This is a genomic window from Streptomyces sp. NPDC006335 (genome assembly GCF_040612795.1).
Classification (GTDB): domain Bacteria; phylum Actinomycetota; class Actinomycetes; order Streptomycetales; family Streptomycetaceae; genus Streptomyces.
The window spans coordinates 1-57,671 of the sequence record NZ_JBEXQX010000028.1 but is presented as its reverse complement, the minus strand read 5'-3'; the positions used below and the strand labels follow the sequence as shown (position 1 = coordinate 57,671).

The 57,671-nt window shown below is 71.2% G+C and carries 45 protein-coding genes (1 of these 45 running past the window's edge); 23 read left to right on the top strand and 22 right to left on the bottom strand.

The features are described 5' to 3' along the window. Window positions 1-749, bottom strand: the beginning of a protein-coding gene (locus ABZ098_RS42145) for a carboxyl transferase domain-containing protein (RefSeq protein WP_356599865.1). The gene continues 868 nt to the left of window position 1, outside the view; the window shows 749 of its 1,617 coding nt (coding positions 1-749); it begins with the start codon at window positions 747-749; the stop codon falls past the left edge of the window. 97 nt (window positions 750-846) lie between these two features. Between ABZ098_RS42145 and ABZ098_RS42140 the strand changes: the two genes are divergently transcribed. The 3 genes from ABZ098_RS42140 (at window position 847) to ABZ098_RS42130 (ending at window position 3,613) form a co-directional block, all read left to right on the top strand. Next, on the top strand, window positions 847-1,440 hold the full coding sequence (locus ABZ098_RS42140; RefSeq protein ID WP_356599863.1) for a TetR/AcrR family transcriptional regulator: 594 nt from the start codon (window positions 847-849) through the stop codon (window positions 1,438-1,440). A gap of 108 nt (window positions 1,441-1,548) precedes the next feature. Next, on the top strand, window positions 1,549-2,706 hold the full coding sequence (locus tag ABZ098_RS42135) for an acyl-CoA dehydrogenase family protein (RefSeq protein WP_053848864.1): 1,158 nt from the start codon (window positions 1,549-1,551) through the stop codon (window positions 2,704-2,706). 34 nt (window positions 2,707-2,740) lie between these two features. Beyond that, window positions 2,741-3,613 carry an acyl-CoA thioesterase II gene (locus ABZ098_RS42130; protein ID WP_356599861.1) on the top strand — a complete coding sequence of 291 codons (873 nt, stop codon included), beginning with the start codon at window positions 2,741-2,743 and terminating at the stop codon, window positions 3,611-3,613. A gap of 720 nt (window positions 3,614-4,333) precedes the next feature. Here ABZ098_RS42130 and ABZ098_RS42125 read toward each other — a convergent pair. Both ABZ098_RS42125 and ABZ098_RS42120 read right to left on the bottom strand, forming a co-directional pair. Continuing rightward, complete coding sequence (locus ABZ098_RS42125) at window positions 4,334-5,122, bottom strand: phosphatase (RefSeq protein ID WP_356599859.1); 789 nt, start codon at window positions 5,120-5,122, stop codon at window positions 4,334-4,336. A gap of 70 nt (window positions 5,123-5,192) precedes the next feature. Then, on the bottom strand, window positions 5,193-6,635 hold the full coding sequence (locus ABZ098_RS42120) for a PucR family transcriptional regulator ligand-binding domain-containing protein (RefSeq protein WP_356599857.1): 1,443 nt from the start codon (window positions 6,633-6,635) through the stop codon (window positions 5,193-5,195). 141 nt (window positions 6,636-6,776) lie between these two features. Here ABZ098_RS42120 and speB point away from each other — a divergent pair, with 141 nt between their 5' ends. Both speB and ABZ098_RS42110 read left to right on the top strand, forming a co-directional pair. Then, window positions 6,777-7,745, top strand: coding sequence for an agmatinase (gene speB, locus ABZ098_RS42115; RefSeq protein ID WP_356599855.1), 969 nt, complete (start codon window positions 6,777-6,779; stop codon window positions 7,743-7,745). Further along, window positions 7,742-9,424 (top strand): thiamine pyrophosphate-binding protein, encoded by a 1,683-nt coding sequence (locus ABZ098_RS42110; protein ID WP_356599853.1) that lies wholly within the window; start codon window positions 7,742-7,744, stop codon window positions 9,422-9,424. The genes speB and ABZ098_RS42110 overlap by 4 nt, the downstream gene beginning before the upstream one ends. A 13-nt stretch (window positions 9,425-9,437) precedes the next feature. On the opposite strand, the gene ABZ098_RS42105 is transcribed toward ABZ098_RS42110, so the two are convergent. From ABZ098_RS42105 to ABZ098_RS42090, 4 genes are all read right to left on the bottom strand, one after another. Further along, entirely contained in the window at window positions 9,438-10,241 is an 804-nt protein-coding gene (locus tag ABZ098_RS42105; RefSeq protein WP_356599851.1) for an endonuclease, read from the bottom strand. A 185-nt stretch (window positions 10,242-10,426) separates the two neighbouring features. Beyond that, the gene (locus ABZ098_RS42100) at window positions 10,427-11,869 is read right to left on the bottom strand and encodes an FG-GAP-like repeat-containing protein (RefSeq protein WP_356599849.1); all 1,443 of its coding nucleotides are present in this window, start codon (window positions 11,867-11,869) and stop codon (window positions 10,427-10,429) included. 105 nt (window positions 11,870-11,974) lie between these two features. Continuing rightward, on the bottom strand, window positions 11,975-13,471 hold the full coding sequence (locus ABZ098_RS42095) for an FG-GAP and VCBS repeat-containing protein (RefSeq protein ID WP_356599847.1): 1,497 nt from the start codon (window positions 13,469-13,471) through the stop codon (window positions 11,975-11,977). Between the two features lie 204 nt (window positions 13,472-13,675). Next, the gene (locus ABZ098_RS42090) at window positions 13,676-15,826 is read right to left on the bottom strand and encodes a glycosyltransferase family 39 protein (RefSeq protein ID WP_356599845.1); all 2,151 of its coding nucleotides are present in this window, start codon (window positions 15,824-15,826) and stop codon (window positions 13,676-13,678) included. A gap of 244 nt (window positions 15,827-16,070) precedes the next feature. Between ABZ098_RS42090 and ABZ098_RS42085 the strand changes: the two genes are divergently transcribed. The 4 genes from ABZ098_RS42085 to ABZ098_RS42070 all read left to right on the top strand — a co-directional run bounded on the left by ABZ098_RS42085 (window position 16,071) and on the right by ABZ098_RS42070 (window position 22,648). Beyond that, complete coding sequence (locus tag ABZ098_RS42085; RefSeq protein ID WP_356599843.1) at window positions 16,071-17,324, top strand: AAA family ATPase; 1,254 nt, start codon at window positions 16,071-16,073, stop codon at window positions 17,322-17,324. Next, window positions 17,324-17,986: an RloB family protein gene (locus tag ABZ098_RS42080; protein WP_356599841.1), complete on the top strand. Its 663-nt coding sequence runs from the start codon at window positions 17,324-17,326 to the stop codon at window positions 17,984-17,986. Before ABZ098_RS42085 ends, ABZ098_RS42080 begins: the two co-directional genes overlap by 1 nt. 28 nt (window positions 17,987-18,014) lie before the next feature. Continuing rightward, window positions 18,015-21,347, top strand: coding sequence for an N-6 DNA methylase (locus tag ABZ098_RS42075; protein WP_356599839.1), 3,333 nt, complete (start codon window positions 18,015-18,017; stop codon window positions 21,345-21,347). Between the two features lie 458 nt (window positions 21,348-21,805). Then, window positions 21,806-22,648 carry a serine hydrolase gene (locus tag ABZ098_RS42070; protein WP_356599837.1) on the top strand — a complete coding sequence of 281 codons (843 nt, stop codon included), beginning with the start codon at window positions 21,806-21,808 and terminating at the stop codon, window positions 22,646-22,648. 150 nt (window positions 22,649-22,798) lie between these two features. On the opposite strand, the gene ABZ098_RS42065 is transcribed toward ABZ098_RS42070, so the two are convergent. The 5 genes from ABZ098_RS42065 to ABZ098_RS42045 form a co-directional block, all read right to left on the bottom strand. Further along, window positions 22,799-24,052, bottom strand: coding sequence for a PP2C family protein-serine/threonine phosphatase (locus tag ABZ098_RS42065; protein ID WP_356599914.1), 1,254 nt, complete (start codon window positions 24,050-24,052; stop codon window positions 22,799-22,801). Between the two features lie 246 nt (window positions 24,053-24,298). Next, window positions 24,299-24,628 (bottom strand): SCO5918 family protein, encoded by a 330-nt coding sequence (locus ABZ098_RS42060; RefSeq protein ID WP_356599835.1) that lies wholly within the window; start codon window positions 24,626-24,628, stop codon window positions 24,299-24,301. Window positions 24,629-24,682: 54 nt separating this feature from the next. After that, complete coding sequence (locus tag ABZ098_RS42055) at window positions 24,683-25,087, bottom strand: CBS domain-containing protein (RefSeq protein ID WP_356599833.1); 405 nt, start codon at window positions 25,085-25,087, stop codon at window positions 24,683-24,685. 46 nt (window positions 25,088-25,133) lie between these two features. Then, on the bottom strand, window positions 25,134-26,645 hold the full coding sequence (locus tag ABZ098_RS42050) for a DEAD/DEAH box helicase (RefSeq protein WP_356599831.1): 1,512 nt from the start codon (window positions 26,643-26,645) through the stop codon (window positions 25,134-25,136). Window positions 26,646-26,864: 219 nt separating this feature from the next. Beyond that, window positions 26,865-27,068 (bottom strand): cold-shock protein, encoded by a 204-nt coding sequence (locus ABZ098_RS42045; protein ID WP_007387007.1) that lies wholly within the window; start codon window positions 27,066-27,068, stop codon window positions 26,865-26,867. A 433-nt stretch (window positions 27,069-27,501) separates the two neighbouring features. On the opposite strand from ABZ098_RS42045, the gene ABZ098_RS42040 reads away from it, so the two are divergent. The 4 genes from ABZ098_RS42040 to ABZ098_RS42025 all read left to right on the top strand — a co-directional run bounded on the left by ABZ098_RS42040 (window position 27,502) and on the right by ABZ098_RS42025 (window position 34,433). Continuing rightward, complete coding sequence (locus ABZ098_RS42040) at window positions 27,502-28,530, top strand: esterase-like activity of phytase family protein (protein WP_356599829.1); 1,029 nt, start codon at window positions 27,502-27,504, stop codon at window positions 28,528-28,530. Window positions 28,531-28,621: 91 nt separating this feature from the next. Continuing rightward, on the top strand, window positions 28,622-32,335 hold the full coding sequence (locus tag ABZ098_RS42035) for an ABC transporter ATP-binding protein (RefSeq protein WP_356599828.1): 3,714 nt from the start codon (window positions 28,622-28,624) through the stop codon (window positions 32,333-32,335). Window positions 32,336-32,493: 158 nt separating this feature from the next. Beyond that, window positions 32,494-32,883, top strand: a complete 390-nt coding sequence (locus ABZ098_RS42030; RefSeq protein ID WP_356599826.1) for a hypothetical protein — start codon at window positions 32,494-32,496, stop codon at window positions 32,881-32,883. A 110-nt stretch (window positions 32,884-32,993) separates the two neighbouring features. Next, the gene (locus ABZ098_RS42025; protein ID WP_356599824.1) at window positions 32,994-34,433 is read left to right on the top strand and encodes a S28 family serine protease; all 1,440 of its coding nucleotides are present in this window, start codon (window positions 32,994-32,996) and stop codon (window positions 34,431-34,433) included. A 25-nt stretch (window positions 34,434-34,458) separates the two neighbouring features. Here ABZ098_RS42025 and ABZ098_RS42020 read toward each other — a convergent pair whose 3' ends face one another. Both ABZ098_RS42020 and ABZ098_RS42015 read right to left on the bottom strand, forming a co-directional pair. Next, entirely contained in the window at window positions 34,459-35,100 is a 642-nt protein-coding gene (locus ABZ098_RS42020; RefSeq protein WP_356599822.1) for a hypothetical protein, read from the bottom strand. A gap of 132 nt (window positions 35,101-35,232) precedes the next feature. Beyond that, window positions 35,233-37,023: a glycoside hydrolase family 3 protein gene (locus ABZ098_RS42015; RefSeq protein WP_356599820.1), complete on the bottom strand. Its 1,791-nt coding sequence runs from the start codon at window positions 37,021-37,023 to the stop codon at window positions 35,233-35,235. A gap of 371 nt (window positions 37,024-37,394) precedes the next feature. On the opposite strand from ABZ098_RS42015, the gene ABZ098_RS42010 reads away from it, so the two are divergent. The 6 genes from ABZ098_RS42010 to ABZ098_RS41985 all read left to right on the top strand — a co-directional run bounded on the left by ABZ098_RS42010 (window position 37,395) and on the right by ABZ098_RS41985 (window position 41,790). Continuing rightward, window positions 37,395-37,652, top strand: a complete 258-nt coding sequence (locus ABZ098_RS42010; protein WP_356599818.1) for a hypothetical protein — start codon at window positions 37,395-37,397, stop codon at window positions 37,650-37,652. A 60-nt stretch (window positions 37,653-37,712) separates the two neighbouring features. Next, complete coding sequence (gene aroA / locus ABZ098_RS42005) at window positions 37,713-38,978, top strand: 3-phosphoshikimate 1-carboxyvinyltransferase (protein ID WP_356599816.1); 1,266 nt, start codon at window positions 37,713-37,715, stop codon at window positions 38,976-38,978. A 7-nt stretch (window positions 38,979-38,985) separates the two neighbouring features. Then, window positions 38,986-39,627 carry a GNAT family protein gene (locus tag ABZ098_RS42000; RefSeq protein ID WP_356599814.1) on the top strand — a complete coding sequence of 214 codons (642 nt, stop codon included), beginning with the start codon at window positions 38,986-38,988 and terminating at the stop codon, window positions 39,625-39,627. 100 nt (window positions 39,628-39,727) lie between these two features. After that, window positions 39,728-39,811: a cittilin family RiPP precursor gene (locus ABZ098_RS41995; protein ID WP_349817359.1), complete on the top strand. Its 84-nt coding sequence runs from the start codon at window positions 39,728-39,730 to the stop codon at window positions 39,809-39,811. Between the two features lie 121 nt (window positions 39,812-39,932). After that, window positions 39,933-41,225: a cytochrome P450 gene (locus ABZ098_RS41990; RefSeq protein ID WP_356599812.1), complete on the top strand. Its 1,293-nt coding sequence runs from the start codon at window positions 39,933-39,935 to the stop codon at window positions 41,223-41,225. 49 nt (window positions 41,226-41,274) lie between these two features. Continuing rightward, window positions 41,275-41,790, top strand: a complete 516-nt coding sequence (locus tag ABZ098_RS41985) for a GNAT family N-acetyltransferase (protein ID WP_356599810.1) — start codon at window positions 41,275-41,277, stop codon at window positions 41,788-41,790. A gap of 333 nt (window positions 41,791-42,123) precedes the next feature. On the opposite strand, the gene ABZ098_RS41980 is transcribed toward ABZ098_RS41985, so the two are convergent. The 5 genes from ABZ098_RS41980 to ABZ098_RS41960 form a co-directional block, all read right to left on the bottom strand. Further along, complete coding sequence (locus ABZ098_RS41980; protein WP_356599808.1) at window positions 42,124-43,359, bottom strand: MFS transporter; 1,236 nt, start codon at window positions 43,357-43,359, stop codon at window positions 42,124-42,126. A gap of 84 nt (window positions 43,360-43,443) precedes the next feature. Continuing rightward, window positions 43,444-44,244 (bottom strand): sugar phosphate isomerase/epimerase family protein, encoded by an 801-nt coding sequence (locus ABZ098_RS41975; protein WP_356599806.1) that lies wholly within the window; start codon window positions 44,242-44,244, stop codon window positions 43,444-43,446. Between the two features lie 60 nt (window positions 44,245-44,304). After that, a complete protein-coding gene (locus ABZ098_RS41970; protein WP_356599804.1) occupies window positions 44,305-45,237 on the bottom strand; it encodes a helix-turn-helix domain-containing GNAT family N-acetyltransferase in 933 nt (310 codons plus the stop codon). 76 nt (window positions 45,238-45,313) lie between these two features. After that, window positions 45,314-45,910 (bottom strand): dihydrofolate reductase family protein, encoded by a 597-nt coding sequence (locus ABZ098_RS41965; protein WP_356599802.1) that lies wholly within the window; start codon window positions 45,908-45,910, stop codon window positions 45,314-45,316. A gap of 93 nt (window positions 45,911-46,003) precedes the next feature. Next, window positions 46,004-46,798, bottom strand: coding sequence for a DUF4253 domain-containing protein (locus ABZ098_RS41960; RefSeq protein ID WP_356599800.1), 795 nt, complete (start codon window positions 46,796-46,798; stop codon window positions 46,004-46,006). A 99-nt stretch (window positions 46,799-46,897) separates the two neighbouring features. On the opposite strand from ABZ098_RS41960, the gene ABZ098_RS41955 reads away from it, so the two are divergent. Next, window positions 46,898-47,485, top strand: a complete 588-nt coding sequence (locus ABZ098_RS41955) for a DinB family protein (RefSeq protein WP_356599798.1) — start codon at window positions 46,898-46,900, stop codon at window positions 47,483-47,485. Window positions 47,486-47,790: 305 nt separating this feature from the next. Here the strand turns inward: ABZ098_RS41955 and ABZ098_RS41950 are convergent, their stop codons facing one another. Next, window positions 47,791-48,837 (bottom strand): LacI family DNA-binding transcriptional regulator, encoded by a 1,047-nt coding sequence (locus ABZ098_RS41950; protein ID WP_356599796.1) that lies wholly within the window; start codon window positions 48,835-48,837, stop codon window positions 47,791-47,793. 299 nt (window positions 48,838-49,136) lie between these two features. On the opposite strand from ABZ098_RS41950, the gene ABZ098_RS41945 reads away from it, so the two are divergent. From ABZ098_RS41945 to ABZ098_RS41935, 3 genes are read left to right on the top strand one after another with little or no spacing between them, the layout of a single operon-like run. After that, window positions 49,137-50,294: a Gfo/Idh/MocA family oxidoreductase gene (locus ABZ098_RS41945; RefSeq protein WP_356599794.1), complete on the top strand. Its 1,158-nt coding sequence runs from the start codon at window positions 49,137-49,139 to the stop codon at window positions 50,292-50,294. Further along, window positions 50,291-51,445 carry a dihydrodipicolinate synthase family protein gene (locus ABZ098_RS41940; protein ID WP_356599792.1) on the top strand — a complete coding sequence of 385 codons (1,155 nt, stop codon included), beginning with the start codon at window positions 50,291-50,293 and terminating at the stop codon, window positions 51,443-51,445. Before ABZ098_RS41945 ends, ABZ098_RS41940 begins: the two co-directional genes overlap by 4 nt. After that, complete coding sequence (locus tag ABZ098_RS41935; protein WP_356599790.1) at window positions 51,442-52,272, top strand: sugar phosphate isomerase/epimerase family protein; 831 nt, start codon at window positions 51,442-51,444, stop codon at window positions 52,270-52,272. The genes ABZ098_RS41940 and ABZ098_RS41935 overlap by 4 nt, the downstream gene beginning before the upstream one ends. Window positions 52,273-52,452: 180 nt before the next feature. On the opposite strand, the gene ABZ098_RS41930 is transcribed toward ABZ098_RS41935, so the two are convergent. Continuing rightward, window positions 52,453-55,641, bottom strand: coding sequence for an RICIN domain-containing protein (locus tag ABZ098_RS41930; RefSeq protein ID WP_356599788.1), 3,189 nt, complete (start codon window positions 55,639-55,641; stop codon window positions 52,453-52,455). A gap of 84 nt (window positions 55,642-55,725) precedes the next feature. Next, window positions 55,726-57,504 (bottom strand): glycogen debranching protein, encoded by a 1,779-nt coding sequence (locus ABZ098_RS41925; protein WP_356599786.1) that lies wholly within the window; start codon window positions 57,502-57,504, stop codon window positions 55,726-55,728. Window positions 57,505-57,671 lie beyond the last annotated feature (167 nt).

Sequence of the window (57,671 nt, the reverse complement as noted above, 5' to 3'; positions counted from 1 at the left end):
TGGTCGGTGACGCCGGAGACCCGGGAGTGCACCTCGCCGCCGCCGAGCTCCTCCGCGGTGACGACCTCGCCGGTGGCGGCCTTCACCAGCGGGGGGCCGCCGAGAAAGATCGTGCCCTGGTTGCGGACGATCACGGCCTCGTCGCTCATGGCGGGGACGTACGCCCCGCCCGCCGTGCACGACCCGAGCACGGCGGCGATCTGCGGGATGCCCGCGCCGGACATCCGGGCCTGGTTGTAGAAGATCCGCCCGAAGTGCTCGCGGTCCGGGAAGACCTCGTCCTGCATCGGCAGGAAGGCGCCGCCGGAGTCCACCAGGTAGATGCAGGGCAGGCGGTTGTCGAGGGCGACCTCCTGCGCGCGCAGGTGCTTCTTCACCGTCATCGGGTAGTACGTGCCGCCCTTGACGGTGGCGTCATTGGCGACGACCACGCACTCGCGCCCGCTGACCCGCCCGATCCCGGCGATGACCCCGGCCGCCGGGGCCTGTCCGTCGTACATCCCGTCGGCCGCGAGGGGGGCCAGCTCCAGGAAGGGCGAGCCGGGGTCGACAAGCGTGTCCACCCGGTCCCGGGGCAGCAGCTTCCCGCGCGCGGTGTGCCGCTCGCGCGCCCTCTCCCCGCCGCCCAGCCGGGCCGCGGCGAGCTTGTCCCGCAGTTCGTCAACGAGGGCCCGGTGGGCCTCCTCGTTGGCCTTCCAGGCCTCCGACGCGGGGTCCGCCGCGCTCGTCAGCTCGGGTGCCTGATCCATGTCCCGCGGTCCCCTCACCCAGTGATCGCCTGTTAATGAGCGTTAACCATTTCCTTCAGGTTAACGACCGCTAACCTCCCTGTCTAGAATTGCTTCCATGGCCACCAGAACCGACGCCCCCACCCGCCGCGAGCAGATCCTCAAGGAGGCCGCGCGGTTGTTCGCCGAGCGTGGGTTCCACGGTGTGGGCGTGGACGAGATAGGCGCGGCCGTCGGCATCAGTGGCCCCGGCCTCTACCGGCATTTCGCGGGCAAGGACGCGATGCTGGCGGAGCTGCTGGTCGGCATCAGCGGGCAGCTGCTGACCGGCGGCAAGCGGCGGGTCGCCGAGTCGGACGGCGGCGACCCCGAGGCGCTCCTCGACTCCCTGATCGAGGGCCACATCGACTTCGCCCTCGACGACCGCCCCCTCATCACCCTCCACGACCGCGAGCTGGACCGCCTGCGCGACAGCGACCGCAAGCTGGTGCGCCAGCTCCAGCGGCAGTACGTCGAGCTGTGGGTGGAGATCCTGCGCGAGGTCTACCCCGGCCTCGCCGAACCCGCGGCCCGCTCGGCCGTGCACTCCGTCTTCGGCCTCCTGAACTCCACCCCGCACCTGGGCCGCCCCGGCTCCCTCCCGGGCCGCGGCGCCACGGCGGAGTTGCTGCACCGGATGGCCAGGGGGGCGTTCGCGGCCGCGGCGGCGTGACGAGCGTTACGGGATCAGCTCTGGACGCCTCTCCCTACCCGCCGGTACCTTGATGTTCTGAGCAAGCGCTTAGACATGGACCCATTGAGTCAGGTGGAGGTGGCGGCGGTGCGCCGTACGGTGTTCAACGAGGACCACGAGGCGTTCCGGGAGACCCTGCGCGCCTTCATCGAGGCCGAGGTCGTCCCGGTCTACGACGAGTGGTTCCAGGCCGGTCAGGCCCCGCGCGACTTCTACTACAAGCTCGCCGAGCTCGGCATCTTCGGCATCCGCGTGGACGAGGAGTACGGCGGCGCCGGCATCGACTCGTACAAGTTCGAGGCCGTCATGTACGAGGAGACCGCACGCGCGGGCGTGCAGTTCGGCGGCTCCGGCGTACACGTCCTGCTCGGCCTGCCGTACATCAAGATGCTCGCCACCGACGAGCAGAAGAAGCGCTTCCTGCCGAAGTTCGTCACCGGCGAGGAGATGTGGGCCCTCGCGATGACCGAGCCGGGCACCGGCTCCGACCTCGCGGGCATGAAGACCACCGCCAAGCTCTCCGAGGACGGCACGCACTACGTCCTCAACGGCTCCAAGACCTTCATCACCGGTGGCGTCCACGCCGACCGTGTGATCGTCTGCGCCCGCACCTCCGCGCCCACCGCCGAGGACCGCCGCCACGGCATCTCCCTGTTCGCCGTGGACACCAAGTCCGAGGGCTACTCCATCGGCCGCAAGCTGGACAAGCTCGGCCTGAAGACCTCCGACACCGCCGAGCTGGCGTTCGTCGACGTCAAGGTCCCCGTCGAGGACCTCCTCGGCGAGGAGAACAAGGGCTTCTACTACCTCGGCCACAACCTGGCCTCCGAGCGCTGGGGCATCGCCTTCGGCGCCTACGCCCAGGCCAAGGCGGCCGTCCGGTTCGCCAAGGAGTACGTGCAGGACCGCACGGTCTTCGGCAAGCCCGTCGCCTCCTTCCAGAACACCAAGTTCGAACTGGCCGCCTGCCAGGCCGAGGTGGACGCCGCCGAGGCCGTCGCCGACCGCGCCCTGGAGGCCCTGGACGCCGGCGAGCTGACCCCCGCCGAGGCCGCCAGCGCCAAGCTGTTCTGCACCGAGGTCGCCCACCGCGTCATCGACCGCTGCCTCCAGCTGCACGGCGGCTACGGCTTCATGAACGAGTACCCGATCGCCCGCCTGTACGCGGACAACCGCGTCAACCGCATCTACGGCGGCACCAGCGAGATCATGAAGACGATCATCGCGAAGGACATGGGCCTGTAGGCCGGGCGAAATCACCGGCCGGTACAACAGCTCCATGAGCCAGGCACTCCAGTCCCTCCTCGATCTGCTCGACCTCGAGCAGATCGAGGTGGACATCTTCCGCGGCCACTCCCGCCCCGCCGTCGTCCCCCGTGTCTTCGGCGGGCAGGTCGCGGCGCAGGCGCTGGTCGCCGCCGGGCGGACGGTCCCCGAGGACCGGCTCGCCCACTCCCTGCACGCGTACTTCCTGCGCCCCGGCGACCCGGGCGCGCCGATCGTCTACACGGTCGACCGGATGAACGACGGCCGCTCCTTCACCGCGCGCCGCGTGCTCGCGGTCCAGCACGGCCAGCCGATCTTCGCCCTCTCCGCGTCCTTCCAGCGGCACGAGGACGGCTTCGACCACCAGGCCGCCATGCCGACCGCCCCCGACCCGGCGACGCTGCCCACCTCCGCGGACCGGCTGCGCGGCTACGACCATCTCGATCCGACGGTCGTGGAGCGCTTCCTGGAGGCCCGCGAGGCGATCGACCTGCGGTACGTGGAGGAGCCGCCGTTCGGCCAGTTCGGCGAGCCGCGCGAACCGCACTCCCAGGTCTGGTTCCGCACCAACGGCAAGCTGGCCGACGACCCGCTCCTGCACGTCGTCCTCGCCACGTACGTCTCCGACATGACGCTCCTCGACTCGATCCTGCTCGCGCACGGGCGCGGCGGCTGGGCGGTCGGTGACGTCGTCGGGGCCTCGCTGGACCACGCGATGTGGTTCCACCGCCCCTTCCGCGCCGACGAATGGCTCCTGTACGACCAGGAGTCCCCGTCGGCCTCCGGCGGCCGGGGCCTGGGCCAGGCCCGCATCTACACCCAGGACGGCCGCCTGGCCATCTCGGTGATCCAGGAGGGCGTGGTCCGCGCACCACGCGACCGCTGACGAGCCCCGCCGGGCGCGGCGCGCACGCGCCGGACCCTGTGCACCGGTGTCGGGTTGCCGTCTCGCCGTGGGCTGCGGCAGTGCCGGGCCTTGCCCGCTCGCGTTCCGCCGCTGCCGCACCGCACCGGCGCCCGCCTGGAAGCACGCGCCTCGCTGTGCCGGGCCAACGCACCCGGGGCGGCCGTGTCGCCGCCGGCTGCCGATGGGGCGGCCCTCGCGCGCCCGGGTCCCGCCGCCCGGGTCTCGACGCTTGCCGCCGCGCCGACGCCCGCCTTCCGGCCGGGCCGGGCCTCGTGCACCGGTGTCGGGTTGCCGTCTCGCCGTCGGCCGCCGCAGCACCGCGCTACCGCCGTGCGCCACGCGTGCCGGCCCCCGCTCACCCGTGTCCCGCCGCCGCGCCGCACCGCGCCCGCCTCAACGGGTCGGGTGGCCGCCTAGCCGTCAGCTGCCGTCGCCCCACCGTGTGCCTCGCGTGCCGGGCCTCGCGCGCCCGCGTCCCGCCGCCCGGGTCTCGACGCTTGCCGCCGCGCCGACGCCCGCCTTCCGGCCGGGCCGGGCCTCGTGCACCGGTGTCGGGTCGTCCCGTAGTCGCCGGCACTCTTTTACCGCCGGGCCGGTCCGGAGGCGGCCGTGTTCTCGTTGCTTGCCGCCGCGCCCGCGTGCTCCTCGGTACCGCCTGATCCGCCCCGCGCGGTCCCGCGCCGACCCGCCGCCCGGGCTCTAGCGCAGGCCCGCCTCGCCCAGCAGGTACGCCGTCATCGGGTCGTAGTAGCGCGGGCTCACCACGTGGTCGTCGAGGGGGACCGTCACCTGGACCGTGCCCTCCGACTCGCCGACGAACAGGGCGGGGTCGTTGGAGTCGGCGTAGCCCACCGAGTCCACGCCGTGCTGTCCCGCGTAGCCCGCCCAGCCGTGGTCGGCGACGACCAGGTCCGGCAGCGGGCGGCCCTCGCGCTCCAGGGCCGTGAGGATGGCCTTCATCGGTTCACCGGAGTGGGTGTGCCACAGCGTGGCGCCGTGCTCCAGCACCGCCACGTCCGCGAACTGCATGACGTACCCCTCGTCCGTCTGCAACCCGTCCGGGATGACGACGATCTCGCAGCCGGCGGCCCGCAGCGCGGCGGCGGTGGCGTGGTGGACATCGAGCATGCCGCCGGGGTGGCCGGTGGCGAACAGCACCCGCTGCCGCCCGTCCGCCGCCTTGCGCAGCCGGGCCGCCATCCGCTCCAGGGCGCTGACGGTCAGCTCCGGGTCGATGGTGTCCTGGCCGTACCGGTACTCCGGGTCGTCGTTGACACCCACCCGCTCCGCCATCACCGCGAGCACGTCCTGCTCGTCGGTCCACCGGTCCCCGAGCTCCAGACCCAGCCAGTAGTGGCGGTTGCCGTTCGCGAGCTGGCGGTAGTGGGAGAGGTTGTTCTCCCGCGGGGTGGCCACCTCGCCCGCGATACGGGTCCTCACAAGGTGGTCGACGAGCTCGGCGCGGCTGGGTGTCCCGGGTATCGGCATGTCTCCCATTCTGAGGCACGCCTTCACGGGACCGCCTCGCATCCCGCACGCTGGGACGCGGGTCACGCGATCATGCCCGGCGCAGCGCGAACCACAGCTCCATCCGTACGTCCGGGTCGTCCAGGTCCAGCTCCAGCAGCGCGGCGCTCTTCGCGATCCGCTGCCGGACGGTGTTGCGGTGCACGTCCAGCGCGACCGCCGTACGGTCCCAACTGCCGTGCAGGGAGAGCCAGGTGCGCAGGGTCTCGGTGAGGGCGGGGGCCAGCGGTGCCAGGAGGGCGCGGGCGTGCGCGTCGGCGTCCGCCTCCGGGACCAGGTCGGCGAGGGCGGGACGGGCCCCGTACCGGACCAGCCCGGCGCGGGTGGCGCGGGCCCGGGCCAGCGCACGGCCCGCCTGCGCGTCGGCGACGGTCCATTCCTCCGATCCGGCGGCCGCGCTGACCCCGAGCGTCCACCCGGGCTGCGGCGCCGGTTCCCGGTCGGCGGGCACCAGCACCCGTACGACCTCCCGCCCCACGTCCACCAGCGGCGACCCGAGCGCCGCACCGAGCGCGGAGGCCGCGACCGGGTCCGGAGCGGCGACGGCGTCGGGCCGGGCGTGCACGACCACCCACCGCTCGCCACCGAGGAGCGGGGTCACGTCCCCGGCCGACGCCCCCAGCAGCAGCCGTACCAGAGCGGACGACCGGGCCGCCCCCGACCCGCTCTGGTGCTCACCGGTGAGCAACGACAGCAGCACGGCGGCGACGGAGGCGATGGTGTGGTCACCGGGGTCGCGGTGGGGCGCGGCGACCCCGAGGACGAAACCGTGCCCGGCGCCGAGGGCGTAGGCGGCCAGGTGGAGACCGGCGGTGGAGTCGGTGGCCGTGGTGGAGGAACGTTCGGTGACGAGCCGGCACAGCCGCGCCAGCTCCTCGTCCCCCTGCCGTCTGCCCGCCGCCGCCACCTCCGCCCCCTCCGGGCCGTACAGCACCGCCCACCCGCCGACCCGCCGCGCGAGCTGCCGCAGGACCGACGGCACCGGGTCGGAGCGGGACGCGGCCGCGGCCAGGCTCTGCTGGGCCTCGGTCACGCGGCGCAGCTCCGCGTGGCGGGCCTGGGCCATCAGTTGCCAGACGGCTCGGGCCACGCCGGAGAAGGTGGTCTCGGGCGGGACCTCGATCAGGGGCAGCCCCTGGGCGTCGCAGGCCGCCACCAGGGCGGGCGGAACCGTGTCGTGCACGGGCGCCACGCCGAAGCCGAGCGCCGCCCCGCCGGCCGCGACGATACGAGAGACGTAGTCGTCGAAGGAGGTCCCCGACCCCGTCGCCTCCGGAATGTGCACCCCCGCCGTCAGCAGCAGCTCACCGCCCAGCAGATACGGGTACGGGTCCGCCATCTCCGAGGCGTGCGCCCAGTGGATTGCCGCGGACGGGTCGGAGGGGCCCGCGATCTGCCGCAGCCCCAGGTCCTCGCGGGCCAGCAGCGCGGCCAGCGGGACCGGTGGGGTGGGTGGGACGGCCGGGTCCGGCATCGTGGACGTTTCCTCCATCCAGTACCGCTCGAATGGATGAAACGTACACTTCGCAGCCGCTTTCCGGCCACCTAGTGTCGACACAGACCGGCAGAACCCGGACCGGCGGAACCCGGGCCGGCAGAAGGAAGGCACACGACCATGAACTCCCCCGAGACGCCCCGCGGCCCCGTCGACTCCTCCCGCATCCCGCGCTACGCCGGACCCGCGACCTTCGCCCGGCTGCCCCGCCTCGACGAGGTCGGCCGGGCCGATGTCGCCGTGGTCGGGGTGCCGTTCGACTCGGGTGTCTCCTACCGGCCGGGCGCCCGCTTCGGCGGCAACGCGATCCGTGAGGCGTCCCGGCTGCTCAGGCCCTACAACCCGGCGCAGGACGCGTCCCCCTTCGCGCTGGCGCAGGTCGCGGACGGCGGCGACATCGCGGTGAACCCGTTCAACATCAACGAGGCGGTCGAGACGATCGAGGCCGCCGCCGACGACCTCCTCGGCACCGGCGCCCGGCTGATGACCCTGGGCGGCGACCACACCATCGCGCTCCCCCTCCTGCGCTCGGTCGCGAAGAAGCACGGCCCGGTCGCCCTGCTCCACTTCGACGCCCACCTCGACACCTGGGACACCTACTTCGGCGCCGAGTACACGCACGGCACGCCGTTCCGGCGGGCGGTGGAGGAGGGCGTCCTGGACACCTCCGCCCTCTCCCACGTGGGCACCCGCGGGCCGCTGTACGGCAAGCAGGACCTGGACGACGACGAGAAGCTGGGCTTCGGCATCGTCACCTCGGCGGACGTCATGCGGCGCGGCGTGGACGAGGTCGCCGACCAGCTCCGCCAGCGCATCGGGGACCGTCCGCTCTACATCTCCATCGACATCGATTGCCTGGACCCGGCCCACGCGCCCGGCACCGGCACCCCCGAGGCGGGCGGCATGACCTCCCGCGAGCTGCTGGAGATCCTGCGCGGTCTGGCATCGTGCAACCTGGTGTCGGCGGACGTCGTCGAGGTGGCCCCCGCGTACGACCACGCGGAGATCACGTCGGTGGCGGCCTCCCACACCGCCTACGAACTGACCACGATCATGTCCCGCCAGATTGCAGAGGCCCGCGCGCAGTGACTCACGACCACGACCTGGTGCTCCGCCCCACGGAGGCGCAGATCTCCGCTGCTCTCAACCCTCCTCCCGGCCGCAACGGCGGAGACCTGGTCGTGGAGACCCTGGCCGGGCTCGGCGCGACCACCGTGTTCGGCCTGCCCGGCCAGCACGCGCTCGGCGTGTTCGACGCGCTCCGGCGCTCCGACCTGCGCTACATCGGCCTGCGGGTGGAGAACAACGCAGGCTTCGCGGCGGACGCCTACGGCAGGATCACGGGGGAGGCGGCCCCGCTGCTGCTGTCGACGGGGCCGGGGGCGCTGACGTCCCTGGCCGCGCTCCAGGAGGCGGCCGCGGCCTCGGCCCCCGTCCTGGCGATCAGCAGCCAGATCCCGACCGCCGGCCTGGGCGGCGGCCGCCACGGCTACCTCCATGAACTCCCGGACCAGGCGGCCTCCTTCAGGGGCGTGGTCAAGTCCGTCCACACCGTCCGCGCGCAGTCCCAGATCCCCTCCGCGATCGAGGCGGCCTGGAAGTCGGCGCTGACCGCCCCGCACGGACCCGTCTGGGTGGAGATCCCGCAGGACGTGCTGCTCGCCGAGACCTCGATCCCGGTGGTGACGGGCGGCGACGCCTTCCCCGAGGAACTGCCGCCGCGCCCCGAACTCACGGCGGTCGCCGCCGACCTGCTGTCCCGCGCCGCCCGCCCGGCGATCATCGCGGGCGGGGGAGTCGTACGGGCGGACGCGTCCCGCAAGCTGCGGCAGCTCGCCGAGACGCTCCGGGCGCCGGTCGTCACGACCCCCGGCGGCAAGGGCGCCTTCCCCTGGACGCACCCGCTGTCCCTCCAGTCGTGGATCGAGGACCGCCACACCACGGACTTCCTGGAGGACGCGGACGTACTCCTGGTGGTGGGCTCGGGGTTGGGTGAACTGTCGTCCAACTACCACACGTTCAAGCCGCGAGGCCGGGTGATCCAGATCGAGGCGGACCTCGGCAAGCTGGAGTCCAACCACCCCGCGCTGGGCATCCACGCGGACGCGCGACTGGCCTTGCAGGCGCTGCTGGAGACGGTGTCGCCGAGGGAGGACACGCAGGCCCCGGAGCGGGTGCGGGAGGTGCTGGCGCGCGTCGCGGACCGTATCGCGGCTCAGGAACTCACCCTGGAACAGGACGTGTTGGCGTCGGTCCGCAAGGCGCTCCCGGCCGACTCGCCGTCCTTCTGGGACATGACGATCCTGGCCTACTGGGCGTGGTCGGCGTTCGACGCCAAGGGCCCCAACCACATGCACTCGGCCCAGGGCGCCGGCGGCCTCGGCTACGGCTTCCCGGCGGCACTCGGCGCGGCGGTGGCCGACCCGACCCGACCGGTCCTGGCGGTATCGGGTGACGGAGGGGCGCTGTATTCGATCGCCGAGTTGGCGACCGCCCGCCAGTACGACCTGAACGTCACCTGGCTGATCGTCGACGACGGCGGCTACGGCATCCTGCGCGAGTACATGACGGACGCCTTCGGCCAGGCCACGGCGACCGAGCTGACCCGCCCGGACTACGTGGCACTGGCCGAGTCCTTCGGTGTCCCCGGGGTCCGTACGACCCCGGAGACCCTGTCGGACGACCTGTCGAAGGCACTCGGCTCACCGGGGCCCTCGGTGGTCGTCCTCCCGGTGGTGCTGCGGATGTTCGCACCCACGCACCTGTAGGACCGGACGGCTCCTACCAGATCGCCTCGACCCACTCCGGGTGGTCGATGAACGGGTTGCGGTTGTGCTGGTAGGTGTCGTAGATGACCTGGTTGCGGCGCTCCTCGAAGGCGCTCGGCGGGTCCGCCTCGTTCCACGCCTTGAGGACGGAGAGCTTGCCCATGTAGGGGTTGGAGCCGTTGGCCACCTTCTCGTTGGGCTCCAGGTCGGCGAAGCCGTCGCCGCCGTCGTAGCGCACGGCCATGTAGAGGATCATGCGGGCCACGTCGCCGCGGTCCGCCGTGCGCGGCGCGAAGGAGTCGGAGTCGACGGTGGAGCCGCCGCCGTTGGTCACGGAGCTGCCGCCGTTGTCGAAGTCCAGGTTGCCGCGGATGCTGTTGACCTGGACGTCACAGGCACGCAGGTGGTGCAGGTCGGTGCCCGGGCCGGTGACCTCGCCGAAGTCGCCGTGGGACTTGGCCCAGGTGTGCTCGCGGTTCCAGTCGCCGACGTCACCGCCGTTGAGGGACTTGCTGCGGGAGACACCGCTGTACAGCAGAAGCACGTTGCTGCTGTTGTTCGGGTCCTGGTCGGTGACCTTGAGAGCGTCCCAGACCGCGGAGTACGAGATCTTCGACTGGCTGCTGATGATCGTGTGCAGGGACGACTTGAGGCTCGTCCCCGTCTTGCCGACCGCGTTCTTGTAGTACGTCGTGTCGTACGCGGTCGTCGTGGCGGCGGCCGGGGTCGTGGTCACGACCGGGGCGGCGAGCCCGGCCAGCACGGCGGCGGTGGTGAGCGCCACCGTCTTCCAGCTGCGGATGCGTGTCGCCGGCATAGGGGGGTCCCATCTACGCGGGTTGAATGGAGGCGGCAGATGGGAGCGTGACATGGACATGCGGCGGTGTAAATGGATGGCACGTGTCCATTGGGTGACCTGAAACGGCAAACCAGGTCGTGTCTACGCGAGTTGACACAGCGAACGGCCCCCGACGACGTGCTCGGGGGCCGTTCGCATGAGGCTCAGGGCAGCAGGACGGAGCCCAGTCCCGGGGAGCCGGACGTCGAGACGCCCACCGAGGACGGACCGAAGGTGGTCGCGTTCTTCGCGGTCAGGCCGGCGGTCGTGCCGCGCAGGTGCCAGACGGCGCCGTCCGCGCCGTTCTCGCCGTCGGCGCCCACCGACAGGTCGGCACGGCCGTCGCCGTCGAGGTCGGCGAGGTGCACGGCGGTACCGAAGTGGTCGTTCGTCTCGTTCGCGCCGGGCACGCCGTCGGTGTCCTGACTGAACGACTGGGCGCCGGACGTGATCAGTCCGGAGGACGAGCCGCGCAGGAGAGTGACCATGCCGGTGAGGTCGGCCGAGCCGATCTTCTCGTAGTCCGCCGACACGGCCGCGTCGGCGTAGCCGTCGCCGTTCACATCACCGAGGGAGAGGGACCAGCCGAAGTTGTCGTTCGTCTCGTCCGCGCCCGGGACACCCGGCGTGTCCTGGTCGATCGTCCGGTCCGGCTCGGGGGAGACGCCCGCGGCGCCGCCGAGGTGGGTGCTGACGGAACCGCCGAGATTGCCGTCGTACCCGCCCACGTACTGACCGGTGAGCACGTCGTCGTAGCCGTCGCCGTCGATGTCGCCGACGGCCGCGGTCTCGCTGTCCTCGGCCAGGACGGTCCGGTAGGAGAGGCCCGAGGCGGAGCCCTGGAACACCACCGCGGCGTAGTACGCCGTGCGGTCGTCGAGGTAGGTGCCGTTGACGACGAGGTCGCCGGTGCCGTCGCCGTTCAGGTCGCCGGTGGCCAGGGACGTGGCGCCGGTGCCGGTGCGGATCGGTGCGGTGATCTTGTACTTCGACACGGCGCCGGACGTCCTGGTGAAGCCGCCCTTGCTCACCCAGACGTCCTTGCCCGTGCTGCCGACGGCGAGGTCCGCCCTGCCGTCGCCGTTGAAGTCGCCGACGGTGAGGGACTGCCCGAAGCGGTCGTGGGCGGTGGGTGCGGGATCGGCGGAGGTGCGGCCGCCGGACAGGCCGGAGCGGCTGCCCCAGACGATGATCGCGGTGCCGCCGTCGGTGTCGGTGCCCAGGTCCTCGCCGGGGGCCGAGACCACGAGGTCGGCGTATCCGTCGTTGTCGAGGTCGCCCGAGGCGAGCGCGGCGCCGAAGTGGTCGCCGCGCTCGGCGCTGCCGGGGATGCCGCTGGTGTTCTGGGTGACGACCGTACGGCGGGCGGCGCTGATGCCGGACTTCGAGCCGTAGGTGACGACCACGGCCCCGGCGGACGTCTGTCCGCCCACGGTCGCGGCGGGCGCGGCGGTCACCAGGTCGCGGTAGCCGTCGCCGTTGAAGTCGTCCTGGTACCGGGCGGCGGCCGCGGACGCCGGAGCGTCGAGGGCGAGCGGGGTGAGGCCCGCGACGAGGAGGGCGGCCAGGGCGGTGGAGGTGGAGAGGGGAGTGGGCGCTCTGCGCAAGGGAGTTGTCTCCTGAACGGCGTGGGCCGGGCCCGTGGCGGTCGGCCCACGAGGGGGTGACCGGTCACGGGCCCGGTGTGGTGTTCCCTCTGGGAGTGGTGCCGGCTAGTCGGCGAAGAGGGCGCCGAACTGCGGGGTGCCCGAGGTGGAGACGCCCACCGCGGTCACCGACAGGGCGCGGGAACCGGTGGTGCCGATCTTCGTGCCGGTGGAGGGCAGGTAGGTGACCGCTCCGTCGCCGCCGTCCTCGTACGACCCGACGACCAGGTCGGCCTTGCCGTCGCCGTTGACGTCGTCGAGCTTGACGTCGGCGCCGAACAGGTCGCTCTTCTCGGAGGTGCCGGGGACGCCCGTCGTGTTCTGCTCGAACGACTGGAGGCCCGTGGAGGTGTTGATGCCGTTCGCGGAGCCGTACATGACGGTGACCATGCCGGCGTTGGAGACGCTGCCGAGGTCCTCGTTCGGGGCGGAGACCACCAGGTCCTGGTAGCCGTCGCCGTTGACGTCGCCCAGGTCCAGGTCCCAGCCGAAGGAGTCGCCCTTCTCCGAGCTGCCGGGCACGTTCCCGGTGTTCTGGGTGATGCCGGTGGTCGAGGCGGGGCCGGACGCGGAGCCGTAGGTGATGCTGACCCTGCCGCCGTCCGAGGAGTCCGGGACGCTCTGGCCGTCGCCGGTCGTGGAGTCCCAGCCGGCGCCGGTGACGATGTCGCCGTAGCCGTCGCCGTTGATGTCACCGATGCCGGTGACGATGCCCGGCTTGAGGGTCTTGACGCCCGCGACGCTCAGGCCGTTCGCGGTGCCGGGCACCCAGTAGTTGGTGTTCCAGCCGTTCCCGGTCTGCGTCTCGTAGCCGTCGACCACCAGGTCGGTGCGGCCGTCGCCGTTCACGTCACCGGCGGTGAGCTGCTGCGGGCCGTAGGGGAAGCCGGAGGAGCCGGGCATGATCGGCGGCTTGATGGTGTAGCGGCCGCCGGGCTGGCCGGAGCTGCTGAAGCCGCCCTTGTAGACGTACAGGGTCGCCGACGAGCTGCCGACGGCCAGGTCGGCCTTGCCGTCACCGTCGAAGTCGCCGGCGGCCAGGGCCAGGCCCCAGTTGTCGTGCGAGGAGACGGCCGGGTCCGGTACGTCGCTGGCCTTGCCGGTGAGGCCGTTCGCCGAGCCCCACAGGATCGCGAGGGCGCCGCCGTCGGTGTCGGTGCCGACCTTCTCGTACGGCGAGGCCACGGCGGCGTCGTCGTACCCGTCGCCGTTGAAGTCGGCGTACGCCGTCGCGCCGCCGAACCAGTCGCCGGCCTCGGCGCTGCCGGGCACGGTGCCGGAGTTCTGGCTCAGGACCGAGCGCTTGGCCGAGGTCACGCCGTTGCCGGTGCTGCCGTAGAGGGCGACGACCTGGCCGGCGTCGGCGTGGCCGCTGACGGAGGCGCCGGCGGCCGTGGCCAGGACGTCGCCTATGCCGTCGCCGTTGAAGTCGGCCTTGGTGACCTTGAAGGAGTCGGCGGCGGTGGCCGTCGCCGCCGAGACGGTGAGCAGACCGCCCGTCAGCGCGGCCGCGGCGGCCGTCGCGAGGGCGAGTCTGAGGTGCGAGTGGTGCTTCTGGTGCATGCGGGATTCTCCTGCGGCATGCGGGGATGCCTGGCGGGCATCCGTGTCGATGGGGTGCGAACCGTCCGTGTTTGCCGGGTGTTGTCCTCGGTGACACGTGAGGTTGGCGATCAAGAGACCTCCGGTGGGCCCCGAGGGTTGTACGCGAACCGGTGGTTCTTCGGCGGAGTCGGTCGGGCGTACGGCGGGCAGTCGGTGCGGTGGTCAGCCGGCGTCGGAGGGGTCCAGCCGGTAGACCGTCGAGGTCGAGCCGCTGCTGCTCTCGCTCGTGCTGTAGTCGCTCGCCTTCACCGCCGTGCCGTTCTTCTGCACCCAGCTCGTGATCTCCTGGCTGAGGCCGCTGTCGCCGCCCATGCCACCGCCGCCGAGCTGGATGTAGTGCAACTCGCCCTTCTTCACCAGCTCCTTGAGCCTGGCCACGGTCATCGCCCGGTCGGTGCCGGTGAAGCCCCACATGGAGATGACGGGCTCGTGCGTGCTGAGGATCAGCCGGCCGGCACTCTGCGAATTGGACACCGCGAGCAGCCACTTGGCGCCGTCCTGGTGCTTCTCCAGGTAGGAGACCAGCGCGCTGTCGACGCTGCCGCCCATGCCACCGCCTCCGCCACCGCCTTCGCCGGGGCCGCCACTCGTGCCGCCGCCCTGCGGAAGCTCACCGTTGCCGCCACCGGGCTGCGTCTGGCCGTCGCCGCCACCGTTGCCCCCGGGGAGTTCTCCGCTCGCCCGGCCGCCGCCCTGCTGGGTGCCGCCCGGCATCCGGCCGCCGGGGCCGCCGTCGAAGCCGCCTCGGCCGCCCCCGCCCCCGCCCCCGGGGCCGCCCATGCCGCCCCCGGTCGAGGGACCCGCCGTCGGATTGGTGCCGCCCATGCCGCCGCTGGTGGCGGAGAAGGCCGGGGAGGCCGCGTACGCCGTCGGGCCCGCGAGGGCCGCCACGATCGCCGCGGCGACCGACACCCCGAGCAGCCGGAGCTTCGTGCCCGAGGCGGCCGTACGGAAGACGGCCAGGCCCACGATCGCGAGGACCATGACCACACCGACGACCGGCCACAACCAGGTGTTCCAGCCGGTCGCCCGGCGCAGCAGCACGACCGCCCAGACGGCGGTGACCGCGAGTCCGGCCGGCAGGACCCAGGACCAGCGGACGTCACCGCCCCGGAAGGCGCGCCACAGCATCACCCCGCCGCCGCCGCACAGTGCCGCGATGCCCGGGGCGAGCGCGGTCGTGTAGTACGGGTGCATGGTGCCCTCGGCCATCGCGAAGGTCAGGTAGTGCAGCACCAGCCAGCCGCCCCACAGGACGAGCGCGGCCCGGGTCATGTCGGTGCGCGGGGCCCGCCCGCACAGCACCAGACCGGCGGCGAGCGCGAGGAGGGCGAAGGGGATCAGCCAGGAGATCTGGCCGCCGAGGACGTCGTTGAACATCCGGCCGATGCCCGCGGTACCGGCGAAGGTGCCGCCCCCGCCCCCGCCGCCCCCGCCGTTGCCCTCGCCGCCCAGGACCCGGCCCAGGCCGTTGTAGCCCATGATCAGGTTCCAGGCGGAGCCGTCGGTCGAACCGCCGATGTAGGGCCGGTCGTCGGCCGGGACGAGGGACACCGCCGTCGCCCACCAGAAGCTGGAGACCGCCAACGCCACCGTCGCGAGGCCCAGGTTGACGGCCTTCTTCCTCCAGCCGGGCTTCGAGGCGTACACGTACACCGCGAAGACGGCGGGCAGGGCGATGTAGCCCTGGAGCATCTTGGTGTTGAAGGCGAGCCCGAAGCAGACCGCCGAGCCGATCAGCGGCAGCAGCCGGTCGGTGCGTACCGCGCGCAGGGCGAGGGCCGCGCCGCCCACCATGAGCAACACCAGGATCGTGTCGGGGTTGTTGTCCCGGTTGATCGCGACCGTGATCGGGGTGAGCGCGAGGACGAGCGCGGCGACGGCGGCCGCCGCGTGCCCGAACACCCGCTTCACACAGGTGTGCAGGATCCAGATCGTGCCGAGGGCGGCGGCGATCTCGGGCGCCATCATCTGCCAGGTGCCGAAGCCGAGGATCCGGCACGACAGCCCCATGACCATCAGCGCGAAGGGGGGCTTGTCGACGGTGAGGAAGTTCCCGGCGTCGAGCGAGCCGAAGAACCAGGCCTTCCAGCTCTGCGTACCGCTGTAGATCGCGGCGCTGTAGAAGCTGTTGAGGCCGTTCCCGGACAGGTTCCAGCCGTACAGGACCCCGGCGAGGACCAGGATGGCCAGCAGTGCGGGCAGCGACCAGCGCGGGGCCCTGTCCGGGGGCGCCGGCGCGGGTGGGGCCGGTGGCGGCCAGTCGGCGGACAGGGGCTCGGCGTGGGGGTGGGGATCGGTGGCAGATGTCACCCTCGCATCGTGCGGAGGGGGCTTGGGTGAGGGCTGTGGCGTACCTGGTGACTGACTGTGAATGGGCCAAGGAGCGGGCAAGGCGGGGGCAACGGCTTCTTCAAAGCTGCGGCCCGCCTGCCGCCCTGATCACTCGTTCGGCCACCTGGGACCGCCGCCACCGGGTATGTTTCCCGAGGTCAGGATCATCGTCGGGGATCGTGTCAGACCCGGCGACTACGCTGAGGCAGGAGAGGAGGACGGTGTGCTGCTGAGGTTCCGGGTCGCGAACGTGCGGTCACTGCGTGACGAGCAGGAGCTGTCCTTCGTCGCCCACGAGGACGCGGAGGCGCTCAACACTCGGTCGGTGGTTCTCCCCGGCGGTCGGTCGCTGGGTGTCCACCCGCTGATCGGAATCTTCGGCGCGAACGCCTCCGGCAAGTCGAACGTGCTCGCGGCGCTTGTCGACATGCGGAGCGCGGTCCTTGACTCCTATGCCCGCTGGGCCTCGTACGACGGCGTTCCGCGCTCCTTCTTCGCGCTCGACCCCAAAGGGTTCGAGGAACCGAGTTTCTTCGAGGTCGACCTCGTCTTGGAAGGGGTCCGCTGGACGTACGGTTTCGAACTGGGCGGCAGTCGCGTCGAAGCCGAATGGCTGCACAGCTACCCGCTCGGGCAGCGTCAGATCTGGCTGGACCGGGACGCCTCCCGTGTGGAGGAGTACGACTGGCCGGGCAAGAGGATCAAGGATCGCACACAGCTCGCCCGGCGTACTCGCCCCAACGCCCTGCTGCTCTCCACCGCGGGCACGGACAACCACCCGCAGCTCTCGCCCCTCTTCCAGTGGTTCAGCCGCAACCTGTGGCTGATCGATCCGGAGGTCGACAGAGACCAGCGCGAGGCGTTCACCCGGCAGGAACTGTCCGGAACACGAGCCGGCCGTATCGAGGAACTCCTGCGCGTGGCCGACCTCGGCATCACGGGTAGCGAAGTGGTGGAGGACGGCAGGGGCCGTTCGACCGTCAGGCTCGTGCACCGCTCGGCCGCGGGCGAGTCCGCCCTCGACTGGCAGGCCGAGTCACTCGGCACCCGCTCCTGGTTCGCCCTCTTGGGCCCGCTGCTGCTCGCGCTCGATGAGGGCGCCGTCCTGCTCGTCGACGAACTGGACGCCAGCCTGCACCCCCGCTTCGCCGCCGAGGTCGTGCGGCTCTTCCACGACCCGTACGCCAATCCGAACGGCGCCCAATTGGTCTTCACTTCGCACGACCCGACCGTGCTGACCACCCCGAGCGGCGGTCGGCTGCTGGAGCCCGGCCAGGTGTGGCTGACGGAGAAGGACGCGGACGGCGCGACCGAGCTGTATCCGCTGACCGCCGCGTCCCCGGGGAGCGAGGAGGACCTGATGAAGTCGTACCTGGCGGGGGCTTTCGGCGCGGTCCCCGCTCTTCTGGAGGGCCAGATCGCCCGCCGGCTGCTTGTCGGCCCGGAGCAGGACGGGCCCGAGGCGGGGCAACGCTGATGGGGAAGCCGAAGAAGGGGAAGGACTCACTGGGCCCCGCGAAGCAGCGTGGACGGCGCAAGAGGGTCGTGCACGTCTTCACCGAAGGCCTGGTCACGGAACCCTCCTACATCCAGATCATCAAGGAGCACGCGCCCACCGTGGAGGTGCGGATCGCCAACCAGTCCGCCCCCGGTTCGCAGCGCAAGCCGCTCAGGCTGGTCGAGGCGGCCGTCCGGCTGATGGAGGAGGAGACCAGGCAGGCCAAGCGCAGCGGTTTGGCGGCGGAGTACCTTCCGCAGGTCTGGTGCCTCTTCGACCGGGACGAACACGAGGGCATCGAGACCGCGCTCAAACAGGCCCGTGACGCGGGCGTGCAGGTCGCCTTCTCCCATCCCTGCTTCGAGGTCTGGCGGCTGCTGCACCACAAGCCGGTCACCGGCACGTTCGGCGGGGTGTGCGGGCAGGTCGTGGCGAGACTGCCCTTCGCCAGGGACCCGAAGGACGCGGCCAACCTCAAGCTGGTGCTGCCGCACCAGATCACCGGGGGCTATCCGCAGGCCAAGGAGCGCGCCCTCCGGATGAACGCGGAGCACGGCGAGCATGTGCCGCTCGTCAAACGGGATCCGTACACCAATGTCCACGAGTTCGTGGAACGCGGGCTCGGCATCATCAAGTACTGACATCTCCGCAGGTCATAGGGGGGCGATCGTGGCCAAGGTCACTCTCGCGCAGTTGGAGCGGCATCTCTTCGCAGCCGCGGACATCGTCCGGGGCGCGATGGACGCCTCGGAGTACAAGGACTACATCGTCGCTCTGTTCTTCCTGAAGGGGGCCAACGACGGGTTCGAGGCGGCGCGTGAGGCGATCAAAGAGCACGGGGCCCGGGAGCTGAGTCTGACCGGCGCGGCACTCGCCGACTTCCTCGAACAGGAGTCGACGTACCGCGAACGTGGTGTGCTCTTCGTGCCGCAGCAGGCACGCTGGCCACAACTGGCCTCGGCCACGCACGACATCGCCGAGAGCTGGCTGCATCCGGCATTCCGGGCGCTGGAGGACCGGCATCCCCAACTACAGGGGCTCTTCAGCCACCTCAACTTCCTCCGCCTCGGCGGCGGGTACGGCCAGTCCGCCACCGAACGCGCCGACCAGCGGCTGAGGGCGCTCATCGCGCACTTCGACCGGGTCCGGCTGAACACCGAGGACTTTGAGTTCCCCGATCTGATCGGGGCTGCCTACGAGTACCTGATCAAGGCGTTCGCGGACTCGCAGGGCCGCGTGGGCGGGGAGTTCTACACCCCGCGCGCCGTGGTCCGCATGATGGTGGACCTGCTCGGACCCAGGCCCGGTATGCGGATCTACGACCCGTGCGTCGGCTCGGGCGGCATGCTCGTCGCCGCCAAGGAGTACGTGGAGGAGCACGGCGGCGACACTTCGGAGATGTTCCTCGCCGGCCAGGACGCCAACAGCGGCTCCCTTGCCACGGCGACGGTGAACCTGGTCCTGCACGGGGCGCACGACTTCGACCTGCGCGCCGGGGACACGCTCAGCGCACCGGCACACGTGCCGGCCTCGGACGCGGACCGGTTCGACGGTGTGCTCAGCAACCCGCCGTTCGCCATGGACTTCGCGGCGGGCGACCTCGCGTACCCGGGGGAGCGTGCGGCCTACGGGTATGCGGGCGAGCGCGGCAAGGCCGATCTGATGTTCCTTCAGCACATGCTGTGGGAGACCAAACGGGAGGGCCGGGGTGGCACGGTCGTCACGGTCATGCCCCACGGCGTGCTGTTCCGCGAGGGCCGGGAACAGACGATCCGTACCAGGCTGCTGGACGACGACACCATCGAGGCGGTCATCGGCCTCGCACCGAACCTCTTCTACGGCACGGGCATCCCCGCCTGTGTCCTGGTGCTGCGCCCGCCGGGCAAGAAGGATCCGCAGCGGGCGGGCAAGGTCCTGTTCGTCAACGCGGACCGCGCATTCCACGCGGAGCGCGCCCAGAACGTGCTGCGGCCCGAGCACGCCGAGAAGATCACGTCCGTCTTCCACGGGTTCACGGAGATCCCCGGCTTCTCGCGTGTGGTGGACCGTGATGAACTGCGGCGCAACGGCGACAACCTCAATGTCCGCCGCTATGTGGACAACACGCCGGCATCGGAACCGCAGGACGTGCTGGCGCACCTGGTGGGCGGTGTGCCACGCGCCGAGATCGAGGCCAAGAAGGGGCTGTTCGACGCGTACGGGGTGGCCCCGACCGATCTCTTCGAAGAGCGCTTTCCCGTGGATCCGCGGTACCTGGACTTCCTGCCGCAGGCACGCCGCCCCGACGCGGCCCGGTTCGCAGACCTGGCCCGCCCTCGCGAGGAGCAACTGAAGACTGCCTTCACCGAGTGGTGGGACACGGAGGCACGGCACCTGGAGGCGGTCGCCACGGCCGCCGAGGGGTCGACGGGCATGCAGCCCTCGCAAGGGAGGACCGCGCTGTGGGCGGCTCGGGAGTGGTTGGTCGAGTCCTTCGCCCGGTGCCTCGACGAGGTGGGGCTCCTTGACCGGCCCGTCCTCGCGGGCGCGGTCGCCGAGTGGTGGCACGAGGCCAGATACGACCTGCTGGCACTGTCGCAGAGGGGATTCGCGGGCGTACTCGACGGCTGGGTCGCGGACATCGAGACACAGCTGGCGCCGAAGCTCGACCCGGGCACTGGCAAGGAGCGCACGCCGAACCTCGCGGAGCGGCGCGAGGCGTACCGGCACCGTCTGGTCACCGCCCTCGTCCCGGATTTCCTGGCGGAGCTGGAGGCGGCGGACGCTCGGGTGGCCGCGGCGCGGGCGCGGTGGCAGGAACTCAAGTCCCGGCCGACTGATGACGACGAGGTCCTCGGCGCGAGGAGCGACGACCAGGGCACCGGCGATTCTCGTGCCGACGAGGCAGATACTGCGCACAAGGAGCGGCTGGCGGAACTGGCTCGGGTGAGGCGTGAGCGCTCGACGGCCACTGCCGCGGTCAAGAGCCTGGAGGAGAGCGCACGAGCCCGTCTCCTCCAGGCTCGTACCGCACTGGCCGCTCCACAGGAAGAGCGCCGGGCGGTTCTGGACATCCTTCGCCAGGGGTTGCGGAGCAAGCTCGACGACCTGGTGCGCGACCGGCGCCAGGAGCTCACAGGCGCCTACGAGAACTGGTGGGAGAAGTACGGGCTCTCGTTCCGGGAGATAGAACAGCAGCTCAAGGGGACGGCGGACGGCGTGGTCCCCAACTATCCCTGGACCCGGCGGAGTGCGTGGGAGGTGATGGCGGACAGCACGGGCGCGGAGCCGGACCGGGACACGGTCGCCGACGTCGTCCGCTCGCTGATCGACGCCGAGAAGGAGGTCGAGGGCGAACTCGCCAAGCTGGACCTCGACGAGTTGCTCGCACTGCTCACGACGATCGACCCCCGGGGAGCGGACCGGGCCCGGCGGTGTGCGCTGCGTGAGGTGGTGGCTTCGGTACGGCCCGGAGCCGCCGGCGGCCGGGCGAGCCGTCCCGGCGTGCCGGTTCTCCGCTCCGCCGATCTGACCGGAGGGGCGCTCGGGACACCCGGGACCGGGGCGGGCGTGGCCGCCTCCGTCCGGCTCCCGGGAGGCCAGGAGGCAGTCCTGCTTCCTGGGGACGTCCTGTTCGCTGCGGCGAGCGAGACGGGGCGGACATTCCGCGCCGCGGTATGGCGTGGAGAGCCGGGGCAGGCGACGTACAGCCAGAGCGTCCTGCGCATCAGGCCCGACGCCCGTCGACTGACCGCCGACTACCTCGTGGCGTGGCTGATGCTGAGCGAGGTCCAGAACCGCATTCATACGGTGGCCCGGTCCGTCAGCGGTCTGAGTCTCGTGAGTCCGACCCGTCTGCTCGACGTGGAGGTGGATGTGCCCGACATGGAGGCACAGAAGGCGTTCACCGAGCGATTCACCGCGCTCGCCGGGGAGCGGCGGGTGAGGCACGCTCAGCTGGCGAAGCTCCGCCTGGTGAAGGACATTCTGCTCGGCAACCTCACTGGATCGGCCCGGGGCTGAGGGCCGCGGGCCGCTTACTGGACGGGGCTGAGGCCCTTCCTCTCGGCCCCCGCCAGCGCGGCCCTGGCGGGGACTGTCTGTCGGAGGCAGGACCCCCGTCAGACCTCGGCCCCGGTAAGTCGCGCCCGCGCCCTGTCCGTATCCCTCGACCGTTTCTCCGGCGCGCCCGACAAGACGATGACGGCACACCTTCGTCGGCAACTTCTCCGCGCTCGCGGTAGGCAGGGACGGCTCCTCGTTGCTGCCCCCTCCGACCGCTCCTGCCTCTTCGGCCCGGGCACTGACGCTTTCACCCGATCAGAAATGCCCTGCGCGCGGACCGGAGGTGCAGAGAGGCTTGGGCGACGGCTGTGACGAACCTGGTTCCATCCTGTGAAATCGCCACGACCCGGGTAACGACTCGTACAACCATTCCCCATGCGTACAACCATTCCCCCGCACCTGAGAGTCAACTGGGCATGACACGGGGGATATTCAGACACACGAAATGGATAGCGGCCGGTGCGCTGGCCGCCTGCGTCGCCGCCGCCACTCCGGCCGCCGCGGCAACCACACCGACCGTCAGCTGCACGTCCGCCAGGGCGGGCCTCGCCGACAAACTCAAGCGGGACATCACGTCCGCCGTCTCCAACCGCTCGGGCACGATCGCCGTCGGCCTCTACGACCGTACGACCAAGACCACCTGCACCCTGCGCTCCTCCACCGCCTACGACTCCGCGAGCGTCGTCAAGGTGACGGTCCTCGCCACGCTGTTGTGGGACGCGAAGAAGCACAACAGGTATCTGACCACCACCGAGAGCAACCTCGCCAAGGCCATGATCACCAAGTCGGACAACGACGCGACCAGCAAGCTGTGGCGCCAGCTCGGCCTGACCAAGATCAAGGGCTTCCTCACCGCGGCCGGCATGACCCAGACCAAGCCGGGGGCGAACGGCTACTGGGGCCTGACCCAGATCACCGTCACCGACGAGCAGAAGCTGCTCAAGCTGGTCACCGCGAAGAACTCCGTCCTGAGCGACAACTCCCGCGCCTACATCCTGAAGCTGATGGGCCAGGTCATCTCGTCGCAGCGCTGGGGCACACCGTACGGCCGCCCGTCCGGGGTCTCATGGCACGTCAAGAACGGCTGGCTCCAGCGCTCCACGCACGGCTGGCGGGTGCACAGCGTCGGCACCTTCACGGGCGGCGGCCACGACTACATGATCACGGTGCTCACGCACGGCAACAGCACCATGAACTACGGCATCACCACGATCCAGGGCGTCGCCAAGGTCATCCACAAGGACCTCGCGGCGAGCTGACGCCTGCCGGACTCCCGCACGTCACCGACCCGCCCTGCGGTGACGTGCGGGACATCCACGCGGTGCCGCCGGTCCTCGAGCGCGCTGCAGGACGAGCGTCCGGCGCAGGTCGGCACAGCGCGGGGTTTCGCGACGCGATCAGCCGGTTGGTCAGCCCTGCCAAGGCGGAGTACCACCAGCGGTTGGTCCCGTTCTTGACGGGGGTGAGGCGTCGGTGAGGTCGGCGCCGGTGGCGGCGTCCCGCTGGGAGTGGCCGGTTCCGTGCCAGTCCAGGCACATGACGGTCGCGTCGTCCTCCAGGTGACCGTGGCCGGCGTCGACGATCGCCCCGATGAGGGTGCGGGCGGCCTCGCGGGGGTGCAGCGCACGGGTGCGGACGATCAGGTCGGACAGATCCAGGCTCCGGGCGTTGCGTTCCAGCATGCCGTCCGTCAGCATCACGAGGCGGTCGCCGGGGCGCAGGTCCAGCGACTGGACGCGGTAGGGGCGCGGGGGCTGGAAGCCGAACGGCCGATCGACCTTCGGCACGATCTGCTGCACGTGCCCGTCCCGCATCCGCAGCGGCCAGGGGTGACCGGCGTTGATGAATTGCGTCTGGCCGTCGAGCAGGCTGATCCGCAGCAGCTGGCCGGTGACGTAGCCTCCGTGGCCGTGTTCGCGCATGGCCTGGTCGGCCTCGCGGGCTTGCTCCTCGAGGTCGGCGCCCGCCCGCCGTGCCCGGCGCAGGGCGCCCACCACCAGGGTGGCCATCAGTGCGGCGGCGACGTCGTGGCCCATGGCGTCGGTGATGGAGAGCTGGACGGCGTCGCGGTCGATGACGTAGTCGAAGGTGTCGCCCCCGACGTGGTCGGCGGGTTCGAGCGCCCCGGCGACCGCGAACTGGGCCGCCTCGCACGCCAGGGACGCCGGGAGCAGCCGGTGCTGGATCTCCGCGGCCAGGCTCAGCGGGGCCGTGCGCCTGCCCCACTGGTAGACATCGGTGAAGGACCGGTTCGCGATGACGATGTAGGCCAGCGCGTGCGCCGTCTCACCGATCTCCCGCATCGTCTCCGCATCGGGCGCCGCGGGCAGAAACAGTTCCAGGACGCCGATGGCGTCCCCGCGATTGGTCACCGGAGCGACGATCCGCACCGGCGCGCCTTCGCCCTTGTCCTCGACACCCGGCCGCTGGCTGCGGATCACCTCGTCGTACAGGGTGCCCCGCAGCGGAATACGCCGGGCCGGCTCACCGGTCTCGACACTGCCCGCAGCGCCCAGCCGGACAACCGAGCCGCCGTTGAAGTCGGTGATCAGGAAGGACACCGACGCCGCCCCCAGGCGTTCCTTGAGCATGCGCGCGACCACATCGAGCGACTCCACGGGCGCCGCCGCCTCCGCCGCCTCCAACGTCCCCGCCAGCGTCAACACCCCGACCGCACGGCTCCCGCCTGACCCCCATGCGGTCACGGCGCCTCCTCACTCCTCAACTCGATGCCGCTCAGGCCTCGCGTCCCGGACACGCGGGTGCGGTACCCAGTCCAGCACCGAACGGGCCACATGGCACCACGTGTCCCAGCCTGCGCCCGGGTACCCAACTGAAGCTCACTGTTGCTGTTGCTGTTGCTGTTGCTGTTGCTGTTGCTGCGACGGCGGCTCACGCCTGCCCATCGGTCAGGCTGCCGTGGGGGTCCCGAGCATCGCGGAAGCCTTTTGCAACGGGCTGAGAGTGCGCTCGGATGCGGCGACTCGGGCGACTTGGGCGACTTGGGAGAGGTCGCGGCAGGTGAAGCCGAGCTGGGTCATGGCCCGCAGGACCTCGCCTGCGCTGAAGTCGCGGCGGTCCTGGCGGGTGACGACCTGCCCGACCTGCTTGACGGGGTAGGTGCGACGACCGATGATCACGGACGCCCCGATGACTTCCTCGGGCTTGACGCCCTTCATGGATTCCAGGACGCCGCTCTTGGTGAGGTCGAAGGGGAAGCGGGCGATGACACAGCGCATGATGCCTCACAGGGAGAAGAACGAGGGGGATGTGTTCTGCCGCGGTCGAGGCGGTCAGGGGGCCAGGGCGAGGACGCCCAGGGCGTTGCCGTGTTCGTCGACCACGGGCAGGGCATCGAGTCGGCGGTCGCGCATCGCGTGCTCGGCTTCGGCCATGGTGGTCACGGGCGAGGCGAAGGGCCCCGGGTCGACGAGGATGTCCCGCAGCTGGACCCGGTCCGTGTACGCGGAGCTGTCGCGGACCGCGGTGAGCTGGACCTGGGTGAGAAGTCCGGTGCACACACCGTCGTCGTCGCAGACGAGCAGGTGGCCGGTGCGGGCGCTCGCCATGACGGACAGGGCCACCTCGACGGTCATGTCGTCGCAGACCTGCGGTCCGGCGGTTTCCATGGCGTCTGCCACCGTCCTGGGTACGGGGGCGGTGCCCGTCGAGCGGATCTGCGTCTGAACCATCGTCACAAGGTGCCTCCTGCAGAGGTGGGCCAGTGTCCTGGACAGGAAGTCCTTACGCCGCCGGGTCGAACGAGGACTGCCGGGTCCTGCGCCGGGCGGCCGAGGCGGGGCTGCGTCGGCCCCGTGAGGGCGAGGTGCTGCGCTGGCGCCGCTCGGTGACCGGCGCGGTGATCGTCACAGGGATGCCAGAGGGTGTCCGGGCGCCGGTGATCTGGCCGAGTGCCTCTTCGCCGGAGCGGACCTGGGTGGTCCGGGGCGTGATGCCGGCGGCGGTCATGAGGCGGGTCATGTCGCGTCGCTGGTTGGGGGTGACCAGGGTGACGACGCTGCCGGACTCGCCGGCGCGCGCGGTGCGGCCGCCGCGGTGCAGGTAGTCCTTGTGGTCGGTGGGCGGGTCTACGTTGACGACGAGGTCGAGGTTGTCGACGTGGATGCCGCGTGCGGCGACGTTCGTGGCCACGAGCACGGTGACGTGCCCGGTCTTGAACTGGGTCAGGGTCCGGGTGCGCTGCGGCTGGGACTTGCCGCCGTGCAGGGCGGCGGCCCGCACCCCGCTATGCAGCAGGTCCTGCGTCAAGCGGTCGACGGCGTGCTTGGTGTCCAGGAACATGATCACCCGGCCTTCGCGCGCCGCGATCTGCGTCGTCGTCCACTGCTTGTCCGCGCCGTGGACGTGCAGCACGTGGTGCTCCATCGTGTTGACCGCGCCGGCGGAGGGGTCGACGGAGTGGACGACCGGGTCGGTGAGGTAGCGGCGGACCAGGCGGTCGACGTTGCGGTCGAGGGTGGCGGAGAACAGCATCCGCTGGCCCTCGGGCCGGACCTGGTCCAGCAGCGCGGTGACCTGGGGCATGAAGCCCATGTCGGCCATCTGGTCCGCCTCGTCGAGGACGGTGATCGCAACGTGGTTCAGCCGGCAGTCACCGCGGTCGATGAGGTCCTTGAGCCGGCCCGGCGTCGCGACGACGACCTCGGCACCGCCGCGCAGCGCGTTGGCCTGCCTGCCGATCGACATTCCCCCGACGACCGTGGCGAGACGCAGCTGCACCGAGCGGGCGTATGGGGTGAGCGCGTCGGTCACCTGCTGAGCCAGCTCACGCGTCGGCACGAGGACCAGGGCCAGCGGCTGACGGGGCTCGGCGCGCTGTCCGGCGGTGCGGGCCAGCAGGGCCAGACCGAACGCGAGGGTCTTGCCGGAGCCGGTGCGCCCGCGTCCCAGGGCATCGCGCCCCGCGAGAGTGTTGGGCAGGGTCGCGCCCTGGATCGGGAACGGGACGCTCATGCCCTGCGCGGTCAGCGCGGCCAGCAGTTGCTTGGGCATGTCGAGGTCGGCGAACGCCTCGACCGCGGGGAGCGGGGGAGTGATCGTCTTCGGCAGGGCGAACTCGCCCTGGACCACTGCGGGCCGCCGACCGTAGCCGCCCGAACGGCTCGGACCCCCTGAACGACTCGGGGCCGACGATCCGAAACGGCCGCCGCGCTTCGGGCCGGCGGCGGTGCCAAAAGCGGTGCCGTCGCCGCGGCTGCGGCGGGAAGAACGGTCATTCATACGTGCGGAGTTCATCGAGAACCCTTCCTTGATACGGCACGTATCAAGGAATTCCCGCAGCAAAAGCAGCGCGGGGAATCACAAGAACGGACCGAATGGAAAATGCGAAACTGAACAAGGGGTGCAGCGGATCTGATGCGGATCGCGTCACCGGAATTTTGACGCCGTGGGGGCGCGTAGCTGGGGCCCGCACCCCGAGGGATGCGGGCCCCAGCTACGAAGTGCGCGTCAGCGTCAGGCGAGGACGATGTTCTCGGCGGTCGGGCCCTTCTGGCCCGCCGCGATGTCGAAGGTGACCTTCTGGCCCTCGAGCAGCTCGCGGAAGCCTTGGGCGGCGATGTTCGAGAAGTGGGCGAACACGTCCGCACCCCCGCCGTCCTGCTCGATGAAGCCGAAACCCTTGGCTGCGTTGAACCACTTCACCGTGCCTGATGCCATGTCATATCTCCTCTTGGGCAGTACGCCGAGACCCGCGAAGTGCGGATACCGGGTCGCCGCGATGATGCCCCGTCCGGAAAAGACCGGCCATACGAAAACGCCGCCAGCGGCTGAAGATGCCGACGGAGACGCTTGAAGTTTTGGGAACCACAACTGCAACTGAGATCGACAGTAGCACGAGATGGCAGGGTGAATCCGGAAAATGACTCCGTCCTGCTGATTGCGGCAACAACACTTTCTGTACGACGTGCCAAATCCTCACCTCGCGGCCACAGATATTGGCCGACCCCACGTGCAGCGTTTCAGGAAAATCGGTCCCCGTTAAGCGCTCAAAAGAGCGCGTACTTTGGTGGAGGAGATTTCCCGCCGGTGGAGGCCGACCCTTCATGACGCCGTCTCCCGTAGGTCACGAACCCGTCCTACGGTGACGCGCATGCAGCTCAGAACCGTACTCGCGACCACCACCGCGGCCCTGGCGGCGGCGACCTGCCTGACAGCGGCAGGACCCGCCGTCGCCTCGGCCGCCCCGGTGAGCCACGCCTGCTCCCCCTCCGTCTCCCTCGACCGTTTCTCCGACGCGCTCGACAAGACGACGTACGACGGCACCTTCGTCGGCAACCTCTCCGCCCTCGCGGTGGACAGGGACGGCTCCCTCGCCGCCCTCTCCGACCGTTCCTCCCTCTTCGACCTGGACGCGAGGACCCTCGCGCCGGAGTCGGTCGTCCCGCTCGCCGACGAGAACGGCGCCGCGCTGGACTCCGAGGGACTGGCGATCGACCGGGACGGCACCCGGCTGGTCACCTCGGAGACCGAGCCGTCGATCCGCCGTTACTCGAAGGACGGCAGGATCCTGGACCGGCTCCCCGTCCCGGCCTCCCTCCAGGTCGCCCCGGCCGGCCGTGCCACGTCGAACCAGACCTTCGAGGGACTGACCCTCATGGACGGCGGCCGCACCCTGCTCGCCTCCATGGAGTACGCGCTCGCCGGCGACACGGCGGGTATCGTCCGCTTCCAGACCTGGACGCGTCACCACGGCCGCTTCCAGCTCGCGGAACAGTACGCCCACCGCACCGACGCCGCCTTCCTCGGCGTCCCCGAGGTCCAGGCCCTCCCCGACGGCCGCCTCCTCGTCCTGGAGCGCGGCTTCACCTCCGGCGTCGGCAACACAGTCCGCCTCTACCTGGCCGACCCCCGCCACGCGACGGACACCAGCGGCGTCGAGAACCTGACGGGCCAGCCGGACGTACGTCTGGTCAGGAAGACGCTGCTCACGGACATCGCGAGCTGCCCGACCCTGGGGGCCACCGCCAAGCAGCCCCAGCCGAACCCGCTCCTGGACAACATCGAGGGCATGGTCGTCACGGGCGTGAGCAAGGGCCGCCTGAAGGTTCTCCTGGTCAGCGACGACAACCAGAACGCGGTCCAGACGACCCGTTTCTACTACCTCCGCGTCCGCGTCTGACCACTTCTTGTTGCGGAGGGATGAAATCCGCTTCTGTCCGCGTTGGTGTCTTCCGGCAGATCAGGACTTCTGAACGACGGAGGACACCCGCGTGGAGACGCAACGGGGCTGGGCACGACGACTGGCCGGGTACGCCTGGCGCTACCCGAAGGACGTCGTACTCGCCCTGGGCTCCTCCCTCGGCGGCATGGCCGTCATGGCGATCGTCCCCCTGATCACCAAGGTGATCATCGACGACGTCATCGGCGACCACAGCAGGGACATGGCCCCCTGGGCCGGCGCCCTGATCGCCGCCGCCGTCCTCGTCTACGTCTTCACGTACATCCGCCGCTACTACGGCGGCCGTCTCGCCCTGGACGTCCAGCACGACCTGCGCACGGAGATGTTCGGCACGATCACCCGCCTCGACGGCCGCCGCCAGGACGAGCTGTCCACGGGCCAGGTCGTGGGACGGGCCACCAGCGACCTCCAGCTGATCCAGGGCCTGCTCTTCATGCTGCCGATGACGATCGGCAACTTCGCGCTCTTCGTGATCTCCCTGGTCGTGATGGCCTGGCTGTCGATCCCGCTCACCCTGGTCGCCCTGGCGGTCGCCCCGGCCCTGTGGTGGATCGCCAGGCGCTCCCGCTCCAAGCTGCACCCCGCCACCTGGTACGCCCAGGCCCAGGCCGCCGCCGTCGCGGGCGTCGTCGACGGCGCCGTCAGCGGCGTACGCGTGGTGAAGGGCTTCGGGCAGGAGGACCAGGAGACCGGGAAGCTCCGGGAGGTCGGCCGCCGCCTCTACGCGGGCCGGCTGCGCACGATCCGCTTCAACTCCAAGTACACCCCGGCCCTCCAGGCCGTCCCCGCCCTCGGCCAGGTCGCGATGCTGGCCGTCGGCGGCTGGCTCGCGGTCCGCGGTCACATCACGCTCGGCACCTTCGTCGCCTTCTCCACCTACCTCGCCCAGCTCGTGGGCCCGGTCCGCATGCTCGCGATGGTCCTCACGGTCGGCCAGCAGGCCCGAGCGGGCACCGAACGCGTCCTGGAGCTGATCGACACCGAGCCGTACCTGAAGGACGGCACCAAGGAGCTCCCCGCCGACGCGCCGGCCACGGTCGAGTTCGACGACGTCTCCTTCGGCTACGAGGACGGCCGCAAGGTCCTCGACGGCCTCTCCTTCGAGATCCGCCCCGGCGAGACCCTCGCGGTCGTCGGCTCCTCCGGCTCGGGCAAGTCCACGGTCTCCCTCCTGCTCCCGCGTTTCTACGACGTCACCCACGGCGCCGTCCTCATCGGCGGCCACGACGTCCGCGAGCTCACCCTGGACTCCCTGCGGGCCGCGATCGGCCTGGTCCCCGAGGACTCCTTCCTGTTCTCGGACACGGTCCGCAACAACATCGCCTACGGCCGTCCCGACGCGACCCAGGAGGAGATCGAGAAGGCCGCCCGCGCCGCCCAGGCGGACCGTTTCATCGCCGAGCTGCCCGAGGGCTACGACACCACGGTCGGCGAGCACGGCCTCACCCTCTCCGGCGGCCAGCGCCAGCGCGTCGCGCTCGCCCGGGCGATCCTCACCGACCCCCGCCTGCTCGTCCTCGACGACGCCACCTCCGCCGTCGACGCCCAGGTCGAGCACGAGATCCACGAGGCCCTGAAGCACGTCATGGAGGGCCGCACCACCCTCCTCATCGCCCACCGCCGCTCCACCCTGAACCTCGCCGACCGCATCGCCGTCCTGGAGCACGGCCGCCTCGCCGACGTCGGCACCCACGAGGAGCTGGAGCAGCGCTCCGCCCTCTACCGCCGCCTGCTCACCGACCCCGACGGCCTCGGCGGTGTCTCCCCGGGCCACGCCCAGCCGGTCGCCGTGCGGGAGGACACCTCCGTACGCGACGAACTGGACGCCGAGTTCGACGCCGAGCGCGGGGTGACGCCCCGCCTGTGGACCGGCGACCGCGAGCGCAAGAGCGCCGAGGACACAGCCCTCGCCGGGACCCCGGCCACGCCCGAACTCCTCGCCGCGGTCGACGCGTTGCCCCCGGCGACGGACGTCCCCGACATCGACGAGGCACGCGCGGTCAGGCCCGAGGAGTCGTACGGCCTGCGACGGCTGCTGCGGGGCTTCGGCCGCCCGCTGCTGATCAGCCTGGGCCTGGTCGCGCTGGACGCCGGCATGGGCCTGCTGCTCCCGGTGATGATCCGGCACGGCATCGACGACGGTGTCTCGCGGATGGCCATGGCGGCGGTCTGGACGGCGACCCTGCTCGCCCTGCTCTCGGTGCTCGTCCAGTGGGCGGCCCAGATCGGCGAGACCCGGATGACCGGACGCACCGGCGAACGGGTCCTGTACTCCCTGCGCCTGAAGATCTTCGCCCAGCTCCAGCGGCTCGGACTCGACTACTACGAGCGGGAGTTGACGGGCCGGATCATGACGAGGATGACGACGGACGTCGACGCCCTCTCGACCTTCCTGCAGACCGGCCTGGTCACCGCGTTCGTCTCGGTCGTCACCTTCTTCGGCATCATGGTCGCCCTGCTGGTGATCGACGTGCAGCTCGCGCTGGTCGTCTTCGCGACGCTGCCGCCGCTGATCGTCGCCACGTACTTCTTCCGCAAGGCGAGCGTGAAGGCGTACGAACTCGCCCGTGAACGCGTCTCGTTGGTCAACGCGGACCTCCAGGAGTCGGTGTCGGGGCTCAGGATCGTGCAGGCGTTCCGGCGCGAGGGCGACGGCGGCCGGCGTTTCGCGGAACGCAGCGACAGCTACCGCCAGGCCCGTATCCGGGGCCAGTGGCTGATCTCGATCTACTTCCCGTTCGTCCAGCTGCTGTCCTCCGTCGCCGCCGCGTCCGTGCTGATCGCGGGCGCGGGCCGGGTGGACGCGGCGACCCTGACCACCGGCGCGCTGGTCGCCTACCTGCTCTACATCGACCTGTTCTTCGCCCCGGTCCAGCAGCTCTCCCAGGTCTTCGACGGCTACCAGCAGGCGACCGTCTCCCTGGGCCGCATCCAGGAACTGCTCCAGGAGCCGACGTCCACGAAGGCGGCCGAGGAACCCCTGGAAGTCCTCTCCCTGCGCGGTGAAGTCGCCTTCGACGACGTGCACTTCGCCTACGGGGACGACGAGGAGGCGCTGGGCGGTATCGACCTGAAGATCCCCGCCGGTCAGACGGTCGCGTTCGTCGGCGAGACGGGCGCGGGCAAGTCCACCCTGGTCAAGCTGGTGGCCCGGTTCTACGACCCGACGGGCGGGCGGGTCACGGTCGACGGCACCGACCTGCGCACCCTGGACCTGACCTCCTACCGCCACCGCCTCGGCGTGGTCCCGCAGGAGGCGTACCTCTTCCAGGGCACGGTCCGCGACGCCATCGCCTACGGCCGCCCGGACGCCACCGACGCCGAGGTGGAGGCGGCGGCCCGCGCGGTCGGCGCCCACGAGATGATCGCCACGCTGGAGGGCGGCTACCTCCACGAGGTCGCCGAGCGGGGCCGCAACCTCTCGGCCGGCCAGCGCCAGTTGATCGCGTTGGCCCGCGCCGAGCTGGTCGACCCGGACATCCTGCTCCTGGACGAGGCCACGGCGGCCCTGGACCTCGCCACCGAGGCCCAGGTCAACCAGGCCACCGACCGCCTCGCGGGCCGTCGTACGACCCTTGTCGTGGCCCACCGCCTCACCACGGCGGCCCGGGCCGACCGGGTCGTGGTCATGGACCACGGCCGCGTGGTCGAGGACGGCACCCACGACGAACTGCTCGCACGGAACGGGCGGTACGCGCAGCTGTGGCGGACGTTCGTGGGCGAGGACACGCCCGCGGCGGCGTGACCGGCGGGTCCGGGGGCTCGGGACCGCGACCGTTGGGCAGTCTGATCACGGTCGCGTAGGGGAGCCGGACCGGGCGTCTCCTTGACGGTCGTGCAACCGTCGGACATACGTTGTGCGTCCGTACACCTGTACGCCCGAAAGCTGCGGGAGGGACGGCAGTGAAGAGTGGAGCGATACGGCGGCTGGCGGAGGGGCTCGCCGTGCTGGCGGTGGCCGGGATGCTCGCGGTCGCCGCGCCGGGGCACGCGCACGCCGCGGCCTCGTCGTGCGAGGGGCGCAAGGTCAGGTCGTTTCCGTTCTCCACCGGCACGGTGGAGGTCTACAAGCGGCGCGGTTACGTGTGCGCGATCACGCTTCCCAAGCGTCCGGGGGTCCGCCAGTACATGAGGGTGTACCTGCGCGCGTACGGGCTGCTGCCGGTCGAGGACGCCGACAAGTACAAGTACCGCGCGGGACCGGTCACCGTGCACGCCGGGCAGCGGAAGGTGTGGGTGAAGGGCCAGGTCGGCCGGGGCAAGTACGACTCGGACGGCTGGATCCGGCTGTGAGGCACAGGTTCCTCACAGGGTTTTCCCCATCAACAGGCCATCTCCCCTGGTGCGGACCGGTGTTGCGCCGCTAGCGTCCGGCGCACATCTGTACTCACAGGGGAGGGTGCATGCGCAAGGCGCTCAGATGGCTTCTCACGCTGGTCGTGCTCATAGGCACGGTCGGTACGGCGGGGGCGGCCACCGCCGCCGAGCCGGGGGCCCAAGGCACCGGTGCCACCACCGACATCAAGGATCAGCTCCTCGCCGTCCCGGGGATGAGCCTGATCGAGGAGAAGCCGTACACCGGTTACCGCTTCTTCGTGCTCAACTACACCCAGCCGGTCGACCACCGGCACCCGTCCAAGGGCACGTTCCAGCAGCGCATCACCGTGCTGCACAAGGACGTGAGCCGGCCGACGGTCTTCTACACCGGCGGCTACAACGTCTCCACCACACCGCGGCGCAGTGAGCCGACCCAGATCGTGGACGGCAACCAGGTCTCCATGGAGTACCGCTTCTTCACGCCCTCCCGGCCCGACCCGGCCGACTGGAGCAAGCTGGACATCTGGCAGGCCGCCAGCGACCAGCACCGCATCTTCAAGGCGCTGAAGAAGATCTACAGCAAGAACTGGATCTCCACGGGCGGCTCCAAGGGCGGCATGACCGCCACCTACTACGAGCGCTTCTACCCGCGCGACATGGACGGTGTCGTCGCCTACGTCGCCCCCAACGACGTGGTGAACAACGAGGACTCGGCCTACGACCGGTTCTTCGCGAAGGTCGGCACCGAGGAGTGCCGCGACCGGCTGAACGCGGTGCAGCGCGAGGCCCTGGTCCGGCGCGAACCGCTGGAGAAGAAGTACGCCGACTACGCGGCGGCGGAGGGCCTCACCTTCACCACCGTCGGCAGCCTGGACAAGGCGTACGAGGCCGTCGTACTCGACTACGTCTGGGGCTTCTGGCAGTACAACCTGCTGGCCAACTGCGGTGACGACGAGCTGATCCCGGCGGACGCGAAGACCGCGACCGACGACCAGATCTGGAACTCCATCGACACGATCTCCGGCTTCTCCGCCTACGCCGACCAGGGTCTGTCGACGTACACGCCGTACTACTACCAGGCCGCCACCCAGCTCGGCGCGCCGACGATCAAGTTCCCGCACATCGAGAAGAAGTACATCCGCTACGGCTACCAGCCGCCGCGCAACTTCGTCCCGAGGGACATCCCGACGAAGTTCCAGCCGTACGCCATGCGGGACGTGGACACCTGGGTGCGCCACAACGCCCACCACATGCTGTACGTCTACGGCCAGAACGACCCGTGGGGCGCGGAGCGGTTCCGCGTCGACAAGGGGGCGAAGGACGCGTACGTGTTCACCGCGCCCGGCATGAACCACGGGGCGAACGTCGCCGGTCTGGTCGCCGACCAGAAGGCGTTCGCCACGGCCAGGATCCTCTCCTGGGCGGGTGTCCCGGCACAGGCCGTGACCGAGGCGAAGCCGCTCGCGAAGTTCGACCGGAAGCTGGACGTCCGGGACGTGGAGCGCGAGCCCACCCTGCGTCCGTAGTCCGTTCGGCGCGCCCGGCCGTGGATCACAACGGCCGGGCGCAGCCGACCGGTTGAGGACCGCCGAGCTGCACGTACAGGGCGGTCGACAGCGGGCACCCGCTGCGGGCGGCTACCGCCTTCACCACCTTGTACTGCGGCTTCCTCGCTCCCTTGCCGTCGCAGGCGGTCTCCCTGACCTGACCGCTGCCCGATCCGTACACGCAGTCGCCGACGATGGTCCGCGGCCCGCCCCCGCCGCCGGGGTCGCCCGGGTGCGGCGGTTGCAGGTTGCGCATGCAGGCGTATCCCTGGGGCACCGCCCCGTCGCCGTCCTCGTCGGAGATCTGGCTCTGCGCACTGATGTGCAGCACGAAGTCGGTGGTCGCCGGGCACGGCGGCCCGTCGGTCGTGGTGCCGTCGTGCCGGGCCACGACCCGTGCCGCGGCCCGTTCACCGGTGCAGGGCACCTCGGTGAAGCTGGCCTTGCCGAAGGAGCTGCACTCGTCGACCGCGAGGAACACCGCGCCGAACCCGGAGGCCCGGGGCGCGGACGGCGAGACGGAGGCCGTGGCGGCGGGCCCTTCGCCCTTCTCCCCGCCGGCCGCCGACGGTGTACACCCCGTCAGCAGGGCGGCGAGCAGCGCCGCCAGTACGCACCCCACCCCCGTGAAACTCTTCACACGCATCGCGATCCCCCCGGACTACCCCGCCGTCCAGCGTGACCGCCGCGAAGGGGCCACGCCAGACGTGTGGGGTCCTTTGCGCCTTTCGGGGGTGATGTACGAGTTGTGCGTCGTACGGGAAATACGCCCTGCGCGCTACCGGCCGTACGACAGCCCGTACCCGACCGGGTACAGCACCTTCCCCGGCTCGTCCGCCCGCTGCACCGGCACCGGCAGCCTCCCGCGCGGTGCCGCCTTCCCGGCGATCACCCGCGCGGCCGCCCGCAGTTCCACGTCGGTCCAGGAGTAGGTCGCCAAGAAGGCTGTGACAGTGGGCAGTCGGGCCACGTCGTAGGGGTTGCGGATCGCGACCGCGATCACCGGCCTCCCGGTCGCCACGAGCTGCTCGACGAGCGTCTTCTGCGAGCCGGCCGCCGTGACGTTGTACGTCCCCACGACCACCGCGTCCACATCGCGTGCCGCCGCCACGGCCTGGGCGACGACGGCCGCCGAGGGTGCCGTGCCGGTCGACAGGGCGGTTGCCGTGAAGCCCAGTTCGGTGAGGGCGGCGGCGAGGACACCGGTGGGCGGACCCGTCGTGCCGGAGGGCGAGGCGGGGTCGGCGCCCACCACGAGCAGCCTGCGGTGGGTGCGCCGGGACAGGGGCAGCAGCCGTTTCTCGTTGACCAGCAAGGTCGTCGTGCGCTCGCCGATCCGGTCGGCTGCGGCGAGGTGGGCCGGGGTGCCGACGGTCCGGGTGACCCCGCCCCGGCTGACGTAGGGCTGCTCGAAGAGCCGCAGGCGGGCCTTGAGCCGCAGGATCCGCAGGACCGACTCGTCCAGCCGCGCTTCGGTGAGCTCTCCGCCCTGTACGGCCTTCAGGACCGCCTTCCACGCCACGTCCAGGGAGGGCGGGTTGAGGAGCTGGTCGACACCGGCCTTGAGGGCGAGGACGGGGACGCGGTCGTCGCCGTACTTCGTGCGGACGCCCTCCATGCCGAGGGAGTCGGTCACCACGACCCCGTCGTAGCCGAGTTCGCCGCGCAGGATGCCGGTGAGGATCGGGTGGGAGAGGGTGGCCGGGTCGCCCGAGTCGTCCAGGGCCGGGAACTGGATGTGCGCGGTCATGACCGAGTCGATGCCGGCGCGGATCGCGGCCCGGAAGGGCACGGCGTCCAGCTTCTCCCACAGCTCCCGGCTGTGCGTGATGACCGGGAAGCCGTAGTGGCTGTCGACCGCGGTGTCTCCGTGTCCCGGGAAGTGCTTGGCGGTCGCGGCGACCCCGGCGCCCTGGTAACCGGCGACCTCGGCGGCCACCAGCCCGGCGACCGCGCCTGCCTCGGAGCCGAAGGAGCGGACGCCGATGACCGGGTTGGCCGGGTTGACGTTGACGTCGGCGACGGGGGAGTAGTTCTGCCGGATGCCGAGGGCCCGGAGCTCCTGCCCGGCGATCCGGCCGAGGGCGCGGGCGTCCTCGCGCGACCCGCCGGCGCCGACGGCCATCGCGCCGGGGAACAGGGTGGCGGGCTCGCCGACCCGGCACACGATCCCGTGCTCCTGGTCGGTCGAGACGAGGACCGGCAGCCCGCGCGGCTGGGACAGCGACGCCTTCTGGATGCCGTTGGAGAGGTCGGCGATCTGGTGCGGATCACGGGTGTTGTGCGCCCAGGTGAAGTAGATGATCCCGCCCACCCGGTACCTGGCGATCATCTCGGCGGCCGTACGGACGCCGATCTCCTTGAGGTTGGCGTCGACGTCGGCCTGGTCGGGGGCGGTGGCGGAGTGGCCGTAGACCCGCATCACGAAGAGCTGGCCGACCTTCTCCTCGAGCGTCATGCGGGAGACGAGGGAGCGGAGTCTCTTTTCGTCGGCGTGTGCGGTCCCGCTCACGGCGAGAGTGGCGGCGACGCCTGCTGTGGCGGCGAGGACGGTACGTCTGGAGGGCACGTGCGCTCCTTCCGGAGGTGATCCGCTGAAGGAAACTTCCGTGGGGTCACCAATATCCGGGAAGTTTCTGCCAGTCAAGGGAGTGCACAGTAACCAACGAGGGGCCGCCATCGGCGCAGTTGGAGGGGGGCGCGCCGATGACGGCGTGCTGCCGGCCGCGGTACGGAGGAGAGGGTTGGTCAGCGTTCGCAGCCAGCAGCGAGGCCGACGCCGTACCACGGTGACTCTCCGGCAGCTTGCGCATTGGACGGGCGGGAGTGGGGCGGGGTTCCCGGCTCCGGCCCGATTTCCGCAAGTTGGGGAGGCCGGGGCCAACGGGACGGGTGGGGCGGCCCCTTGGGGCGACCGCGCTCGGCGCGTAGGGTCGGCGCATGAGCCAGTCGCTGCCGCTCCTGACCGTCCTCGCCGGTCTCGCCGTGACCCTGGCCCTCTTCGCCCTGCTGGCCCGGCACGTCCGCCGCCGCGGGACGGCGGGCGGGGCCCTGCGCGGGGCGTTGGCGGCGCACGACGAGGTGTGGCACGGGACGGCCGCGGACTCGTACTACGAGCTCCAGGTGCAGACGGACCGGAAGGCGCCGCTGCCGGACGACCGGTGGAAGCGGGGGCCGCGCTCCGGACGACGCGCCTGACCGTGGTCCATCCCGTGGACGTGCCGACGTCCGAGGCTGCCCTGCGGCGATCATGAGGGCATGCCTGTCGACACGCCCGCCCCGCAGTCCCTCGCCCTCCCCGGCTCCAAGTCCATCACCGCCCGCGCCCTCTTCCTGGCCGCCGCGGCCGACGGGGTGACCACCCTCGTACGCCCCCTGCGCTCGGACGACACGGAGGGCTTCGCCGAGGGCCTGGTACGGCTCGGCTACCGGGTGGGCCGTACGCCGGACGCCTGGCAGGTGGACGGCCGCCCGCAGGGACCGGCGGTCGCCGAGGCGGACGTGTACTGCCGTGACGGCGCCACGACCGCCCGCTTCCTGCCCACCCTGGCCGCGGCCGGGCACGGCACGTACCGCTTCGACGCCTCGCCCCAGATGCGCAGGCGGCCCCTGCTGCCGCTCTCGCGAGCGCTGCGCGACCTGGGCGTGGACCTGCGGCACGAGGAGGCGGAGGGGCATCATCCGCTGACCGTGCGGGCGGCGGGCGTCGAGGGCGGCGAGGTGACGCTGGACGCCGGCCAGTCCTCGCAGTACCTCACCGCACTCCTCCTCCTCGGTCCCCTCACCCGCCGGGGCCTGCGGATCCGGGTCACGGACCTGGTCTCGGTGCCGTACGTCGAGATCACGATCGCGATGATGCGGGCGTTCGGGGTGGAGGTGACGAGGGAGGACGACGTCTTCGTGGTCCCGCCGGGCGGCTACCGCGCCACGACCTACGCCATCGAGCCGGACGCGTCCACGGCGAGCTACTTCTTCGCGGCGGCGGCGCTGACCCCGGGCGCCGAGGTGACGGTCCCGGGCCTCGGCACGGGCGCGCTCCAGGGCGACCTCGCCTTCGTGGACGTCCTGCGGCGGATGGGCGCGGACGTGTCCCTCGACGCCGGTGCCACCACGGTCCGGGGCACCGGCGCACTGCGCGGCCTGACGGTCAACATGCGGGACATCTCCGACACCATGCCGACGCTGGCGGCCATCGCCCCCTTCGCCTCCGCCCCGGTCCGCATCGAGGACGTGGCCAACACGCGGGTCAAGGAGTGCGACCGGCTGGAGGCCTGCGCGGAGAACCTGCGGCGGCTGGGCGTACGGGTGTCCACGGGCCCGGACTGGATCGAGATCCACCCGGGGACGGCTGCCGCGCCCGGCACGCAGATCAGGACGTACGGCGACCACCGCATCGTCATGTCCTTCGCGGTCACCGGCCTGCGGGTGCCGGGTATTTCGTTCGACGACCCCGGATGCGTACGGAAGACTTTCCCCGGTTTCCATGAGGCGTTCGCCGAACTGCGCACGGGCATCGGGAGTTGAACGGACGGTGGGTTTCGAGCTGGAGGGGCCGGTCCTGACGGGCGAGTTGGTGCGCCTGGAACCACTGGACCACGGGCACACGGCGGACCTGGCCGCGGCGGCGGAGGAGAACCGCGGCACGTACGCGTACACGTGGGTGCCCCGGGCCGGCGAGGTCGGTGACTACGTCGACGCGCAGCTCGCGCGGGCTGCGACGGGACGGCTGGCGCCCTACGCGCAGGTCTCGGTGGCGACGGGACGGGCGGTGGGGGCCACGTCGTTCTGGGAGCCCCGCTGCTGGCGCTTCGACGACCGGCTCGACGCGGTCGAGGTCGGATTCACCTGGCTGGCCGCCTCCGCGCAGGGCACCGGCATCAACGCCGAGGCCAAACTGCTGCTCTTCCGGCACGCCTTCGAGGCGTGGGGCGTCCAGCGGGTGGACCTGAAGACGGACGCCCGCAACGAACGCTCCCGGGCCGCGATCCAGAGCGTCGGCGCCCGCTTCGAGGGCGTCCTGCGCAACTGGTCCCGCTCCTGGGCACCCGGCGAGGACGGTCTGCTGCGCGACTCGGCGATCTTCTCCCTCACGGCCCAGGAGTGGCCGCAATGCCGTGAACGGCTGGAGGAACGGGTGGCCGGATTCGTGTCGCGCGGCCCTGCCGGTCATTGATGTGGACGATTCTCGCACCCTTGACCGCATCACAGCCCGTGTATAGCCTCGCCGTGTCATAGATCCACTACGCCGGTTATATGCCAGGGGGTGCATTGCTATGCGTAAGCTGATTCTTACGGGCGCACTGTTCGCTCGACTCACGCGCAAGGACCGACTCACGGCTCCGTACATGTACTACTGAGAGCCGGAGCGGTACCGGAAAAAGCCGGGGCGCGGAGACATCCGCGCCCCGGTATTTCCTTGAGGCGGCGGGCGAATTCCGGACACGTGGGGGCGCAATGGCGGTGCGTACGCTGGCCGAAATGCCGGGACCCGACGGCGGAAGGGTTCTCGGAAATCTGACGGACTTCTCCGCGGACCCCCTGGGCTTCCTCACCCGGTGCGCCAGGGAGTACGGCGACGCCGTCCGGCTGAGCCCGAAGAACGTGCTGCTGACGTCCCCCGAGGACGCGGTCCGCATGCTGGTGGACCGGGGATCGGACTTCGTCAAGCAGGGCCCGGGCACCCGGCGCGCAGGCCGCAGGCAGTCCCTGCCGCTCTCCACCATGAGCAGCGACGGCGAGGAATGGAAGGTCCGCCGGGGCCGCATCCACGGCGCCTTCGGCCGTGAACTGTCGGCCACCGCCGCCGCGGCGATGCCGGGGCAGGCGGAGCGGATGCTCGCCTCCTGGCGCCCCGGCCAGGTACGCGACCTGCAACAGGACGTCTCCGTCGTCACCCTGCGTCTGGTCACACGGCTGATGTTCGGCGCGGAGTACACGGACGAGGAGATCGCGGACGTCGCCGGACTCGTCGCCCCCATCATGGATCTGTCCACCTCGCCGGTGGTGCTGCCGGAATGGGTTCCCACCCCGCCCAAGATGCGGATCCGCCGTCATCTCAAGCGGGTCGTCAGGACCCTGGAGCAGGTCACGCGTTCTCCGGCCGCCGACGATCCCTCGGCGGCGCCCGTCCTGTACGCGCTGCTGCACGACACGCCGGCGCCGGGACCGGACGAGATCCGGGACGAATTGGCCACCTTGCTGATGGCCGGATTCGAGACCACCAATGACGCCGTGGTGTGGGCGAGCATATTGCTGGCCCGGCACCCCGAGGCCGCGGAACGCGTACACGCCGAGGCCGAAAAGGCACTCTCGGAAGACGCCGGCGGAATGGCACTGCTGAACGCCATGCCGTTCACGGACGCGGTACTGAGGGAATCCCTCCGCTTGTATTCGCCCGTCTGGATAACCAGTCGGGACGCCCGGGTGGACGTGGAACTCGGTGACCATCTCATTCCGGCCGGAACCACGGTCACCGTGAGCCAGTGGGTGAATCACCGCGATCCGCGGTACTGGCCCGACGCGGACGCATTCCTTCCGGAACGCTGGCTGGGAAAAGAGACCTCGGCCGTTCCCCGCGGCTCCTATTTTCCTTTCGGACTGGGCCCCCGCACCTGCGTGGGCGCCGCCCTGTCGACCGTCGAGAGCGTGCTTCTCCTGGGCGCCGTCTGGGCCGCCCACCGCCTCCGCCTCAGGACCCCCGACGCCGTCCACCCGCGCCCGGCACTCGCGTTGCAGCCCATGAACGCGGAGTTCGTCGTCGAGCGGTGGTGACGCGGGTGAGGAACGATGCCCAGCTCGTCCGAGAGGGCCGGAGGGCCTGATGCTGCTGCGCGATGTCACGGTGGACGACGTAGACGCCTACGTCCGGATGCGCTGCGACCCCGTCATGATGGCCGACCTCGGCGGGCCCTTGCCTCGGGAGGGCATGGCGGACAAGGTGCGCCGGGACGCTCGGGAGGCGGCGGCCGACGAGTCCTGGATCAAGATGATCGTCCCTGACCCGACCCGGCCCGAGGTGGTGGCGGGCGCGCTGACCATCTGGTCCCACGACACCGGGGACGGACCTCTCTCGGAGATCGGCTGGATGGTGCTTCCGGAGTTCCAGGGCCGGGGATGGGGCAAGCGCGCGGTGCGGGCACTGCTCGAACGGGCGTGGCGGGAGGGCCGTTGGGGAGACGTCCACGCGTTCCCGGCGACCGGCAACGGCCCCTCCAACGGCATCTGCCGCTCGCTGGGCTTCCACCTCGTCGGAGAGGTCGACATGCCCTTCGCCGACCGGGTCCTGCGCAGCAACCACTGGACGATCACGCCGCCCGCTCCTCAGCTCCGCCGCTGATCCGGCCCCCCAACTCCAGCCTGACAGCGTCAGTCGGCGCCGACCCACCAGGATCCGGGCGCCGGCCACGCTCCTGGGTCGCCGTACCGGACGGGTGTCCGGCCCCGGATGCGGCGCGCTCACTCCTCGCCTGCGGCCGGGACCGCCCGCAACTGCGGTGTGCTCGCTCCGACGTATGCCACCGCTGCCACGCACATCGGGTCCGCTGCTGATCTGCCCGCTCAACTCCAGGCCAGGCCTGGGGGCTTCAGTCGGTCGGCGTCCGGAGATCTGGGTGTCGGCGGCGGTCCTGGGGCGCCGTACGGGACGGGTGTCCGGCTTCGGACGCGGCGATCACCCCTCGCCCGCGGCCGGAACCTCCCGCAACTGCGGTGTGCTCGCCCCGACGTACGTCACCGCCGCCACGCACATGAGTCCGCCCGTGATCAGTGCCGTCACGCCCGAACTCCAGCCCGCGACCAGGCCGCCGCGCAGGTTGCCCAGGTGCGGGCCCGCCTGTCCGACGATCGTCTCGGCGGCGGTGACCCGGCCGAGCAGGGCGTCGGGGGTGCGGGTCTGGACGATGGTCGTACGGGAGAGGACGGCGAGTGCGTCCGCCGCGCCGGCCAGCGCCAGGATGCCCAGGCCCGCCCACGCACTGGTGGTCAGGCCGAACAGCGCCAGGGCCGCACCCCAGGCCGCCGACGCGCACAGCATCACCGGGCCGGGACGGGCCAGTCGGGTCACCGGCCCGGAGAAGACCGTCGCGGCGACTCCGCCCACGGCGAGCGCGGACAGGAACAGGCCGAGCGTGCGGGGATCCCCGCCGAAGCGCTCCTCGTTGACCAGCGGGAACAGGCTCACCGGCATGGACAGCACGGTCGCGGCCAGGTCGGTCAGCAGCGCCCCCCGCACCACCCGGTGACCGGTCAGAAAACGCAGCCCGTCCAGGACACCGTGCAGACCGGGGCGGGACTTCTCACCCTCGGGCGGCAGCGCGGGCAGACCGAAGGCGCCGTAGAAGGACATCGCGAAGCTGAGGGTGTCCAGGAGGTAGCAGACGCCGATGCCCCACCAGCCGAGCACGACCCCGGCGACGGCCGGGCCGACCAGCATCATCGCCTGACCGGTGACCTGCTGGAGCGCGAGACCGGCGGCCACCTGTTCGCGGGGCAGCAGCCGCGGCACGAACACCCCGGCGGCGGGCGCGCCGAGCGCCGCGAAGGAGGTCTGCGCGGCGACCAGCAGCAGGACGACCAGCACCGGCGCGTGCCCGGCGAAGCCCTGCACCGTCAGCAGCAGCGAGCAGACCGCCGAGCCGACGGTGCCGGTGAGGTACACCCGGCGCCGGTCGGCCCGGTCGACCCAGGAACCCGCGAACAGGCTGACCCCGACCATCGGCACCGCCTGCGCGACACCGACCGCGCCGCTCCAGACCGTGCTGTGGGTCATGTCCCACACCTGGTACATGACGGTCACCATGGTCATGAAGGTGCCGAGGGTGGACACCGTGCGCCCGAACAGCAGCCGCCGGAAGACCGGTGAGGTGCGCAGCGGCCGTACATCGAGGAACGTACGGCTGAGGCTCATGACGTGGGAAGCGGGGGAGGGGCGGGCTGAGGCACCCGGGGACGGTATCCGGCCGCGTCCGCCCCCGCATCCGATTATTCGCCGTCAGGCGGAGTCGTTCAGGAGCCGGGCCAGGTGCTCGCGGCCCGTGCCCAGCAGGCCCTCCAGCGGCGCGGCCGCCTCGTACCAGCGCTTCTCGTACTCCCAGCACAGCCAGCCGTCCCAGCCGTTCCGGGAGAGGACCTCCACGCACTCCGCGAGCGGCAGGACACCGGCGCCGAGCGCGACCGGGGTGGTGTCCTCGGCCGACGCGATGTCCTTGACCTGGACGTATCCGAGGTGCGGGCCGAGGGCCGCGTAGGTCTCGGAGGGCTGTTCGCCGCCGAGCCAGGTGTGCATGACGTCCCAGAGCGAGCCGACCTGACGGTGGCCGACCGGGCCGAGGACACGGATCGCGTCGGCGCCCGTGCGGTGCGAGTCATGGGTTTCGAGGAGGATGCGCACGTCGAGGTCGCCGGCGTACTCCGCGGCCGTACCGAGCCGCCGGGCGGCCGTGGCGTCGGCCTCCTCGCGGGACTGGTCGGAGGCGGCGCCGGGGAAGACGCGGACGTATCCGGCGCCGAGGTCGCGGGCGAGGTCCAGGAGCCGGTGGATCTCCTCGACCACCGGCTCGTCGTCGCCCGGCGCGGCCACGCGCGCGTACCCGGCGATACCGAGGACCTCCACGCCCGCCGCCTTGAACTCGGCGACCGCGTCGGCCCGTTCGGCGAGCCCGATGCCGGGGTGCACCGGCTCCTCGGGATGGGCGCGCAGTTCTACTCCGTGATAGCCGTGCGTGGTCGCGAGCCGCAGCACGTCGGTGAGGGGGAGGCCGGGGACACCGAGGGTGGAGAACGCCAGTTTCATGCGCCCTACTCTCGCCCGGTGGAGTCGGTGAGGTCCAGTCCGGGCGGGTGTGGCCGCCCCCTACTCACCCGTGCCGGTCAGGTCCAGCCGCCAGTCCTGTCCGTTCAGGTCCTTGCCGAAGGATCGGTGCGGCTTCTCGGCGGCCAGGACGAAACCGTGGCGCTGGTAGACGCGGCGGGCGGCGGTGAGGACGTCGTTGGTCCACAGCACCAGGTCGCGGTATCCGACACCGCGCGCGAAGTCGACGACGGCCGACACCAGCCGGTCCCCGATGCCCAGTCCGCGCGCCTCGGGCTCGACGAGGAGCAGCCGCAGCCGGGCGGTCGCGGGCGCGTCGTCCCGTACGCACATCACGCAGCCCACCGGCCGCCCGTCCAGCTCGGCGATCCACACCCGCTCCAGGTGCGGGTCGTGGTCCTCCGCGTAGTCGGCGACGATCCTCGCGACCAGGGCCTCGTAGTCGGCGTCGAAGCCGTACTCGGTGGCGTACAGGGCCGCGTTGCGGGCCACGATCCAGCCGAGGTCACCGGGGCCCGGCTCGCGCAGCAGGACGTCCTCGCGGCGGGGAGGGCGGCCGTCGGACAGGAGCGTACGGACGGTCCGCATCGCCTCGGTGAGCCGGGGCCGGTCGGCGGAGGGGACGGTCGCGAGGAGCGCGCCCACGGATTCGTCGGCGCGCTCGGCGAGCAGTGCGGCGGTCTCCCGGCCGCGCGGGGTGAGGGTGACCCGGCGCCGGCGCGGATCGCGCCGCGAGGCCGTGCGCTCGATCAGGCCGTCCTGCTCGAACTTGTTCAGGATGCGGCTCAAGTACCCCGCGTCCAGCGAGAGTTCGGTGCGCAGGTCGGCCGCGTCGGTGCGCGGCGAGTGCGCGAGCTCGTACAGGACGCGGGACTCGGTGAGGGTGTACGGCGCGTAGAGCCGGCGGCTGTAGTCGAGGGCGCCGATGACGTTGGTGTAGAAGCGGTTGAAGGCGCGGACGTCCTGGACGGTCATGGCGGTCGACCCCCGGATGCTTGACTCAGTCAGAGATGTCGCTGGACCGAGCGTAGGACGTCCGCGCCCGCCGCGGCTACCCCTCGGTGGCGGGCCGGTACACGCACACCTGCACGCCGGTCTTCCCGGTGACCGTGGACACCAGCTCGAACGGCCGCTTCGCCCCGTCCTCCGGGAAGATCGACTTGCCGCCGCCGAGGATCACCGGCATCACGATGAGCTGGAGCTCGTCGACGAGCCCCTCGCTGATCAGCGTCCGCACGAGGGTGGGGCTGCCCATCATCGCCAGCTCGCCGCCCTCGGTGTCCCGCAGCGCACGGATCCGCCCGACGGCCTCGGAGCCCGGGATGCGCTCGGTGTTGTCCCAGGTCAGCTCGTCATCGCCGAGGGTGTCCGTGACGACGTACTTCTTCAGCGAGTTCAGCCGGTCGGCGAACGGGTCCCCGGCCCGCTCCGGCCAGGCCCCCGCCATCGTCAGATACGTCCGCCGTCCGTACAGCAGCGCCTCGGCCCGCTCCATCCCCTCGGTGAACGCCGGCCCGAGCACCTCCTCGTCGAAGTACGGGTGCGACCAGCCACCGTGCGCGAATCCTCCGTCGGTGTCCTCCTGAGGCCCGCCGGGCGCCTGCACGACCCCGTCCAGACTGATGAACTCACTGACCACGATGCGCATGGGACTCACTCCAGTTCCTGATCGATTACGGCAGTACAGACCGAGGCGGCGGGCGGAACTCATCGGTGGGGGGAGCGTACGGCGTCTTCCGGCTCAGTCCCACCAGAACCGCCACTCCGTCCGGCCCACGAGCTCGCGCGCGTACTCCGGGAACGGGGTCGGCGGGTCGTCCACGATGTTGTCCGCGGTGGACAGCACGTGTTCCAGGGCGAGCCGCTCGGCATCCGCCGGGTCGAGGGGCGGCCGGGCGACGGAGACGTACAGCGCACCGCCGTACGCGGCCACCACCCGGGCCCCGAACCGCTCCTCCCAGCTCCGCAGCAGGGCTCCCATGAGCGGCATCGGCGGGTCGTTGGTCCAGCCGATCACGGCCGGGACGTCGGCGGAGCTGCGGGCGGGGACGAGGACGAGGCTGAGGGACATCGCGTACGGCCCGGTGCGCAGGAGATCCGCGACGGTACGACCCGCCGCCTCCTCGGGGCCCGGCCCGGCACCGGTGTCCGGACCGGCGGGCGCGAGCCCCGGCCAGCTCTCGAACGGCGGCCCCGGATCGTGCGGCCAGGGCTCGACACCCTCCGGGGTGTCGTCCGAGGGCTCCGCGGGGGAGGGATCGGACCAGTACGGCAGCCGCTGCTCCCGGTACTCCGCGAAGTCGGCCGCGAGGACCTCGTCCAGGCGTACGGCGTCAGCGGCGGCCGGGTCCGCGGGCCGTGCGGGGTCGCCGGGCCAGCACAGGTGCGGGTGCAGCCCGGTGGCGGGGGCCTGCCTCAGCAGATCCGCCCACAACTCCTCTATACCGCCAGGCAGTTCGTCGGAGATCCAGACCTCCGTCGGACCCCGTCGCTCGAACCGCCCCGCGGGCAGCCCGTGGGGAAGGGAAAAGACCATGCCCGGACGATAGAGGGGGCCACTGACAACGGACGGGCCGAGGATCCGGCCGCCCCCTAATTCGGTGGACAGCGATCAAGCCGCCGACAGACTGGGCCGATGACCACCACAGACCCCGCCACCGACCTGCGCCTCTACCTCCAGGACGCCCGCGACTCCCTGCTCCTGAAGCTCGACGGCCTCTCCGAGTACGACGTCCGCCGCCCCCTCACCCCGACCGGCACCAACCTCCTGGGACTGGTCAAGCACCTCACCGGTGCCGAGGCGATCTACTTCGGCGCGACCTTCGGCCGGCCGCTCCCCGGGGCCCAGCCCCTGTGGATCACCGGCGCCGCCGAACCCAACGCCGACCTGTGGGCGACCCCCGACGAGAGCCGCGAGCAGATAGTCGACGGCTACCGCCGGGCCTGCGCCCACTCCGACGACACCCTCGACACCCTCCCGCTGAACACCGTGGGCCGAGTCCCCTGGCCCCCGCACTCCGAACTCACCCTCCACCGCATCCTGATCCACATGATCGCCGAGAGCCACCGCCACGTCGGTCACGCCGACGTCGTACGCGAACTCGTTGACGGCTCGGTGGGCCAGCGCTCGGAGGGCGACAACATGGCACCGGGGGACGCGACTTGGTGGGAGCGGTACCGGATCCGGGTGGAGGAGGCGGCGAGGAAGGCGGCCGGGCGCTAGCGGCTCCCCGCCCAGCCACCGACCCGGTCGAACCCCCTCAGGGACGCGGGGAACCGCGCGACCAGCCCCCACGCACCCGCACCGATCAACGAGACGGCACCCCCTCGGGGGCGCGGGGAACTGCGCGACCAGCCCCCACGCACCCGCACCGATCAACGAGACGGCACCCCGACCGACCCCTTGGGCCCCGCGCCCTCTCCGGCTCGCAGGCCCCCTCAGGGGCGCGGGGAACTGCGCGACCAGCCCCCACGGCCCCGCACCGGTCAACGAGACGCCACCGACCGGCCCCTTCGCCCCCGCCCCCGTCAGGCTCGCGGCGCCCCAGAAGACCCCCGAACCATCAACTCACCCCGAACCGTCGCGATCCCCCCGGGCGGCGGCTCCTCCCGCCCCATGGCGATCCGTCCCGCCCGAGCCCCCGCCTCCGCCAACGGCAACCGCACCGTCGTCAGCGCGGGTACCGCGTCGATGCTGAACGGCAGATCGTCGAACCCGGCGACGGACACGTCGTCCGGAATCCGCAGCCCCGAGTCCCGCAGCGCCGCGCACGCCCCCAGCGCGACGGAGTCGTTCGCGGCGACGACGGCCGTGAGGGACGGATCCCGGCGCAGCAGCTCCAGCGTGGCCTCGTAGCCGGACCGCCGGTCGTAGCGGCCGTACACGGTCCACCGGGGGTCCTCCTCGATGCCGTGCGCCTCCAGTGCCGCGCGGTGTCCCTCCAGCCGGTGCCGGGTGGTCGTGCGCTCCTCGGGACCCGCGATGTACCCGAGCCGCCGGTGCCCGAGCCCGATGAGGTGCTCGGTGAGTTCCTTGCCCCCGCCCCGGTTGTCGAAGGTCAGGGCGTACGCCCCGGTCTCCGGCGCCGGAGGACGTCCGCACAGCACGATCCGCGTCCCCGCGTCCGCAAGCTTCCGCAGCTTGGCGGACATCGCGGCCTTGTGCGGCGCGTCCTCCACCGCCCCACCCGTCAGGACGACCGCCGCCGCCCGCTGCCGCTGGAGCAGGGTGAGATACGTCAGCTCCCGCTCCGGTGAGCCCCCGGTGTTGCAGACGACACCGAGCCGCTCACCGCCCGCGCGTCCGCCCGGTCCGCCGATCTCGGACTGGATCGCGCCGGCCATGATCCCGAAGAAGGGGTCGGCGATGTCGTTCACGAGGATCCCGACGAGGTCCGAGGTGGCGGCGGCGAGCGAGCTCGCCGGGCCGTTCAGCACGTAGTCCAGCTCGTCCACGGCCCGCAGTACCCGCTCACGGGTGGACGCGGCCACGGGGTAGTTCCCGTTCAGTACGCGCGACACCGTCGCGGGGGAGACCTGGGCGCGGGCCGCCACGTCCGCCAGGGTCACCGTCATCTCGTCGTCCTCCGGTCGCGCGCCTCGGCGTGCCCTGGCGTGGTGCCCGGGCATGCTTCAGCGCATCTCAGTCGTACTCCGTCGTACACGCGGGCCCGCACGGCCCGGTTCCGAGCCGAACCTTAAGCCCCCCGACCCTCGCCGTTCGCCCCCTCGAACAACTCAACCGGTTCGCGGTCTTGTCCAGACCGCTGGTCAGAGGCTAGCTTCTACCTAGATAGAAAGCGCTTGCTGTAACGCTCATCAGTGGAGCGTGCGCGGCGCGCACAACCGCGTACGACTCCTATGAAGGGAATGACGTGACACGCAAGACGGTGCGTATCGCCATGAACGGTGTGACGGGGCGCATGGGCTACCGCCAGCACCTCGTCCGCTCGATCCTCGCCATCCGCGAGCAGGGTGGTCTCGACCTCGGCGACGGCAACGTGCTGTGGCCCGAGCCGATCCTCGTGGGCCGCCGTGAGCACGCGCTGAAGGCCCTCGCCGAGCAGCACGGCCTGGACCCGGCGAACGTCTCCACCGACGTGGACGCGGTCCTCGCCGACCCGACCGTCGAGATCTACTTCGACGCCCAGGTGACCTCCGCCCGCGAGGAGGCCATCAAGAAGGCGATCGCCGCCGGCAAGCACATCTACACCGAGAAGCCCACCGCCACGGGCCTCGACGGCGCCCTGGAGCTGGCCCGTCTCGCCGAGGCGAAGGGCATCAAGCACGGGGTCGTCCAGGACAAGCTGTTCCTGCCGGGCCTGCTCAAGCTCAAGCGCCTCATCGACGGCGGCTTCTTCGGCCGGATCCTCTCGGTCCGCGGCGAGTTCGGCTACTGGGTCTTCGAGGGCGACTGGCAGACCGCCCAGCGCCCGAGCTGGAACTACCGGGCCGAGGACGGCGGCGGCATCGTCGTCGACATGTTCCCGCACTGGGAGTACGTGCTCCACGAGCTCTTCGGCCGCGTGAAGTCCGTCCAGGCCCTCACCGCCACCCACATCCCGCAGCGCTGGGACGAGAACGACAAGCCCTACGACGCCACCGCCGACGACGCCGCCTACGGCATCTTCGAGCTCGACGGCGGCGCGATCGCCCAGATCAACTCCTCCTGGGCCGTCCGCGTCAACCGCGACGAGCTGGTCGAGTTCCAGGTCGACGGGACGGAGGGTTCGGCGGTCGCGGGCCTGCGCAACTGCCGGGTGCAGCACCGCTCCGCCACCCCCAAGCCGGTCTGGAACCCGGACATCCCCGCCACCGAGGTCTTCCGCGACCAGTGGCAGGAGATCCCGGACAACGCCGAGTTCGACAACGGCTTCAAGGCCCAGTGGGAGCTCTTCCTCAAGCACGTCTACGCCGACGCCCCCTACCAGTGGGACCTCCTCGCCGGCGCCCGCGGTGTCCAGCTCGCCGAACTGGGCCTGAAGTCCTCGGCGGAGGGCCGCCGTCTCGACGTCCCGGAGATCTCGCTGTGACGATCCGACTCCCCGACTTCAAGGGGGGCTTCAGGGCCTACGAGCCCCGCAAGGAACCCCTCGCCGCCACTCCCGGCACCCCCCTGACCTCCCGTACGGTCTTCTCGGCGGCGCACGTCGTCGCCGACCCGTTCGCCGACTCCACGCCGGACTCCCCGGCCGCCGTCGACTGGGACGCCACCCTCGCCTTCCGCCGCCACCTGTGGTCGCACGGGCTCGGGGTCGCCGAGGCGATGGACACCGCCCAGCGCGGGATGGGCCTGGACTGGGCGGGCGCGGCCGAGCTGATCCGCCGCAGTTCCGCCGAGGCCAAGTCGGTCGGCGGTCTCATCGCCTGCGGTGTCGGCACCGACCAGCTCACCGGCCCCGCCACCCTGGACGAGGTCCGGGCCGCCTACGAGGAGCAGCTCGCCCTCGTCGAGGAGTCCGGCGCCCAGGCCATCCTGATGGCCTCCCGGGCCCTCGCGGCGGCCGCCAAGGGCCCCGAGGACTACCTGGAGGTCTACGGCCACCTGCTCCGCCAGGCCACCGAGCCGGTCATCCTGCACTGGCTCGGCCCGATGTTCGACCCCGCCCTCGACGGCTACTGGGGCTCGTCCGACCTGGACACGGCGACCGACACCTTCCTCCAGGTCATCGCCGCCCACCCGGACAAGGTCGACGGCATCAAGGTCTCGCTCCTGGAGGCCCAGCGCGAGATCGACATCCGCCGCCGCCTCCCGCAGGGCGTGCGCTGCTACACCGGCGACGACTTCAACTACCCCGAGCTGATCGCGGGCGACGACCAGGGCTTCTCCCACGCCCTGCTCGGCATCTTCGACCCGCTGGGCCCGCTCGCCGCCGAGGCGGTCCGCGTCCTGGACACGGGTGACGCCAAGGGCTTCCGCGAACTCCTCGACCCCACGGTCGAGTTGTCCCGCCACCTCTTCCAGGCGCCGACCCGCTTCTACAAGACGGGCGTGGTCTTCCTGGCCTGGCTGGCCGGTCACCAGTCGCACTTCACGATGGTCGGCGGCCTCCAGTCGGCCCGCTCCCTCCCGCACTTCGCGCGCGCCTACGAACTCGCCGACGGTCTGGGCCTGTTCCCGGACCCGAAGCTGGCCGAGGAGCGCATGAAGAACCTGCTGTCCCTGTACGGGGTGACCCAGTGACCGACCTGTCCCGCTTCTCGATCAACCAGATGACGGTCAAGCAGCTGTCCCTGCCCGAACTGGTCGCCGCCTGCCGCGACCTGGGCGTCGGCAACGTCGGCCTGTGGCGCGAGCCCGTCCAGTCGTACGGCGTCGAGGAGACGGCCAAGCTGGTCCGTGACGCGGGCCTCACGGTCACCACCCTGTGCCGCGGCGGTTTCTTCACGGCGATCGACCCGGACGAGCGGGCCGCGGCGCTGGACGACAACCGGCGCGCGGTCGACGAGGCGGCGACCCTGGGCACCGACACCCTGGTGCTGGTCTCCGGCGGCCTTCCGGCCGGCTCGAAGGACCTGCACGGCGCCCGCGAGCGCATCGCGGACGCCCTGGCGGTCCTCGGCCCGTACGCCGAGGAGCACGGGGTGAAGCTGGCCATCGAGCCGCTGCACCCCATGTACGCCTCGGACCGCTGTGTGGTCTCCACGCTCGCCCAGGCCCTCGACCTGGCGGAGCGCTTCCCCGCCCAGCAGGTCGGCGTCACGGTGGACACGTACCACATCTGGTGGGACGACCACGCGCCCGCGCAGATCGCCCGGGCGGGCGCGGGTGGCCGTATCCACACCTTCCAGCTCGCGGACTGGACGACCCCGCTGCCGGAGGGCGTGCTCAACGGCCGCGGCCAGATCGGTGACGGCGCGATCGACATGCGCGAGTGGCAGCGGTACGTCGAGGCGGCCGGGTACACGGGCGCCATCGAGGTCGAGCTGTTCAACGACGTGCTGTGGGCCCGCGACGGCCGCGAGCTCCTCGCCGAGACCGCGGAACGGTTCGTGACCCACACCCTCTGAGAAAAAAATCCGCGAGACCGTACAACCCTTCTCCCACCTGGCCGGTCGTACTTGGCATCAGGACTCTTGGAGGGGGATCCGGGGGGATCGCGGGGGTTCTGACGGGGAGGGAAAAGCCGAAGGGGTCCGGTCGTCAGACCGGGCCCCTTCGAAGTGTGTGCGGGGTGGACCCGCCGCTGGTCAGCTCTTGCCGAGCAGACGCCAGATCTGGTTCTTCTTGGTGGTCAGCGTGGACCCGGTGTCACAGGTCCACTGGTGGACGAGGGCGCCGGGCGCGGTGGAGACGGTGCTGACGTCGACGCACTTGCCGCTGTGCACGGCGACCAGCTGGTAGTCGTGGCTGTTGCCGAGCGCGGTCACCGGCCGGAGCGTGAAGCGCTGGTTGGCGCCGTTGAGGCAGGTCCACTGTTGGACGGCGGCGCCGTCGGCCGTGGAGAGCTGGCTGACGTCCAGGCACTTGCCGCTGGAGTGGTTGACGACGGTGTAGGTGTCGGTCGTGCCTGCGACCGGGTGGAAGTCGAAGACCTGCTCCTGGCCGCTTCCGCAGGTGTTCTGCTGGTACTGGGTGCCGTTGGCGGTGGACTGGCCGGGGTCTTCGAGGCAGAGCCCGCTGTGCTGGGCGACGGCCGTGGAGGAGAAGCCGGACGCCGCGCCGATGTGCAGGCTCGCCGGGGCGAAGGAGACCTGGTCGAGGTGGGGCGCGGAGCTGGAGCGCATGGGCTGCCCGATGTCGCTGCCGCCGCCGGAGTAGACCAGGCCGACGGTCGTGCCGTCCCAGTTGTAGAGCTGCGAGGCGGTGAACTTGACGCTGTTGGCGCCCTTGGCGAGGGTCACGGGGACCGTGTAGTCCTCGAACTGGTTCCAGTGCAGGGTGCTGGCGAAGTTGACCCGGGTGGCGCTGCCGCCGTTGACGCTGACGTCCGCGTGCTCGGCGTACAGGTCCGGGTTGTAGTGGTTGGAGGGCAGTTCCTCGGCGTTGGCGTAGCGCATGGTCATGGCGTAGGTGCCGGCCGAGGGCGCGTTGACGTTCAGGGTGAGGGAATTGGCGGTTCCGTTGCCGATGCCGGTGACGACGCCGCCGTTGGCCTGGCTGTAGGTGGTGTCGGCGGCCGCGGTGCCGGTGAGGGTGCCGTTCTCGGCCTGGTAGGTGACGACGTTCCCGGTGGTGACGGCGTCGGTGGCGCTGAACGGGGTGACGGTCAGGTCGTCCAGGGCGAGGGTGCCGCTGGAGCCGGTCACCTTGACCTTGTTGATGCCGCCGTTGAGGTACACCCGGTTGGTCGAGGTGGACCAGGCGCTGGTCGTCGCCCCGGAGAGGGTCTGGTCGTCGGCGGTCTTGCCATTGACGGTGAGGGCGGCCTGGCCGGTGTTGCGGAAGCGGGCCGTCAGGTCGGCGTATCCGTCCCGCGCGGAGTAGACCCAGAACGTCGCGGACTTGCCGGAGGTGAGGTTGACCGCGCCGGCGCCGGACTGGCCCTGGGAGGTGTAGCCGGCGGTGCCGCTGTCGGAGAGGTTGGCCTGCTCGGCCTCGTAGAGCGTGGTGCCCTGCACGGAGGCGTCCTTGTACCGCAGGTCGATCTTGTCGATGATCGCGTCACCGACGGTCGCCCCGCCGTTGTCGCCGGTGGTGGCCAGGGTGACGGTGTGGCTGCCCGCCGTGAGGTGCACGGTGGTGTCGCTGTGCCCCCACACCACCCACTGGAAGCCCACCGGGATGTCCATCCTGGTCGAGGCGCCGCCGTCGACCCGCATGTACACGTTCGTCGGGCCCTTGACGTCGGCGTCCTTGGCGTAGCTGTTGCCGAACACCGACAGGTCGTAGTCGCCGGTGGTGGGGACGTTGACGGGGAAGGAGATCACCGTGCTCGAGCCGGTGCGCAGGCCTCCGACGTCCTTGGTGCCGGAGGTGGCGAACTTGCCGACGTTGCCGGTCGTGCCCTCGGTGTTGATGTTGTAGCCGCTGCCGCTGAGCGTGGCGTTCTCGGCCTCGTACGTGCCCGTCCAGGTGGCGTCGGACGCGGTGCTGCTGCCCGTGCCGCCCGGGGAGACGATCACCTCGTAGGCGGACATCGCGTCGAGGGTGATGGGCAGGGTGATCGAGCCGTCGGAGCCCACGGCCACGTCCGCGTCGGAGAGCCGGGTCGGGGTGGCCGCCGCGCCGATGTAGCCGCTGTAGCGGTCCTGGAACACGCTGACGTGCACGGTGCTGCCGAAGACCGCGGGGTCGATGTTCTTGATGACCGTGCTGGAGTCGCCGCTGGTGCCGCCCCCGGCGAGGATGACCCGCGCCTGCTTCTTGGCGGTGTCCAGGCTCGCCAGGCCCTGGAGGGTGTACGCGGCGTTGGCGCCCGTGCTGGTGACCTTGACGGTGTTGCCGCTCATGGAGCTGTACCAGTTGTACAGCCACCACTGGGCGTTGGGCGTGTTCTGGGCGGCGGCCGAGTCACCGAGGTTGCCGTTGATGTTCCAGTACGGCAGGTTCCCGTCGATCTTCTCGTCCTCGATCGCCGCGATCCACTGGACCATCTGCCCGGGGTCGGTCAGGTGGTAGCGGTGGGCGTACTCGTTGAGGTTGACGGGGATCGGGGAGGTGATCCCCGCGGCGGTCTCCACCGCGCGGTAGGAGTCGACGGTGCCGCGGACGTCCGCCGGGCTGCCCAGGGTGTGCCAGGTCACCACGTCCGGCAGGCAGTTGTTGGCTTTGCAGTACGTGAGGAAGCCGCTGAGGGAGGAGGAGGTGTAGCTGGAGGTGTTGGGCCCTGCCAGCCGGGCCGCGGGCCAGATGCCCTTGATGAAGTTGTAGGTCTGGCGCCACTCGGCGTTGAAGTTGGCGAGCGCGGTCGAGTTGGTGCGCATGCCGCTGAACCAGTTCAGGTCGGGCTCGTTGTAGGGGATGAAGACGATGTGGCTCGCGTAGGGGCTGGCCATCGCCTGCTCGACCTGGGTCTTCATGGTCGCCTGGTAGGCCGAGTAGCTCGTGCGCTCGTAGTTGGCCCGGTAGACGTCCGTCATGTAGATGAAGATGTCCCCGCCGCCGCTGTCGGTGAACGGCTTGGCGATCTCCAGGGCGTCCGAACCGGGGTGCTGCTGACCGTCCTGGTACTTGGTGTTGGTGGTCTCCAGCCCCATCCCCTCGATGAGGTTGTTCGTCGGCACGTCCGGCCCGTACAGGCCGTACAGCGCCCCGGAGGCGCCGCCGCGGAAGGCGCCGGTGGTGGTGCCGAGATCGACGGTGAGGGTGGGCGTGGCGGCGGAGGCCGGCGTCGCCATCGTGGTGACGCCGGCTATGACGGTCAGCGGGAGCAGCGTCTTGGTGATGCCGTGGAGAAGGCGTCTGCTGGTCGAGCGCCTTTGCCCGATTCGTGGCATGTCCTTACGTCCCTTCAGGGATGCGGTGGGTTGGTGCTGCGCCGGCCCCCGTGCCGGACGTGTGGATGGGTTGTCGCTCGTCGGTCAGGCGGCAGTGGTGTCCGCTGCGGCTGCGGCTGCGGTCCCGGCCTCGGCGCGGCGCTGCCGGTGGTCGCGGGCGAGCATCAGATAGCTGCTCGCGGTCCAGGTGTAGGCGCGGTCGCGGAGTCCCTCGCCGGTCAGCGCGTCGAAGTTCTCGGCGAAGCCGGAGGTTTCGCACAGGGCGCGGAAGCGGGCGCTGATCTCGTCCGCGAGCCGGACGTGCCCGGCGCGGCGCAGGCCGTCCTCGACGAGGACGGTGGCGGGGGCCCAGATCGGGCCGCGCCAGTAGCCGTCGGACTCGTAGTGCGGGGAGCCGGGGTGTTCGGTCGCCAGGCCGTACGCGGTGAGGTGGGCTTCGATCCGTTCGGCCAGCCGGTCGTGGACCTTGGCGGGGAGGCGGTCGCCGAGCACGATCGGCATCAGGTCGAGCAGGCTCGCGCTCGGGGCGAGGTCTCCGCCGTGGGCCGGGCGGCTCAGGAACCGTTCGCCGTCCCACAGCTCGTCCAGCAGGGCGGCCTGGAGGACGTCGGCGGTCTCGGTGCGGCGCCGGGCGTCCTCCGCGAAGCCCAGTTCGCCCGCCAGCCGGGCCAGTTCGTCGAGCTGGAGGATCAGCGTCGCGGTGAGGTCGGCGGTGACGGCGAGGCGTCCGGGGTCGAAGGTGGTGGCGTTGTCCCAGCCGCTGTCGTTGCCGTGCTGGTAGTGCGGCAGGACGGTGCCGGGTGCGCGCCGTGCGGTGAGCCAGAAGTCCGTCCAGCGGGTCAACCTGTCGTACGCCTGCGCCAGTTGGGCCGGGTCGAGAGGCTCGGTGAGCCGGGCGCGCAGATGGCCCAGGGCCCAGCCGTGGATGGGCGGTTTGACGAAGTTGTAGAGGACCTCGGAGTGGGTGACGGAGTCGGGCAGGGCCCCGGTCTCGTCCTGGTGGTCGAAGGGCAGGTGGAACTGGTCCCAGGCCAGTTCGGGGCAACCGGGGGCCAGGGCGAGGGCGTTGAAGCAGTGGTCCCAGCTCCAGACCTTGTCCATCCAGTGCTTGGACATCAGGACGCCGGGCCGGGTGACCAGGCCGGCCGGGCGCACGGTCGCCGACCACAGGACGTAGGCGGCGAGTTCGGCGGCCGGAGTGTCGTCCGAACGCCAGGGGGCGACCGCGTCGGCGAACTCGGCGAACGATCGCCGCGCGGCCTCCATGACCTGGCCGAACGCCGCCGACGGGCGGTAGGGCCGACGCGCGCTGTCGAGTTCCTCGACGGCGACCTCCCACGATCCGTCGGACTCGGCGGTGACCGTGAGCCCACGGTCCCCGGCGCCCAGGGCCTGGGAGCCGGACACCTCGACGACCGTGCCGGACAGCACGGTGATCCGGTAGCGGCGCCCGGTCTCGTAGGAGGTGAACGTGTGGGCTCCGTCCACCGGGTCGCGGTAGAAGTAGGTGCCGCTGAACGGGGTCAGCGTCCCGGCCGCCGCCGAGATCCGCAGCGGCAGACCCGCGCCGCGCAGTCGTACGGTGTCCGGCGTCTCGTAGGCGAGGTCGACGCGGCCGTCCGCGCCGGTCCAGGTGAGCAGGCCCGGTGTCGCCTCGACCTGGGTCTCGGCGCGGTCGCCCGTCGCGGGGTCGAGGGGGACCAGGCGCAGGACGGCGTGCATGCCGTTCTGGTGCGAGACGAGGTGGAGGTCCTCGGCGTACGTCTTCTCCGCCACGACGGGGGAGATGCCGAACCAGGACCCGTGCGTGCTGAACGGGATGTGGTCGACGGAGAAGGCCGGGCCGGAGCGGTCGGCGGTCATGGAGAGGCACTCGTTTCTCGAGCAGGGATCGTCGGGCAGGGGATCGTGGGGAGGGACGCGCTGCGGGCCGGGTCAGTCCTTGACGGCGCCGGCGGTGACGCCTGCGGCGACGTAGCGCTGGGCGAGGACGAGGATGACCGTGGCGGGCAGGGAGGCGACGACGGCGG

What these genes read in the sequence shown, in the direction of transcription:
- ABZ098_RS42070 (WP_356599837.1), top strand. Translation starts at nt 21,806, where the DNA reads ATGACACGGGGGATATTCAGACACACGAAATGGATAGCGGCCGGTGCG.
- ABZ098_RS41955 (WP_356599798.1), top strand. Translation starts at nt 46,898, where the DNA reads ATGACCACCACAGACCCCGCCACCGACCTGCGCCTCTACCTCCAGGAC.
- ABZ098_RS42045 (WP_007387007.1), bottom strand. Translation starts at nt 27,068, where the DNA reads ATGGCATCAGGCACGGTGAAGTGGTTCAACGCAGCCAAGGGTTTCGGC.
- ABZ098_RS42040 (WP_356599829.1), top strand. Translation starts at nt 27,502, where the DNA reads ATGCAGCTCAGAACCGTACTCGCGACCACCACCGCGGCCCTGGCGGCG.
- aroA (WP_356599816.1), top strand. Translation starts at nt 37,713, where the DNA reads ATGCCTGTCGACACGCCCGCCCCGCAGTCCCTCGCCCTCCCCGGCTCC.
- ABZ098_RS41930 (WP_356599788.1), bottom strand. Translation starts at nt 55,641, where the DNA reads ATGCCACGAATCGGGCAAAGGCGCTCGACCAGCAGACGCCTTCTCCAC.
- ABZ098_RS42080 (WP_356599841.1), top strand. Translation starts at nt 17,324, where the DNA reads ATGGGGAAGCCGAAGAAGGGGAAGGACTCACTGGGCCCCGCGAAGCAG.
- ABZ098_RS41960 (WP_356599800.1), bottom strand. Translation starts at nt 46,798, where the DNA reads ATGGTCTTTTCCCTTCCCCACGGGCTGCCCGCGGGGCGGTTCGAGCGA.
- ABZ098_RS41990 (WP_356599812.1), top strand. Translation starts at nt 39,933, where the DNA reads ATGCCGGGACCCGACGGCGGAAGGGTTCTCGGAAATCTGACGGACTTC.
- ABZ098_RS41925 (WP_356599786.1), bottom strand. Translation starts at nt 57,504, where the DNA reads ATGACCGCCGACCGCTCCGGCCCGGCCTTCTCCGTCGACCACATCCCG.
- ABZ098_RS42120 (WP_356599857.1), bottom strand. Translation starts at nt 6,635, where the DNA reads ATGCCGGACCCGGCCGTCCCACCCACCCCACCGGTCCCGCTGGCCGCG.
- ABZ098_RS42025 (WP_356599824.1), top strand. Translation starts at nt 32,994, where the DNA reads ATGCGCAAGGCGCTCAGATGGCTTCTCACGCTGGTCGTGCTCATAGGC.
- ABZ098_RS42050 (WP_356599831.1), bottom strand. Translation starts at nt 26,645, where the DNA reads ATGAACTCCGCACGTATGAATGACCGTTCTTCCCGCCGCAGCCGCGGC.
- ABZ098_RS42010 (WP_356599818.1), top strand. Translation starts at nt 37,395, where the DNA reads ATGAGCCAGTCGCTGCCGCTCCTGACCGTCCTCGCCGGTCTCGCCGTG.
- ABZ098_RS41995 (WP_349817359.1), top strand. Translation starts at nt 39,728, where the DNA reads ATGCGTAAGCTGATTCTTACGGGCGCACTGTTCGCTCGACTCACGCGC.
- ABZ098_RS42140 (WP_356599863.1), top strand. Translation starts at nt 847, where the DNA reads ATGGCCACCAGAACCGACGCCCCCACCCGCCGCGAGCAGATCCTCAAG.
- ABZ098_RS42060 (WP_356599835.1), bottom strand. Translation starts at nt 24,628, where the DNA reads ATGCGCTGTGTCATCGCCCGCTTCCCCTTCGACCTCACCAAGAGCGGC.
- ABZ098_RS42105 (WP_356599851.1), bottom strand. Translation starts at nt 10,241, where the DNA reads ATGCCGGCGACACGCATCCGCAGCTGGAAGACGGTGGCGCTCACCACC.
- ABZ098_RS41970 (WP_356599804.1), bottom strand. Translation starts at nt 45,237, where the DNA reads ATGACCGTCCAGGACGTCCGCGCCTTCAACCGCTTCTACACCAACGTC.
- ABZ098_RS42095 (WP_356599847.1), bottom strand. Translation starts at nt 13,471, where the DNA reads ATGCACCAGAAGCACCACTCGCACCTCAGACTCGCCCTCGCGACGGCC.
- ABZ098_RS41975 (WP_356599806.1), bottom strand. Translation starts at nt 44,244, where the DNA reads ATGAAACTGGCGTTCTCCACCCTCGGTGTCCCCGGCCTCCCCCTCACC.
- ABZ098_RS41980 (WP_356599808.1), bottom strand. Translation starts at nt 43,359, where the DNA reads ATGAGCCTCAGCCGTACGTTCCTCGATGTACGGCCGCTGCGCACCTCA.
- ABZ098_RS41965 (WP_356599802.1), bottom strand. Translation starts at nt 45,910, where the DNA reads ATGCGCATCGTGGTCAGTGAGTTCATCAGTCTGGACGGGGTCGTGCAG.
- ABZ098_RS41985 (WP_356599810.1), top strand. Translation starts at nt 41,275, where the DNA reads ATGCTGCTGCGCGATGTCACGGTGGACGACGTAGACGCCTACGTCCGG.
- speB (WP_356599855.1), top strand. Translation starts at nt 6,777, where the DNA reads ATGAACTCCCCCGAGACGCCCCGCGGCCCCGTCGACTCCTCCCGCATC.
- ABZ098_RS42125 (WP_356599859.1), bottom strand. Translation starts at nt 5,122, where the DNA reads ATGCCGATACCCGGGACACCCAGCCGCGCCGAGCTCGTCGACCACCTT.
- ABZ098_RS42130 (WP_356599861.1), top strand. Translation starts at nt 2,741, where the DNA reads ATGAGCCAGGCACTCCAGTCCCTCCTCGATCTGCTCGACCTCGAGCAG.
- ABZ098_RS41950 (WP_356599796.1), bottom strand. Translation starts at nt 48,837, where the DNA reads ATGACGGTGACCCTGGCGGACGTGGCGGCCCGCGCCCAGGTCTCCCCC.
- ABZ098_RS42020 (WP_356599822.1), bottom strand. Translation starts at nt 35,100, where the DNA reads ATGCGTGTGAAGAGTTTCACGGGGGTGGGGTGCGTACTGGCGGCGCTG.